Below are 57671 nucleotides of genomic sequence, written 5' to 3'. Positions count from 1 at the left end.
CGTACGATGGTTGTAGGAATATTCACCTCCTACAGAGAGGTTACCCTTCCACAAGGGATAGCTCAAGACAAGCTTAGAGGCCCAGAAGTTGTTGCCGCTCTTGGTGTTGCTGTCGATGCTACGCGTCATTGCCGCACCATTAACGTTCTTGGACTGTTCGATGGTCTGGCCTGGAGCCTCTGTACGATCAAAGAGTCCGTCGAGGTTGAAGTCGATGCCCAGCTGCCCCAGCTTACCATTATAATAGGCATTGAAGATATGCTTCTTGAACTTCTCGTCCTGTCGTATCTTGCTTTCAGAACGCTCTGTGAAGAGACCGTTCTCGTACTCATCGGTATCAAACTGGCTGGTGAGGGCGCCATCGGGGTGATAGTCGTATTTGTAGAAAGCGCCAAACGAGTGGTTCTCGTCTACCATATAGTTGACCTGCAACTGTGGCGAGAGGCCCTTCCACGTCTGTTTCGTGTCCTGCTTGGTGTAGCCGTCTATCCTGTCAGACTCTACCAGATAGCGCATATCGTTCTCCTGAAACGACTTGTTGTGACCATTGCGACCAGCCCACAACGAGGCGGTAAGGTCGAGACCGCCCGTGCGGTAGTTCACGTCGAGGTTGTTGGTGATGGTGTGCCCGTAGCGGTATATCCCCCCCAGGTTATCCTGGAAACTGATACCCTCGCCCTGCGCCTTCTTCAGCGTGATACGGACAACAGCCTTGGTCGAGGCGGCATAGCGGGCGCCAGGGTTATGAACCACGTCGACATGCTGTATCTGATCGGAGCGCAGACGGGTGAGCTCGCTGGCGTCGCGAACCTTACGCCCATTGATATACACCTCGGCGTCGCCACGCCCGAGCACTTTCACGGCTCCGTCGCGATCGGCTTCAAGCGAAGGAATCCTCGACAGGGCATCGCTCACGGTACCGGCCTTCTCCAAGATGGTTCCAGCCACGTTGGTGCGCATGGCGTCGCCCTTCACATGGGTCTTGGGCAGCTGGCCCTTCACCACCACCTCCTTCAGCACCTTGTTGTCTTCCTTCATCTGGATGGTCAGCCCATTAGCCTCATGAATATCTATGTAGATGGTCTCGTAGCCCACGCTCGACACCTTCAGCAGTCCTTCGGTCTTGTCTGTCACGATATTAAACACACCCTGTTCGTCTGTCACCGCACCCTGTACGAAAGCAGAATCGGGCAACGACAGCAGTACTACATTAACATAAGAGAGCGGTTCGCCATTTTCGTCAATCACCTTTCCGCCTATATTCTGAGTCTCGGCGAAAGACATTATCGACATCATTAACATAACCATCAGCATTGGCAGTCTCATATTCATTCTTTTCATATTAAATTTGTTATTTTCATTAATACAGCGCAGACGTTCTGCACTGACCTTTTTACATCTTAGACGCAACAAAGGCATAAAAAGTTTCAAGAAAAGTAAAATTAGTAAAACGATATGACAAACCACCTCGTAAGAATCGCATCTTTACAAGCAAGCCATCCTTCGGCCGCAAATACGCGAGTTTTGAGCCGTTTCCGTAAGTCGTTGAGAACGTGAACGTTACAGGAAAGCCTTATTTTCGCCCCTCGTTCAGACGTCATCTTTCGGAACAAAACAAGTTGTTTTGTTCCCGAAAAGACTATCTTCACCACCCGTAAAGACTACTTGAGCGCGCATAAAACAACTTGTTTTACGCCAAAAGGGGTGGACTTTACGCCGAGTAAACCCTAAGTTTACTACCGACAAACCCCAAGTTTCATTACGACAAACCCATAGTTAGTCGTAATGAAACCCAAAAAGCGCCTCCCGCCGCCCTAGATTGAGCTGGTCAGGAAGCGCTTTTTTACGTATGTTTTATTGACAATCTACGGAAAACGAACAGCCATACAGTCTTACCATGCAAAGCCTGCCAAGACCAAAGAAATAAAAGAAAAGCGAGAGAATCTTTCGACTCTCTCGCTTTCTGTCGGGATTACTGGACTCGAACCAGCGACCTCGCGCCCCCCAGACGTGTGCGCTACCAACTGCGCTAAATCCCGAACACTAATTTTGCTTAGCACCGACCCTTGTTTTGTCGAATGCGGGTGCAAAGGTACATAGTTTTTCTGAACTGACCAAATTTTAAAGCAACTTTTTGTTTATAAGCCCAAATTTACCCACCATTTAGTGCGGAAATTCAAATAAAAATCGTATCTTTGTGCCGAAAATATGAATCAATAGAGATGAAACAATATAAACTGACTGCACCAGAGAAGCTGGCTCAGACAATTTGTCTGCCCGCTTCGAAAAGCATTTCCAACCGCGCACTTGTAATCTACGCCCTTAGCGGAGGCAAGAATCTGCCCCAGAATCTGAGCGACTGCGACGATACGGACGTGATTATCAAAGCCCTGCGCGACATGCCAGAAGAGATTAACATCAAGGCGGCTGGTACGGCCATGAGGTTTATGACAGCCTACCTCAGTGTGACAAAAGGCACACACGTGCTGACGGGCACTGAGCGCATGAAGCATCGCCCCATAGGCATACTGGTGGACGCGATGAAGGCACTCGGCGCCGACATCAAATACGTTGAGACCGCGGGCTATCCCCCACTACGCATTACAGGAAAGACGCTGAAAGGCGGGCTGCTGGCTATACCAGGCAACGTGAGCTCACAGTATATCTCGGCCCTGCTGATGATCGGGCCGATGCTGAAGAACGGACTCACCCTGCAATTGACGGGCGACATCATCTCACGCCCCTACATCGACCTGACTCTCTGGACGATGCGCGAATTCGGAGCTGAAGCTGAATGGACCTCGGCTGACACCATCACGGTGAATCCCAAGGCCTATCAGGACCGCGAATATTTCATCGAGAACGACTGGACGGGAGCCAGCTACTGGTATGAGATGCTGGCGCTCTGCAAGGGCCGAGATTCAGAGATTAAACTGACAGGACTGATGGACGGTTCGAAACAGGGCGACTCTGTGACTCGCTATCTGTTCAGCCTACTTGGTATCAAGACGACTTTCGAGACAAAGAAGGAAGGCATCCCCCAGACTATCACACTGACTCAGAACGGCAGATGCGTGCCCCGTCTGGAGTACGACTTCGTGAACTCGCCCGACCTGGCACAGACGTTTGTGGTGACTTGTGCCGCCAAGAACATTCCCTTCCACTTCAAGGGGCTCTCTACGCTCAAGATTAAAGAGACCGACCGCATAGAGGCCATGAAGCGCGAGATGAGAAAGCTGGGCTACGTGCTTCACGACGCCAACGACAGCGAGCTGTATTGGAACGGCGAACGTTGCGAGCCTTCGCTGGAGCTGGGCATCGACACCTATGAGGACCACCGCATGGCTCTGGCCTTTGCGCCCTATGCGCTGACAACCGAAGGACTGATCATCAACAACCCTCAGGTGGTGACGAAATCGTATCCGCACTTCTGGGACGACCTGAAGAATGTAGGATTCAAAATAGAAGAAACAGATAAGTGATAAACGTATGAGTTTCGCATTGGTTTGCATCGCACTATTAGTTGGACTGGGCATCGTAGCCGGCATTGCCTCTCACTTCGACAAAGGAGAGGACGAGATTACTGTGGGGCACGACTGCTCTACATGTACGGCTGCAGACGAGGGCTCATGCAAGATTCACTGTCTGCTGGAGGAGAAAAAGAAAAAGGAAGATGCATAGAAGGGTAAGGATTATCGGCTTCCAATGGCTGATTGCCGCCTCATGCGTTTTGGCCATATCCGGCTGCTCAACGCAGAAGAACACAGCGCAATCACGCTGGTGGCACTCCTTCAATGCCCGATACAACACTTACTTCAATGGCTCACAGGCCTTTATCGAGGGGAATCTTGAGAAAGAGAAAGGCAACAAAGACAACTATACCGAACTGATTCCCCTCTACATGGTTGGCAACAAGCAGAGTCGCGACATCGGTAAGAGTCAGTATGACCGCACTATCGAGAAATGTGAGAAAGCCATCCACCAGCATAGCATCAAAGCCAAACCCGAATGGGATAACAGCAAGCGGAAAACACCAAAAGACCGCGAGTGGCTGGGGCGCAGGGAATATAACCCCTTTATATGGAAAGCCTGGTTGCTGATGGGAAAAGCACAATTCCAGAAAGGTGCCTTCGACGAGGCTGCCGCCACATTCTCATATATGACCCGACTCTATCAGACACAGCCCTTGATGAACGGACTGGCCCGTGCGTGGCTCGCCAAATGCTATACCGAACTGGGATGGAAATATGATGCAGAGGACGTGATTCGCAACATGAGCCGCGACTCCATGGACTTCAGGGCTGTCAAGGACTGGGACTACACCTATGCCAACTACTACATTCGTCAGGGCGACTACCAGAAAGCTGCGCCTTACCTGCGAAAGGTCATCAAGCACGAACGGCGCAACATCCAGCGGGCAAGAGAATGGTTCCTGATGGGACAGATTCAAAAGCTACTGGGCAATCGCGACGAGGCCTATCGCGCCTTTGGCAAAGTGGCGGGATGTCATCCGCCCTACGAACTGCAGTTCAATGCCCGCATCGCACAGACCGAGGTTGCCGCCAGCAACAATAGCCGCCAGATGATTGGTAAACTCAGACGCATGGCGGCTTCTGACAATAATACGGAATATCTGGACCAGGTATACTATGCTATTGGCAATATCCACATGACACAACGTGACACCACCGAGGCCATCGCCGCCTATGAGAAAGGCTGTCGCCGATCAACCAGAAACGGCATAGAGAAGGGCGTGTTATTGTTGACATTAGGCAATATATATTGGGCCAAAGACATGTTTGCCGATGCCCAACGCTGCTATGGCGAGGCCATTGGTCTGCTCGACAAGGAACGGACTGACTATGAGGAACTCTCCCGTCGCTCCAGGATTCTCGACGAGCTGGTGCCTTATACCAACACCATTCAGCTTCAGGACTCTCTGCTGGCTCTGGCCGCTATGCCAGAAGCTGAGCGCAACAAGGCTATCGACCGCGTGATAAATGAGCTGAAGAAGAAAGAGAAAGAGGAGCAATATGCGCTGTTGGAACAGGAGACCATAACTGCCAATGCCGATATGAATCTTAATCCAACCATCTCCACGCCTTCAGCCACCAGCGGTGGTTGGTATTTCTACAATCCCACAGCCGTGAGCCAAGGAAAAGCCTCCTTCCAGCGCCAATGGGGCAAGCGAGAGAACATAGACAACTGGCAACGTATCAATCAGACCGTCATCAGTCTCGATAGTGATACCAAAGAGTCTTCAGAGGGTATGGACGTTCAAGAAAAAGCCATTGCCTCGACAGACTCAATGGCAACCAATCCCCATCAGCGTGAGTATTACTTAGCACAGATACCCTTTACAGCAGGACAACAGGCTGCTTGTCATGATTTACTGAAAGATGCACTATTGCATGCAGGCATCATTCTGAAAGACAAGATGGACAATCTGCGTCTCTGCGAGAAACATTTGGGCAGACTGACCAAAGACTACCCCGATTATGAACACCTGGACGAAGCTTGGTATCACTTGTATCTACTTTATCTGCGGCAGGGTGACAACCTGAAGGCAGACAACTGCCTGACCCACCTGAAGGCCAATCACCCCAATAGTGAGTGGACCACTCTCCTTACCGACCCCTACTACGTAGAGAACGCCAAGTTCGGTGAACATATTGAAGACTCTCTTTATGCCACCACCTATGAAGCATTCAAGGACAGCAGAGCCGACGTCGTGAAGGCGAACACCGCTCTTTCAGAGAAACGGTTCCCACAAGGCAGCAATCGTGCCAAGTTTCTCTTCATCGATGGTCTGAGCCGGTTAAACGATGGAGACGGCGACGGCTGCATGAGCCGTCTGCAAGAGGTGGTTGAGAGATTTCCAGAGAGTGAAGTCAGTCCGCTGGCAGGAATGATTATAAAAGGAGTAAAGGAAGGGCGCCGACTTCATGGCGGTAAGTTCGATATCGGGGACGTATGGACCATGCGCAGCATTACGCTGACACACGACTCTACCAGCGTCGACACACTCAGCACCGAGCGCAACCAGCAGTTCCTCTTCATGCTTGTCTATCAGCCTGACTCTGTTAGTGAGAACCAACTGCTCTTCGAGTTGGCCCGCTACAACTTCACGAATTTTCTGGTTCGTAACTTCGAATTGCAGATTGATGAAGACAACGGTCTGCACCGTATGATGGTGAGCGGTTTCCTGAGTTACGACGAAGCCACGCAGTATGCCCGCCAGCTCTATGCCAGCAACCAGATGAAGGAGATGCTAAAGCAATGCCGCTCTCTCATCATCAGCAATGCGAACCTGGCATTGATAGGACGGCAGTTCAGTTACGACGAGTACCAACAGTTCTATGAGAAGGAGTTTGCTCCGATGCAGATCAGCAAAGAGAGACTGCTGCTGATACCTGAGAACATGGAACAGCCCGACATAGAGGAGATGGACACCATAGACGAGCAAGAAGAACAGGACGAATTCATGCCACAAAAGTCTCAACAGCCTCAACAACAGGTGAAGGACTTCGACTTTGGGGATGACTTCTGGTAAAAATATAAAGGGGAAAAGAAAAGAATGACCAACGGATTGTTACTTTGGGTAGACGATGAGATTGAACAACTGAGGGCACACATCCTCTTTCTCGAAAAGAAAGGCTATGAGGTGGTAACCGTCAGCAATGGCACCGATGCCATCGATCTCTGCAAGGAACGCAACTTCGACCTTGTGCTTCTCGACGAGCACATGCCCGGACTCAGTGGACTGGAGACGCTGCAGAAGCTGAAAGAGTTGCAGCCATCTTTGGCGATTGTGATGGTGACCAAGAGCGAAGAGGAGAATATCATGAATCAGGCTATCGGACAAAAGATAGCCGACTACCTGATTAAACCCGTGAATCCCAACCAGATATTACTGACCCTGAAGAAGAACATCCACCGCAAGGCTATTGAGACCGAAGTGACCCAGACGCAATATCAGCAGAACTTCCAACAGATAGCCATGCAGATACTCGACTGCCAAAACTGGAAAGACTGGGTAGACGTTTATAAGCGCCTGGTGCATTGGGAGCTTGAACTGAGTGCCACCGACAGCAATATGACTGAAATGCTACAGATGCAGAAGGAAGACGCCAACAACGGCTTTGCAAAGTTCATTAAGAAGAACTACCTGAATTGGGTAAACACCAACGCTTCTGGTGGAGATACGAGCCGCCCTACTCTTTCGCCCGACATCTTTAAGACCAAGCTGTTTCCCATGCTCAACAATGGACAGAAGGTGTTCCTCGTGGTTCTCGATAACTTCCGTTACGACCAATGGCGCATATTGGCAAACGAGTTGAGCGACCACTTCGACATAGAAGAGGATCTTTATTTCAGCATCCTACCTACCGCTACACAATATGCCCGCAATGCTATCTTCAGCGGACTGATGCCCAACAAGATTGCTGAGATGTTCCCCCATCTGTGGGTTGATGAAGACGAAGAAGAAGGTAAGAACGTGAACGAAGAGCCACTCATCCGAACTCAGCTGGAGCGTTATCGTCGCAAGAATTCATTCTCCTATCATAAGATCAATAGTCAGGCTGAAGCCGACAAGTTACTGCAACAATTCCAGACACTGGAGAAGAACGACCTGAACGTAATCGTGTTCAACTTTATCGATATGCTGAGTCATGCCCGCACAGAATCGAAGATGGTACGTGAATTGGCCAACAACGAAAGTGCCTACCGCAGCATCACGCTCTCATGGTTCCGCCACACCGTCATCTCAGACTTCTTCAAACAATTGGCACAAACCGACTATAAAGTGATTGTTACCACCGACCATGGTAGTATACGTTGCACTCAACCTGTAAAAATCGTGGGTGACAGGAATACGAACACCAACCTGCGTTACAAGCTCGGCAAAAATCTGGCCTATGAAGACAAGAACCTCTTCGTCATCAAGGATCCACAGAAGGCCCAACTGCCCTCGCCCAATCTATCCACGAGCTACGTATTTGCCACAGGCGACTCGTTCTTCGCCTATCCTAATAACTACAATTATTACGTGTCATACTATCGTGATACATTCCAACATGGAGGCATATCGATGGAAGAAATCATCATACCACTCATCACGCTAACAGGAAAGAAAAGATAAATAGTAAAGATAAAAAAGAATATATATGGAAATAACAATTAGTAATCTCGACAACATCCGGGAGACAGCCCGGGAGTTTATCGACAACATGGGTGACCACAAGGTATTTGCCTTCTACGGAAAGATGGGCGCTGGTAAGACCACATTCATCAAAGCCATCTGCGAAGAACTCGGCGTCGATGATGTCATCACCAGCCCTACGTTTGCTATTATCAACGAATATGGCGGAAAAAACGGTTCCATCTATCATTTCGACTTCTACCGTATCAAGAAACTCGAAGAGGTTTACGATATGGGCTATGAAGACTATTTCTATAGCGGAGCCCTCTGTTTTATCGAATGGCCCGAACTGATAGAAGAAGTTCTGCCCGAAGACGCCGTGAAGGTTGAGATTACTGAGAAAGAAGACGGCACTCGCGCCATTGTGTTCTAAAAAGGGAGGTGTGGGAAAAAAATACTCCCTGCTTCTTTTGAATAAAGCAGGGAGTATATCTCAATAAGTACTTTCTAATCAGAATACGGCACGAACCAACCATCAAGGATTGCTTCGTCCTTACAGATTCTGTTCCTGAAAGTCCAAATCAGCTTGTACGATGAAAAAAACATCCTGAGGATCGAAGGTTCCGACATTGGCCTCCTTTGCCTGTTTACAAACATATTCGGCCACTTTCTCCATATCAATATCCGTTTCCTCTTCATTACCCTCCAGGATGCCACTGGTAAAGTAATAGTCGACAATGCTATCCATGATATACAGGATGTCATCATCGCTGAATGTTCCTTTCATATCAGCAGGAATCTGAGACCGGATAAATGCCAACTCTTGCTGGTTCTCCAGTTCGTCCTGCCTAATCAGTTCGTCAAGACTTGCCATAACTTAGAGCAGTGTCTGGATTTTCTCTTCAATCTTAGCCTTAGGCTGAGCACCGATGATTTTGTCAACCACCTCGCCATTCTTGAAGAACAGAATGGTAGGAATATTACGGATACCAAACTCAGCGGCGATATCCTCGTTGTCCTCTACATCGCACTTACCAATAACCACTTTGCCATCATACTCTTTCGACAGCTCTTCGATAATGGGAGCCACCATACGGCAGGGACCACACCATGTAGCCCAGAAATCCACTACTAAAGGCAGATTACCAGCCTTCAAACTTGCAAAGTTCTCTTTTGTGATTGTTACTTCCATTTTTTCTTCGTTTTAAAGATGAATACTATATTTGTCTCATTAATAGTGTAGCAAATACCATGCCACATCAGTTGATCTTATAGTCAAGCATCTCGTGATGCTCAATATACTCAAGCAATGTATGTCTTACGTCAACACCTTCCATCTTACTCTTCAGAAGTACATGATGAGAGCCTTGAGAGTCGCGCAATTGGAAGAAGAGTTTCGTCTTACCAGGATTCTCGGCAATGATCTCATTCAAATCGGCCACAATCTGCTCATCCAGCAAATCGGTGACGAGTGAGATCGTGATGCGGTCGATGCACTTCTCTTTGATGGTCTGCATATACTCTACGTTCTGCACCTTTAGTTCCATGATGTTGCTATTCTGGAAACGGGCACGCATCTTGGCAGTGACATAGACTGAGGCACCCTCTTGGAACAGACCACTCCAGCGCCCCCAGTCTTCACCAAACAGAGCGATCTCACCACTTCCCTCAAAGTCTTCCAATGTAATGAAACCGCACGGGTTACCATTCTTAGTAAACTTCTGGCGCACGGCCGTCACAATGCCACCGATAATAACATCCTCACGGTCTGTCAGTTGTGAGACATCTGCCAAATCGGCACACCTTGTATTACACAGATTATCGAGAATAATCTTATATTCATCGAGCGGATGAGCCGAAAGGTAGATACCCACGAGATCGCGTTCTCTGTTCAGTCGTTCAATGTCACTCCATCTCACATCGGTCTTCGGCAGAGGCGGTGTGGCAATCTCCAAATCGTCGAACCCTCCGAAAAGCGAGTTCTGAGCCTGAGCTTTCTCTGCCTGATACAACTGGCCATAACGCACCAGAGTGTCAAGCCACTGCTCGCCTTTGGCATTTTCTGCAAAGAACTCCTCGCGGCGAATACCGAAGCTGTCGAATCCACCACTCAGAGCAAGCGACTCGAAAGCCTTACGGTTCACATTACTCATATTGACACGCTGGGCAAAATCGAATATCGACTTATAAGGGCCATTCTTATCACGTTCGGCAATAATAGCCTGGGCAGCCGATTCACCCATACCCTTGATAGCCCCAAGCCCGAAACGAATCTCACCATGCTGGTTCACACCAAACTTCTCATACGACTCGTTCACATCAGGTCCCAAGGTATTAATGCCCATCTGCTTACACTCATCCATCAACTTTGTGATTTCAGTAATCTGGTCCCTTCGTCGGCTCATAATAGCCGCCATGAACTCTGCTGGATAATTTGCTTTCAGATAAGCAGTCTGGAAAGCGACCCAAGAGTAGCAGGCCGCATGCGACTTATTGAACGCATAAGAGGCGAATGCCTCCCAATCGCTCCAAATCTTCTCAAGCACTTTCGGGTCATGGCCGTTCTTCTTACCGCCTTCGATGAATTTAGGTTTCATCGCATCAACGATATCTTTTTTCTTCTTACCCATGGCCTTTCGCAGGGCATCGCTCTCGCCTCTGGTAAAGTCGGCCAACAAACGCGAGAGTAGCATCACCTGTTCCTGATACACCGTAATACCATAGGTATCCTTGAGATACTTCTCCATCACAGGTATATCATAGGTGATAGGTTCCTCACCATGCTTACGACGGATGAACTGTGGAATATACCCCATAGGACCTGGGCGATAAAGAGCGTTCATCGCAATCAAGTCTTCAAAGACGGTGGGCTTCAGTTCGCGCAGATATTTCTGCATACCTGCCGACTCAAACTGGAAGGTACCGATGGTACGTCCCTGCTGATAAAGTTCGTAAGTTTTAGGGTCGTCTATAGGAATAGTATCCAAATCCACATCGATGCCTCTTGTTCGCTTAATATTTGCGCAAGCCTCCTTCAACTCCGACAACGTCTTCAGTCCAAGGAAGTCCATCTTAATCAGTCCTGTTGATTCAATCACATGACCGTCGTACTGGGTACAATTGGTTTTCACACCCTTGAAATCCGGGTCATCAGCCGTCGACACGGGCACATGGTCACTAATCGGATCGCGACAGATAATGAAGCCACAGGCATGGATACCCGTACCACGCACCGTACCCTCCAGCATCTTGGCATATTTGATGGTGTTAGCCAAATGCGGGTCACTGGAAGCCTCAGCCTCCTGTAATTCTGGCACAGCCTTGATGGCATTAGGGAGGTTCATCTTGGGCGTCTTACCATCCACATCGGGCAAACGATCGGGAATGGCTTTACAGAGTGCATTGGATATCGCAATGGGTACCTTCTCTACACGAGCCACATCCTTGATAGAGTTCTTCGTGGCCATGGTGGCATAGGTGATGATATGAGCACAGTTCTCGTGCCCGTACTTATCTTCTACCCACTTCAACACCTTACCTCGACCATCGTCATCGAAGTCGGTATCGATATCAGGCAGAGAGATACGGTCAGGATTCAGGAAACGTTCAAACAGCAGGTCGTACTTCAGCGGGTCGATCTTCGTGATTCCTAAGCAGTAAGCCACCACACTTCCCGCCGCAGAGCCACGACCAGGCCCCACCATCACACCAAGTTCGTCGCGAGCAGAATTGATGAAGTCCTGCACAATCAGGAAGTAACCAGGGAAACCCATCGTCTTCATAATGTGGAGTTCAAACTTCACACGGTCGGCCACATCTTGGGGTATCGGATCACCATAACGTTTCTTCGCTCCCGCATAAGCCAGTTCTGCCAGATAGTCAGCCTCGAACTTGATACGGTATATCTTATCATAACCTCCCAGCTTTTTGATCTTCTTCTCGCCATCTTCAGGTGACAACTGATTCTCGCCATTTTCATCGCTGGTAAACTCATCGTAGAGTTGCTGTTCCGTGAACTTCTGCCGCCACTCATCTTCCGTTCCGAATGATTCTGGAATCGGAAAGAAGGGCATAATCGGGTCTGCATCCAGACTATAGGTTTCTACCTTGTCCAATATCTCTACCGTGTTCGCCATGGCCTCGGGCACATCGCTGAAGATATCGTTCATCTCCTGACGGGTCTTGAACCACTCCTGTTTCGAGTAGAGCATACGATCGGGATCATCAAGGTCCTTACCTGTAGCCAGACACAGCAGATGGTCATGAGCCTCGGCATTCTCACGATCCACAAAATGAGCATCGTTCGTACAGACAAGCTTCACGCCATACTCCTTAGCCAGTTCTATAAGCACCTTGTTAGCCTGCTGCTGCAAAGGGAACGTCTCACGATTGGCGCGGATATTCGGATCAGTCACTTCGTGGCGCTGAAGCTCCAGATAGTAGTCGTCGCCCCACAAACGTTTATGCCACTCTATAGCCTCGCGGGCACCGGCAATATCACCCTTTAATATCTTCGCCGGCACTTCGCCAGCAATACAGGCAGAACAAACGATCAAATCTTCATGATACTTCTCCAGTTCCATGCGGTCCGTACGCGGACGGTTGTAGAATCCGTCAACCCACGAATTGCTCACAAGTTTAATCAGATTCCTATAGCCATTATAGTTCTTGGCCAGCACGATGAGGTGATAACCACCCAAGTCTTCTCTGGTTTCCCTTAAGCTCTTATCACCACGACGAGCTACATACATCTCACAACCGAAGATGGGTTTAAAGGGTTCCAGACCATCTTTCTTGCGCTGTTTGTTCACGCCAATGCAGATGTCGTGAAATTCCTTAATGCCGAACATGTCGCCGTGGTCGGTTATCGCCATGCCTTTCATGCCATCGCCGATAGCTTTATCCACGAGCTTCTTGATACTCGACTGACCATCAAGTATGGAGTAGTAGGTATGTACATGTAAATGTACGAAATCTTCCATTCTTTATCTAAAAATCTTTCTGTTTTGAGCCTCAAAGATACGTTGAAATCCTGAGATTACCAAAAGAAAAACAAGAAAAGTTTGTATCTTTAGTGAAATTTGTGTACCTTTGCAGCCAATTAAAGAACAATTGAATATTACTAATGGGAGAAAGAATTAAGAAACTTAAAAAGATAAGAATCCACCGTGAAGGAACCAACGAATTGACCATCAGCGCCTTAGCCATTATAGGCATTGGCGCTCTCATTTGGTATGGCCTCCACATAAATATACTCTTCTGGACCTTTATGATCATCTTCGGTGCCGCCTGGCTCATGGCTCTCAACTTCTACCGCTGTCCTATCCGCTATTTCAATGGCGATACCGACAAACTGGTCGTTGCTCCTGCCGATGGCAAGATCGTTGTGATTGAAGAGGTTGAAGAAACTGAATATTTCCACGATAAGCGACTGATGATCTCTATCTTCATGAGTCCGCTGAATGTACATGCCAACTGGTTTCCCGTTGACGGTAAGGTAAAATTCGTTCATCATCAGAACGGTAATTATCATAAGGCATGGCTTCCCAAAGCCAGTGAGGAGAATGAGCATGCCGACATCATGATTACCACCCCCGAAGGACAGGACGTACTGGTTCGTCAGATTGCAGGTGCCATGGCCCGCCGTATCGTAACCTATGCCAAGCCTGAAGAGGAGTGCTACATCGATGAGCACCTGGGATTCATTAAGTTGGGATCTCGTGTGGATGTGTATCTGCCCATTGGAACCGAGATACGTTGTCGTATGGATCAGCCAACCACAGGCGACCAGACCGTGATTGCAAAACTGAAGTAAATGAATATCAAGAAGCATATCCCTAACACCATCACCTGCTGCAACCTTGTCTCAGGCTGCATCGCCACCTATTTTGCTTTTCAGGGTGACTTTGGCATGGCTCTGCTCTTTATCATTATCGGTGCCGTGTTCGACTTCTTCGATGGCATGAGTGCCCGTCTGCTGAACGTTAGTTCTCCTATTGGTAAAGAACTAGACTCCCTAGCCGATGACATCACCTTCGGCTTTGCCCCATCAGCTATCATCTTCAGCTACCTGTGCACATTCCATATCCATCTGGTATACGTACCATTCCTGGCATTCGTAATGGCAGCATTCTCTGCCCTCCGACTGGCCAAGTTCAACCTAGACGAGCGTCAGGCTTTAGGCTTCATAGGTCTGCCTACACCAGCCAACGCACTCTTTTGGGGTTCGCTCATCGTCGGTTTGCAAGAACATGATATTGCCTTCAGTGGCATTGAGTGGATTATTCTGGCAGGCACCTTTATCAGCTGCTATCTTCTGATTGCAGAGATTCCCATGTTCGCCCTCAAGTTCAAGCACTGGGGGTGGAAGGGTAATGAGATAAAATATATCTTCGTTCTCTCTTGCATCCCCCTGTTGCTCCTTCTCGGAGTCAGCGGCTTTGCCGCTATCATCGCCTGGTATGTGGCGTTGTCGGTGGTTGCAAGCAAGAAGAACGACTAAAAACCGTTTTTGGGCATGAAGATTTTTTTTGCTATTGTCATCTTTGGCCTCATTGGCATAACCATCATTGTCATGATAGTTATCAACTTCATGTATCACAACATCAAGAAGCTCAGAGAGGAAGTAGAGGATCGCTATTATCGCAACCTGAAACGTAAGGAACAAAAAGAGAAGAACCCCTTTGGCGACGACTACTTCAAAAGCAGCAATAAGAAGCAGAGTGCGCGCGCCCAAAGACAATACGCCCAAAGAGAGCAGAAAGCAAACAGTAACACCACCACTCGCAGAACAACTACGAGCGATGGTGTCACTATTATCGACGATCGCAACGAGGAGAAGAAAATCTTCAACCAAGGCGACGGCGAATACGTTGAGTTCGAAGAGGTTTAGCTGTGCACAAGCGTACCGATCTGCTCGCCATCCATCACCTTTTTCAGATTACCCACAATATCCATGTTGAAGACATAGATAGGTAGATGGTTGTCGTTACACATACAGATGGCCGTCAGGTCCATCACCTTTAATCCACGTTCCAACACCTCCTGATACGTAATATCCTCAAACTTCGTAGCCGTAGGGTCTTTTTCCGGGTCGGCTGTGTATACACCATCTACACGGGTGCCCTTCAGCATCACGTCGGCCTCAATCTCAATACCACGCAGACTTGAGCCCGTGTCGGTAGTGAAGTATGGCGAGCCAGTACCTGCAGAGAAGATACACACATCCCCCTGCTCCATTGCCTCAATGGCCTTCCACTTTGTGTAGAATTCACCGATAGGTTCCATGCGGATGGCCGTCATCACGCGGTTCTTCACTCCGATAGCGCCTAAGGCACTGCTCAAAGCCAGCGAGTTGATGACTGTGGCGCACATACCCATCTGATCGCCCTTCACACGGTCAAAGCCCTTCTGCGAACCTGAAAGACCACGAAAAATGTTACCACCGCCAATCACAATACCAATCTGAACACCCATCTCGCTAACCTCTTTTATCTGTTTAGCATAGTCGCTCAGACGTTCAGGGTCGATGCCGTAGCCCTGCTTTCCCATCAGACTCTCGCCCGAGAGTTTCAGTAGGATTCTCTTAAATCTTGCCATATACCTTATTATATTATATAATGAATTGTATCTCCTTAAAGGCGTAAGTACATTCTCGGCCCTCCTGATCCACAAGGAGCAGTCTCCCGTCTGGTAAGACATCCGTCAGTCTCGCAGTAAAACAAGTTGTTTTACTTCTATAAAGACTATCTTTTCCCCTCCTAAAGAGCATCTCTCTGTAGGTAAAACAAGTTGTTTTACTTTTAAGCTCACTATCGAAACAATCCAAGAATGCCATCAGCATCTCTTCGAGGTCCGTTTCCTGCCCTGTCAGCTGATAGAGTGATACCGGATTAGGTGCATCGCTCTTGAACTCTTTCTGATTCACATTCAGTCCGATTCCGATGATGCTGTCCTTGATTTCAGTGCCCTGTAGGCGGTTCTCTATCAGTATGCCGCAGATTTTCTTGTCGCCGACATATATATCGTTCGGCCACTTGATTTCCACCTTATTATATATATAGGACTGTAGCATTCTGCACATAGCTACTGATACCACCTCAGTAATCCTAAACTGTTCCTTAGCCAGAATGTTCTCAGGATGGATGAGCATCGAGAACGTCAGGTTTCTGCCTCGCTCACTCTCCCACGAGTTAGAGCCACATCCCCTACCCGCCGTCTGATAATCGGCCACGACAACCATGTTACCCTCACCATGCTCCTTCAGCCAGTGGTTGGTAGAGTCGGTCTCTTTGATATGAATAATCTTAAAATCCATAATCCGTTTGCAAAGTTACGAATATTTTTCGTAACTTTGCAACATGATAACAGAAGAACAACAAAAAAAAGACGAGCGTTACATGCAGATGGCCCTCGACGAGGCGCAAGCAGCCTACAAAGCCGGTGAAATTCCCATCGGCGCTATTGTCGTGTGCAAGGACCGAGTTATCTCACGTGCCCACAACCTCACCGAGACCCTCTGCGACGTTACCGCTCATGCTGAGATGCAGGCAATCACTGCCGCGGCAAACACCCTTGGAGGCAAATACCTCACTGGCTGCACCCTCTACGTCACCGTAGAACCCTGCACCATGTGTGCTGGTGCCATCGGATGGGCACAAATTCCCCGTATCGTCTATGGCTGCACAGACGAAAAGCGCGGCTACCACGACCTGGCCCCACATGCTTTCCACCCCAAAGCCAGCGTTACCAGCGGAATACTGGAAGAAGAATGCCGTCAACTCATGCAATCTTTCTTCAAACAGAAGCGATAACTGCTCAATATAATTCATGAATTCATGAAAAAACAACGATTCCTAATTACTCTGTCAGCCTTTCTGCTTACAGTTGCAAGTTGGGCTGTCCCTGCCAAGCCAGGGCAATGGCGCATGCTGTTTCTAGCCGACGGTCGTCAAATCAAGGCAGAACTTAAAGGCGATGAGTTCACACACTTCTGGCAGACAGAAAGCGGTGACTGCTACATCTCAGAAGGAAAAGCATTCCATTTAATCGACAAATATACCCTTTCACAACAGGCGCAATCCATCAGAATGGAGCGTGAGCAGTTGCGCTCACGCCGAACCGCACATACCCGTGGGCTTGGCGATAATCACGCCCCATATACTGGAAAGAAGAAGGGATTGATTATACTTGTACAGTTTTATGACCTCTCATTCAAGGTAACAGACCCTTTAACAACGTTCAACCATATTGCCAATGGTAAGAATTACATTGAAGGCAACTTCAAAGGCAGTGTACATGATTACTTCTTAGCCCAGAGCGGCGGTTTGTTTGAGCTTGACTTTGATGTAGTGGGGCCTGTCACTTTGAAGAATGGTTATGCCTACTATGGCCAGGACAATGGCGAGAAAGGATTAGACAAACATCCAGGCGAGATGGTGGTAGAGGCATGTAAGGCCATAGACGCCCAAGTGAATTTTGCCGACTATGATTGGGATGGCGACCATTATGCAGATCAGGTGTTTATCATCTATGCAGGCAAAGGACAGGCCGATGGCGGTTCTGATGATACAATCTGGCCTCATGAGTTTGAGCTCGAATATGCATACGGCAGCAAACCTATCTTCGACAATATTACCGTAAACACCTATGCCTGCGGCCCTGAACAGAATGGCAAAGGAAATATAGATGGCATTGGCACCATCTGCCATGAATTCTCTCACTGCCTAGGCCTACCTGACACATATGATTTAGTCGATACCAACAACTACGGCATGGGGTCCTGGGATCTGATGTGCAATGGCTCCTACAACGGCAATGGCTATCTGCCCCCAAACTATACAGCCTTTGAACAGGCTTATATCGGTTGGAATGATCCTATTGTACTGATGGAGGATCAAGTGGTCAGCGGTATGAAGCCCATCGGTGATGGCGGCAACATCTATCAGTTAGTAAACGATGACTATCCCAATGAATATTTCCTATTGGAGAATCGTCAGCAAACGGGATGGGATGAGGCAATCGGCGGCAGTGGTCTGTTGGTGACACATATTGATTTTGATCTGGACGTATGGCATCACAACGCAGTAAACTCCGTAGGAAGCACCTTTATGAAAGGTAACAACATATTTAAAACCAACCATCAGTACCTGTCTATTGTGCCTGCTGATGGGATAACCAATCATAATGATGAATCGTCAGATACCTATCCTTATAACCTTAAGGATAGCATTAGCAATACTTCTTCACCAACCTTTACGTTGTATCATGCAAAAACTAACGGTTCCACATTACTGGGTAAGGCCATCACAGACATTCGCCAGAATAGTGATGGCTCTATTGATTTCAAGTTCCGTGCCGTTGATACAAATACCGAAGCACATATCGGTGGTGTTGTCTTTCATGAGACTTTCGACCAGTGTAATGGCGAAGGTGGCAACGATGGCAACTGGCGCGTTAGCTCTGGTTCTGCTGAGTATATTGCCGACAACAAGGGTTGGAAGCTGGCAGGAGAAGGTGGCGGATATAAATGCGCCAGATTTGGAAATGTTGTCACAAAGGGTATTGTGACTACACCAAAGTTCTGTGTGACGGGCAACACAAAGCTTACATTCCGTGCCGCTCCCTATGGGGAAGATGAAATTGAAATCGGCATAACGGTTATGGGCAGCAACGAGGTGATGCTATCGCAGATGTCGTATACACTATTACCTGAACAATGGACAGAATGCGAGTCTCTCATTAGCGGTACAGGTGAGATTGCCATCCAGTTCACCCCCTCAAAAAACCGTTTCTTCCTCGACGAAGTGAAGGCAGAGGTTATGTCGGAAACCTCTACTATCAAAACTGTCTGGAATAACAAAGCCGACGCCCGCATCTACGATATTCACGGCAGGTATGCAGGCACTGACATCGAATCTCTTGCTAAGGGCATTTATATCTTAGGGGGAAAGAAAATAATAAAATAAAGGCTTGCCAATCGGCAAGCCTTTATTTTTTATTTCATAACCTTCTTTCCGTCTTTAATATATACACCTTTTCCAAGTATATCCAGATTGTTACCAACACGACGACCATTGAGATCGTAGAAGGTTCTTGTGCCAACCTGTTTTGCTGTTGGAGAAGTTATTGCTGTAATCGGGGTTGAGGCAGGGCTCTCTGTGATACTGAGTTCACCATTAGCGCCCTTTACTAACTTATATTGGCAGATGAGGCCACCAATTTGGCGGATAGGAGAAGGCTCTGCTTCATGGATACCCTGTGTAACAAATGTAACAAGATATGTACCAGGTTTCACTGTATTATCCCTTAGATTAATACATTCCACTGTACCAAGCTGTTCATGATCTTCAGTATTAAATACAAAGCCATAATTGGGTTCAACAGGGCTTCCATCCTCGTCTTCAGTGTCATAGATGAGAATATTAACATTATCATCTTCTTTGCCGTTAGAATTCTCCATGGCGATAAAGATCTTACCACGGAAACTACGATAGTTCCGATTGTAGATTCCGCGGGCAGTGAGCATCAGATAATCCTGATCAATCGACAAAATACAGATTGAGTCAGTATACCATGAGGAGTAGTCTACCGCGCCCTCAGCAGGCGTCTTGCTGGGATTAAAACCAATGAGCATCTGGTTGTAGCTACTATAGTCACCTTTCTGTGCTGCCTCAGAGCCCGGCTGTAAGATATTCATATCATAGTAGCCATCGCAAGAGCCACTCCAACCCCAGTTTACATAGACTTTACCATCGGCATCAAGACCATGGAAAACGAATGCGTGACCAGAAGAACCGTCTTCCGGATTTCCTGCATAAAGTATCGGTCGCTTATTGGTCAGTTCATTATAGACAAGGCCCTGCCATTCCATATCCGTATATAAGGTACGATACAATATGCGAAGCGAAAGAGAGTCGTATTGGAAGTTATCAACCAGTGCTCTTGCACAATTGGATAGGCGGCTACCACCATAGCTAATCGTATAGTCCATACCTATAGCCGCACCGACATCAGACATGAGCGTTGCCACAGCTTCGGTCGTCGTTGTCAATGTGGTCTGGGTCTTAGCATAAGTATCAGACATATTGCTCCAATCATAGACCCCCTTGATTTCCTTGGTCTTGGGGACTCCATTCTTCGAATACGATCCTGTGCCTTGCCCCTGAGCAGGATATTGGTAATATTTCATAATCTGAGCTATAGCAGTAGCGCCACAACCTGTAGGACAATGCTCACTTGCTACACTTGGGCACAGAAGGTTATAAGGAGTACCTTGATTCCACTTGGTAGTCAGAAACGGCTCTACCGTCACACCGGTACGTGTTCGGACATACCAATTCCCGGTTTCCAGTCTGCGCTGCATAGAGTTACTGGCTTCCTGCAACCACCAGCTGAAACCTTCTGGCAGGTTGTTCATGTCGATAACGGATGAGGATTTTCCAAGCACAGCAGGAAACACATCATCACGACTGACCACCACAAATCCACGGCCCTCAGCACTGTATACAGAGAGATAATCATTCTTCAACTCCTGAGTCAGGTTCTTATTCACAAGACTCGCGTTTCTTGACATCGCACCGAGCAACTGCTGACTAGCTATTGCTTTCATCTCTGCATCGGTACGGTCAGAAGCATAAGTGGCTATCCCAAGGATAGCCACCAATGCCAATATAGACAATCTTTGTTTCTTCATTATTCTTCAACTACAAAATAGTCATAGGCAGAATTAGTGAAAGAAAGTCCGGCTTTAGGAAGTGCATACTTGAATCCGAAGATGTATGTCTTGTCACCATCAGATTCATCATAGAAAGACTCTTTATCATCAGCCTGCATAGCATAAACGCCACCATACTCATCAGAATAGTCCCAGCCCTGATAAATCTGCTTCTCGTTGATATGGATTTTGTTATTAGCGTCGATGGTGAAGGTGAAAGTGTGCTCCATAGCCTCATCTACCACCTTAACACGATAAGTCTTCTGCATTTCTGAGTATTCCAGAACATTATTATGCACCTCTGCATCATTAAACTGTGAGTAGTAGGTACCCTTCTGGAAAGGCTTATAATCCTCCTTCATGATGTTAACATTCATCTCAGGAACATAGCCCTTCTCATTCACCTTGTAAGGAGAAGTGTACTCCTCAGGGATTGCAAGACGCAACTGATAGTTGGTGAAAGGAACAGCCTCAGCGCTGATCTGGATGGTCACCTCTGTCTCTGTCTGACCGGCAGCGAACTCTGCTGTAGCAGGAACAGTAAACACTGGGTCAACCTGTACCTGAGTCAGGGGCACTGAAAGAGCACTACCGGCATCGGCACGACCCATAGTGATGGTGAAACTGGTAGCTGTCAACTCCAGCACCTGAGAAGCCTCATCTACGAAATATACGTTGTTGCTGCCTGCTGGCTTGCCGGGCTCAAAGTTATCGTCATCGCTACAAGAAGCGAAGCCCATACCCGTCAATGCCATAGCGGCCAACAGAAATATTTTATTGATCTTCATAACTCTTAATTCTTAATTGTTAATTCATTAATTAGTCTGTTACACCGTCACGGAGACCAGGGTTCTGATCCTGCTTAGGCTGAGAACCACCTGTGTTGTTAATGATAGCAGCATTAGCGTTAGTCTCACTATCGCTAAAGCGCATCAGCAGCCAAGGATCATCGGGATCGATGTTGAAGCGGAATGCATCAGGCTCATTGGTGCTGTCAGCATTGTCGTGGAAGCGAACAACGGGTTTGTGCAGACGGTTAGCGTCGGCCATAAAGAAACCTTCACCCCAGAGTTCTACACGACGCTGGTACCAGATTTCGTCAGCAAGAGAACGGCCACCCTTTGTGCTGTCATAAGCAGGATCACGATAGGTCTTCACGAAGTTCTCAAGAATCTGACGAGCCTGAGTCTCGTTGCCACTCTTAGCAAGACCCTCAGCCTGAATCAGAATCATCTCCTCAACACGCATCAGAGGGAAGTCGTTGCTGTTCATGGTGCTACCAATACCTTTCTTCATACCGAATTTAACATTGGTATATGGCTCGAATGGCTCTTTCACGTCACCAATATACAGAGTTGATATTGCATCACCTGTTGTACCATCCCAAGAGATAGTAGCAAGCAGCGGTGAGTGCAGATTCTCGTCAACCCACCAGCCCTTACGAACGTCGGTTGCAGAGATCTTATCGAAGAGCATCTTATTGATCATAGCATAACAAGCTGCACCTGCTGTATAGGCACTGGCAGAGAAACTTGACAGCCAAGAAGCACTGGTTGAATAATGATCCTTGGCCTGATCGTCTGTCAGGATGATGGCCCACATCCAGTTGTGCTCACTAGCGTCAACGAAGGTAGGAGTAGAGACCTCTGCGATTGATGCAGGGGTAAAGCCCTCCATAGCCTTAGCGGCATCAGCAGCAGCCCCAGCCCAATTACCCATATAAAGGTTTGCACGGGCACGAAGACCGTAAGCTACGTTGATATTAATACGTGACTTATTATCGCGGTCAGCACCAAGGACAGCGATAGCTGCATCGAGGTCGCTCAAGATCAGGTCATAAACCTCCTGTACAGTAGCACGGGGGTTGTTGGCAGGATCTGCGGTCTCAGGCGTCACGATGGGCACACAGGGATCATTCTGATGACCCTGATAGTTGAACTGGAAGTAAGGTACCAGGTTCAGGTAGTCGAAAGCACGAATTGCACGAGCCTGAGCTACCTTGTTCTGACTTTCAGCGTCCTCCACCTCACCGAGTGAACCGATGATGTCGTTGGCAATCTTAATCTGATTGTAAACGATGGCATAGCGGATATAGGGGTTAGCATAGTTCGGGGTGCGAGAGGTATACTCACCACATACAGAGAACCAGTTGTAACCACTGTTCGGATAAATATAGTCGGCGCCCTCAGCATCCTGTGAAAGGGCAGCCATAACAAAGCCAAAGTCGTCAGCACGGCCACGACCAGTACCAAATACGCCATAAGGCTCACCCATCATGCTGAACATACCTGAGAAAGTAGCATCAACACGAGAACTGATAGCGCTATAGGTATCAGTCAACTGACTCTGAGTGATCATGCCACCTGCTGGTTCCTGCTTGTTCACGTCATCGCAAGCCGTGAGTGTCAGCACTCCGGCAACTGCGAGAATTGATATTTTATTGAACTTCATATGTCTCTTAAATCTTAATTCTTAATTCTTAACTTCTTTAGAATGTCACCGTCAGACCGGCAGTGATGGTACGCATAGCAGAGTAAGAGTTCGTATTCAGACCTGAACCGCTGGTATAACCACCGATACCAAGTGAATAACGAGGATCAAGGCCCTTACGCTTTGACATTACGAACAAATTCTCGCCAGCCACATAAACACGCAGTGAACTGAGTGTCAACGGGGTGATAATGTTCTTCGGAAAGGTGTAACCCAGAGTCAGGTTGTTCAGACTCAGATAGTTTGAACTGATCTGGAAACGGTCAACAACTGACTGACCTACCTGAGTGTCGCCATCCAGACGAGGAACGTCAGTGTTAGGATTCTCAGGAGTCCAAGCTTTCAGGGCATCCTTATGCCATGCCTGACCAGCAGAAGACTGAGTATGCATCAGAGCCTGATAAGAACCGTCGTAGATCTTACCACCGAGCTGGAACTGGAACTGAGCTGTAAAGTCGAAACCGTAAGCATAGAGAGTTGTACCGAAACCACCATAGAGTTTAGGCAGAACACTACCACAGTTATACTTCTCGGCCTGTGAGAAGTTAGATGTCGTCAGGTCGCGACCTGTCTCCTTACCATTCTCATCTTTCTCCTTGTAGTAGTACAGAGCTTCACCAGTTTCCTTGTCGACACCAGCATACTTGAACATATAAGCGTCGTAGAGTGAACCACCCTCCTCATAGATATAGGTGCTACTCTTGATACCATTCTCACGTACAGACTCATCGAGCTTATCGATGACGTTCTTATAGTGAGTGAGGTTCAGGTTGGCAGTCCATGTGATGTCACGGGTCTTCAGGATAGTACCTGTTACGTTGAACTCAACACCCTTGTTGGTAATCTGACCAACGTTGGTAGGATACTCACCTGTGGGGTTACCAGCTGACAGGGGCACGGGTTTGTAGTACAGCAGGTCAGAGGTCTTACGGTTGAAGTACTCGAGAGTACCAGTCAGGCGACCCTTGAACAGTGAGAAGTCAACACCGATGTTGTAAGCCTTTGACTTTTCCCAAGTCAACTCATCATTACCCTTATATTTCAGAACGAGTGAGTAGCCATCAGAATAAGAGGCCTCATACTGGTCAGCATACGGTGTAAACCAACCTACAGTTGAAGAGGTACGAGCATCACCAGCGAGTGTACCGATGGCGTCGTTACCCTGCTCACCATAACTGGCCTTCAGTTTCAACATATCAATCCACTTCACATCCTTCAGGAACTTCTCTTTAGACATTTCCCAAGCGAGACCGAGGCTGTAGAAGTTACCCCAGCGATGACCAGGAGCGAAACGGCTTGAAGCATCACGACGATAAGAAGCGCTTACGAAATACTTCTCGAGATAGTCGTACTGTACACGGCCAAGGTAACCCTCGGTCATATATTTCTGAGTGAAAGAGTCCATCTTCTTGTTCTCAGAACCAGCAGCGTTACCAACTTCACCGATATATGGATTGAACAAGCGGTCGTTGCTAGCATAGAGATACTGATACTGATGCTTATACTGCTCATAACCAGCCAGCACATCCAGATGATGGGTATTGTTGGCGAAGTCAGTACGGTAGTTAGCCAGATACTGGTTGGTTACGTTGAAGAAACGGAAATGATAAACGTAAGCAGCACCATCCTGAGCAGATGCACTACCAAAAGTAGAACTCAGATCGTTCTCACGAGAGTTACGTGCAGAAACAGCGAGGTTAGCACTCAGTGTCAGACCTTCGATAGGAGTAACAACAGCAGAGAACTTTCCGTCGAAGTTGTCGTAGAAAGTCTTAGTACGGTTAACCTCATTGTCGCGAACGGCATTACCAACGAAGTTTGCACGCTTGAAGTTCGTATTGTTAGAATCGTAGACCGTACGGCCTGCCTCTGTCATGATATTACCCTGAGCGTCACGCACATAGAGCGGATAGATGGGAGCAATCATGTTACAGATATAGAAGATATTACCTGATGAACCCCATGAAGAAGTAGAATATGAAGGCTGATCAGCATTACGGTGTGAGAAGTTCATGTTAGTACCGACCTTCAACCACTTCTTCACCTGATAATCCACATTCAAGCGAGCAGTATAACGCTGCATATCAGAGTTGTTGACGATACCACCATCTTTCAGGTAACCAGCACTTGCATAGTAGTTCAGCTTATCGGTAACACCGCTGAAGCTGACATTATATTCCTGACGGAATGAATTGTGGAAAGCCTCGTCGTACCAGTTGTCGGGAGTGTAATAGTACTGACCATCGCTGTAACCCAACTTAGCATTGGGGTTCAGGCGCAGATTAGTACCAATCAGATTCTCACCCTCGGGAACAGTGAAAATCTGGTAACCCAGACCACCATTCTTTTCATCGTACAGGTTCTTGTTGGCAAAAGCATAAGCTTCAGCAGCGGTCTTACCATTATAAATCTGTGAGTTGTAGAGCTGCTTGAAGTAAGTCTCATAGTACTGACCGGGATCATCAATCACGTCATACTGCGGAATCAAACGGCTATTAGAACCCCACTTGGCGTCAAACTTAATCTCAGCCTCTTGGTTACGACCCTTCTTGGTGGTGATGAGCACAACACCGTTGGCACCACGAGCACCATAGATGGCGCTGGCAGAAGCATCCTTCAGTACGGTCATCGACTCCACGTCGTTCGGGTTGATTGAGTTCAGGGCACCATCGAAAGGCATACCATCGAGCACAATCAGCGGGTTGTTACCGGCTGACATAGAACCGACACCACGAACGCGAATCTTTGGAGAGCTGTTGGTAGGGTCACCATTATCACTTACGATCTGCACACCAGGAGCAGCACCAGCCAAAGCATTGGCTACGTTAGAAGAAACGTGAGCCTCGATGGCCTTAGAGTCTACCTGAGCGGCAGAACCGGTGAAGGCTGACTTCTTCTGAGTACCATAAGCCACAACAATAACCTCGTCGAGGGCGGCAGCGTCGCTCTTCAGGAACACACGCATACCGTTCTTGGCTGTTACGGTCTTGGGCTCGTAACCCAAGTAAGAAATGGTCAGAGTCTTCGAACCCTCGGGAAGAGTCAGGTTGAAGCGACCATTCACGTCAGTCAACATACCTGTACTTGTACCGTCTACCTTAACAGCAGCACCGATGATGGGCTGACCGTCTTCCTGAGAAAGCACAGTACCGGAAACTTTCGTCTGAGCCAGCGCGCTACCTACGAACAGGAAGAGGCTGACAAAAAACAACGTTAGTCTTTTTTCCATAAATTCTCTCTCTTTTGATTAATTAATATTTAAATATGTATAATAAGTAACTAAACTATTAGCTCCACGATGGAAGCATCATACGTTTTTTAACTTTTTCAAGTTCAGGGTGCAAATTTAATGCATAAATTCGCCAAAAACGAATAATTTTATATAAAAATCACATTTTTACTGCATTTTTTTAACTTTAAAACCTATCAATTGACTTAAATCAATCATTTTGCGTCATTTTGCCCGATATTACAAAGTGTAAGCAAAAATCTGTTTCCGACGACATTATGACACAAAAAGAAAAAAAAAGAAGGAAACTCTTCCTTGAGTTCCCTTCTTTATCATATTGTTAACAAGTCTGAACTTACTTTACCTGAACTACGAGATACTTACTAGTTGACCAGAAAGTCTGCGGGTTGGTAATGCGAAGGACATACTGCTTGTTGGCATCACGCTCCAGCGTGTAAGAACTTGCAGGGTGAGCCGTCAGAATAGCGGCAGACTTGCTATAGAGTTTGATTTCCTTATCGATGCGGATATCAATCTTTGTGAAGTAGCTCTTGTCGAAGTCGCCCTGAAGCACCTTACCCTTTACGAGCACGTTGTGTTCCTTGAGTTCCTTGCTTGTGCCGAATACGAACCAAGCGGTGTTAAGTTGCTTGTCCTGAGTAGAGATAGTCTGCGACTTCTCAGTATTTTCAGCCGTAAGGTTGCTGACATTAGTATTCAGGTCGGCCACCTGCTCATCGAGCTCTGCGATATGGATGTCCTTCCTGTCGAGTTCCTCACGAAGAGCCTGCAACTGCTGGTCTTTCTTCTCCATCTGTTCAGTAAGGTTATCGATGATCTTTTTCAGCTGACCACCCTTCACACTACTCTCACGAACCTGCTGTTTCAGTTTATTGATAAGCTCCTTGTTCTGCTTCATTACACTCTGGATGAACTGGAAGTTCTCCTTAATGCGCTGAGTGGTATTGGTACCCTCGCCTTGCTTGGCAAGCGTAACACGATTCTGCGCCTCGGTAATCTCGCGGAAGCCTTCCTCGATGTCGCTCAGCGTAGTCATCATGTCGTTGATCTCATTGTCCTTCTGGGCAATAATCTGATTCAGCGAGTCACGCTGCTGCTGGGCAGCCTGCTCGGCTTTCTTCACGCCTTCATTACAGCTAGCCAGTGCAAAAACGCACATGGTTAAGATAAATAGTTTTTTCATAACTTATAAAATTAATATGTTATTCTATCATTAACTGCTGGCTCCTGCCAGAACTATCACAATCTCTCCCTTGGGTTCTTTTTCCTTGAAATGGGCTATCACCTCATCGAGCGATCCACGTACACTCTCTTCGTGAATCTTGGATATCTCGCGACATACGCTGACCTGACGGTCACCACCATAGGCCTCAGCAAATTGTTGGAGGGTCTTCAACAGACGATAGGGCGACTCGTAGAAAATCATGGTGCGCTGTTCTTCCTTCAGCGACTCGATCTTAGTCTGGCGCCCCTTTTTCTGAGGAAGAAAACCTTCGAAGGCAAAACGGTCGCAAGGCAGTCCGCTCGACACCAGAGCAGGAACAAAGGCCGTAGCTCCAGGCAGACACTGAACCTCGACACCAGCCCTGACAGCCTCACGAACAAGGAAGAAGCCCGGGTCGCTGATGCCAGGAGTTCCCGCATCACTAATCAATGCCACATTCTCGCCCGCCAACAATCGGCTGACGACTCCAGCGCTGGTACCATGTTCATTGAATTTATGATGCGACATCAACTGGTTGCGAATGTCATAATGCTTAAGCAGGATACCCGAAGTACGGGTGTCCTCCGCCAGCACGAGGTCTGCCTCTTTCAGAATACGGACGGCACGGAATGTCATGTCCTCCATATTGCCTACTGGGGTCGGTACTATGTACAATATACCCATAACAGGGGACAAATTTAAGGTAAAATCTCAGAATTGACAAAAAAACAGGTAAAATCTTTGCAATTTTTAAAAGGTATTTTGTTATTTTGAGCCACGCTCGAAGGTACTTTCGCTCAAAAATACTCAAATTAATTTGGTATTTTATGCGCTTATTCGTACCTTTGCACCATTATGACAGACAACTTAACAGGAGAGGCGCACCGTCCTGGAAGAATTGAAGTGGTGTGCGGCTCGATGTTCTCGGGCAAGACGGAAGAACTGATCCGTAGGTTACGGCGTGCGCAGTTTGCCAAGCAGAAAGTGGAGATATTCAAACCCGCCATCGACGTGAGATACTCCGAGGAAGACGTGGTGAGCCACGACCAGAACCACATACTCTCTACGCCCATCGACTCGTCGGCAAGTATATTGCTGCTCACAAGCGACATTGACGTGGTAGGTATCGACGAGGCCCAATTTTTCGATATGGGCATTGTAGAAGTGTGTAATGAGTTGGCCAACCGCGGAGTACGCGTTATCGTGGCAGGACTCGACATGGACTTCAAAGGCGTTCCGTTCGGCCCAATGCCTGCTCTCTGCGCCATTGCCGACGATGTGACAAAGGTGCATGCCATCTGTGTACGTTGTGGCAATCTGGCCTATGTAAGTCATCGCAAGGTTGACTCAGAGCAACGAGTACTGCTTGGCGAGACTACCGAGTACGAGCCTCTGTGCCGTGAATGTTACCAAAAAGCCATAAAAGAAGAAAATGAAAGAAAAGACAATCACTCTTGACCGTCTGGTACGTTGGGTAGGAGGAGGTCTGCTCGTTGTGGCCATCCTGCTGCTTATCAACTATCTGAGCAGCGTGCTGTTACCATTTGCTATCGCATGGTTCTTCGCCTATCTGCTCTACCCTATTGTGAAATTCGTGGAGCGCCACATGCGTCTGCCTCGTGCATTGAGCATCATCGTGACGCTTATCGTCGTAATAGCCGTTGTGAGTGGCATCATCTATCTGATTATCCCTCCAATGATTGAACAGTTCGAGAAACTAGGACAGTTGGTAAGCGACTATATCCACAAGTCTGCACATATCACCTCGATACCAGCTGCCATCAGCCAATGGTGGGTCGACAATCAGGGAGAGATAGAGAAATTCTTCCGCAGCGACACCTTTACCGATAGCATCAAGCAGATTATGCCAGGAATCTTCAATGTTCTCGGGCAGACCTACAGCGTCATTGTGAGCGTAGTGGCTTCGTTCATCACCTTATTATATATGTTCTTCATCCTGCTCGACTACGAGTATCTGACAAACAACTGGATACGCATCTTCCCCAAGAAGGCACGTCCGTTCTGGCAAGAACTGATGCTCGACGTAGAGCGTGAGCTGAACAACTACGTGCGTGGACAGGGGCTTGTCGCCCTTATCATGGGTGTACTTTTCTGCATTGGCTTCACCATTATCGACTTTCCGATGGCTATCGGCCTCGGCATCATGATCGGAATTATGGACCTCGTGCCCTATCTGCATACTTTCGCCCTGATACCCACGGTATTGCTAGCGTTACTGAAATCGGCCGACACAGGACAGAATTTCTGGATTATCCTAGCGATGGCCCTATTGGTATTTATCGTAGTACAGCTGATTTGTGACATGATAGTGACGCCGAAGATAATGGGTAAGGCTATGGGACTGAACCCCGCCATCCTGCTGCTTTCGCTCTCTGTCTGGGGTGCGTTGCTCGGCTTTATCGGCCTGATTATCGCCTTGCCGCTCACCACACTGCTTATTGCATATTATCAACGTTACGTAACGAAGGAAGGCGAGGCAGAAGAGGTGGAACAAGGCACTCCGCCCGACTAAATTGGCAAAAAAAAGCAAAAATTCTCCCAATAAATTTGGCAGATTCGAAAAATATGCATACCTTTGCAGCCGCTTTCGAAAGATTGCAAAAATCAAGGTTGATCCGTTAGCTCAGTTGGTAGAGCACAACACTTTTAATGTTGGGGTCTTGGGTTCGAGCCCCAAACGGATCACTTTAAGAATCCGCAAGAAGCTGAAATTCAGTCGCTTGCGGATTCTTGTATAACAAAGTGCACCACATTTACACCACCAAACATCAAACATACAACCTACACCACTGCCCCAATTTTCCAAGAATGTAGTTGGATTAGTGTATGTCGAATCCGCTGTCAAAGAGCTCTACGCCCATTCTATAGGTTTACTCGGAGTAAACTGCCATTTTACTCGGAGTAAAGTTTGCTTTTACTCGGAGTAAAGTCATCGTAAGCCACTTTACAGATAACAGTCGTCATATATATTAAATAATGTATATTTTCAGCTAAGCCAGCATGATATTTGGGAAATCTTTTGTAAATTTGCAATCTGAATAATATAAAAACGATATGAACGAAAAGAATAACGAGCAGCAGGGTCTGCAATTAGAGTTGCCACAGGAAGTGGCGCAGGGAGAGTATGCTAATTTCGCCATCATCACGCACTCGAGCAGCGATTTCATCATAGACTTTGCACGTGTGCTGCCCGGTCTGCCTAAGGCTCAAGTGAAGAGCCGCGTGATACTGGCTCCAGAGCACGCAAAGCGCTTGCTGGCCGCACTTCAGGAGAATATCATGCGCTACGAGAAAGAGTTCGGCGCCATCCGAATCCCCAGTCAGGATCCCAATCCTATTGCTCCTTTCGACCTGCCTAAAGGCGAAGCGTAGGATCAACATCGCATCTGATTAGTTACCAACCAAAATAAACATTGATATGACAAAGTATTCATTACTCAGGAATACGCTCTGCATGGCAATATGCCTGCTGGCAACATTATCCACATCAGCCAAACACAACCATTTCAAGGTCTCAGTCTACGTACGTGCCAACGAGGTACAGAAAATGAAAGATACCCAGTGGCTCGAAACCTCATGGGCCACCATCTCCAACCAGTTGGATGTAGACAAGATATTCTTGGAGACGCATCGTGACCTGTTGCTTGTCGACGATGCGACCATAGAGAAAGCCAAGCAGTTCTTCCTGAAACAGGGAATAGAGGTGGCTGGCGGCATCACTTATACCATTAACGAGAGTAATGACTTCGAGACTTTCTGCTACTCGGACCCTGAGCATCGCAAGATGGTGCAGAAGATAGCGGAAACCACAGCCCGCCATTTCGATGAGTTTCTGCTCGACGACTTCTTCTTCACCAGTTGCAAGAGTCCTGTTGAAGTGGCTGCGAAAGGTAAGAAGACCTGGACGGAGTATCGTCTGCAGCTAATGAACGATGCAGCCAGAAACCTGGTCCTCGGGCCCGCCAAGGCTGTGAATCCTAAGGTGAAGGTCATCATCAAGTATCCTAACTGGTACGACCATTTTCAAGGACTCGGCTTCAATCTTGAAGACGGGCCAAGACTCTTTGACGGCATCTGGACGGGTACTGAGACGCGCGACCCTGCAAGCGCCCAGCACCTTCAGAACTATCTGAGCTACAACATTATACGTTATTTCGAGAACCTACGTCCAGGGTACAACGGAGGAGGATGGGTTGACGCTGGCGGCATTCAGATGAGTATGGACCGTTATGCAGAGCAACTCCATCTTACGGCTATTGCTAAGGCGCGCGACGTGATGCTCTTTGCCTACAATCAGTTGCTCGACGTCCCCCTAAACGACAGTTTCCGTGCCTCATGGCAGGGTACAGGCACCAGCTGGGACTACGACGAGATGAGAGCCCCCTTCAAGAAAGGCAACAAAACGATAACTCCCACCACGATGGCCCGTATTGCCGACATCACCCTGCGCAAGGCCGACAATCTGGTGGGAAAACTGGGCAATCCCATAGGCATCAAGTCATATAAGCCCTTCCATGCATTGGGCGAGGACTTCCTGCAGAACTATCTGGGTATGATTGGTCTACCTATGAACATGTATCCAACTTTTGCCAACGATCAGAAGATCATTCTGCTGACAGAGCAGGCTGCAGGCGACCCAGACATCATGGAAAAGATAAAAGGCCAGCTGACAAGCGGCAGAGACGTCATCATCACCAGTGGCCTGTTGAAGGCTATCCCAGAGAAGATCGCGGAAGTGTGCGAACTGCGCTGCTCTGACCTAAAGGCGCTCGTCAGCGACTTTGGCAGATATGGCAAAAGCTCACGCGACATTCTGATTCCACAAGTGCGATATCAGACGAATGACAGTTGGGAGGTGGTCAGCGCCGGACGTCCATTGACAGGCGGCGTCTCTGGCTTCCCCATTCTTCACAAAGCCAAGTATACCGACGGCTATCTCTACGTGCTCACAATCCCTGACGATATGGGTAACCTCTACGACTACCCAGCCGCAGCGCTGACAGAGATCCGTCGCACAATGAGTCAGGACTTGGATTTCTATCTTGAAGGGCCTGCCAAGGTAAGTCTTTTCCTATACGACAATCACACGTTGATTGTTGAGAACTTCAACGATGACCCCATAGACATCAAGCTGGCGTGCGAACCAGAGCGGTTCAAACGTCTGGCGAATCTCGAAGACGGCACTTCCATCCAAGGCAAACAAGAGGACTACTGGGTGGGCTGGAACAAAAAGAGAGCCACTAAGTTTGCCGTTTCGCTGAAACCTCATTCTTATATGGCGTTCAGCTATGAGTAAGATATAAACTAAAGAATGAAGAAAGTAAAGAATAGCGAACTGCTGCTATCCTATATCCGCGAGGGCCGTACGATGACACAGAGGGAGAAGCTCTGGCTCATCGTCAGCCTGAGTATTCCCTCTATTCTGGCGCAGATTTCTGCGACAGTGATGTTTTTCATCGACGCCTCGATGGTGGGACACCTGGGTGCCAAAGCTTCTGCAGCCATCGGACTAGTGGAATCGACCGGCTGGCTCTTGGGGGGACTAGCCCACGCAGCCTCGTTGGGATTCTCCGTACAAGTAGCCCATTTCATTGGCGCCAACGATTTTGAAGCCGCACGCAAAGTGCTCCGTCAGTCGTTGGTGTGCTGTTTCCTTTGGGCTCTGATTATCTCCACAACCTCTCTTGTCATTGCGCCTTATCTGCCATATTGGCTGGGTGGAACAGAGGAGATAGCCCGTGATGCGTCGCTCTATTTCGCCATCTTCGGTGTCTGTGGCATCTTCTTCCAGATGGAAGGTCTGGCAGGCTCGATGCTGAAATGCTCGGGCAACATGAAAATACCCTCAATGCTGAACATCGGTATGTGTGTGATGGATGTCATCTTCAACTACCTGTTTATTTATGTGCTCAACATGGGAGTTGTAGGTGCTGCGATAGGAACAGGCATGGCAATGTTTGTCACAGCCTGCCTGATGATGTACTTCCTGCTGGTAAAGTCGAAAATGCTCGCATTAGTTGGGCATCCAGGGTCATTTAAGCCCAGAGAAGAGACCATCAAAACGGCCTTTAAGATTGGTGCTCCAATGGGATTACAGCATCTACTAATGGGTTCTGCTCAGATAGTAAGTACCTTAATCGTGGCTCCATTGGGAACGATATCCATTGCGGCCCATTCGCTGGCCATCACAGTAGAGAGCCTCTGCTACATGCCTGGCTACGGTATTGCCGAGGCAGCAACAACCCTTGTAGGACAAGGTATCGGCGCAGGTCAGAGAATTCTCACTCGTTCATTCGCCTATCTGTCCGTAGGACTGGGTATTACGGTGATGACGGTGATGGGTGTCTTGATGTGGATATTCGCTCCAGAACTGATGGGTATCATGTCGCCTGTTGAAGAGGTGATCAGTCTGGGTACAGAGGTATTAAGGATTGAAGCATGGGCAGAACCGATGTTTGCTGCAGCTATCGTAGCTAATGGTGTGTTTATTGGGGCTGGAGACACGATCATCCCAGCTATCATGAGCCTTTCATCCATGTGGGCGGTTCGACTCACACTTGCAGCTACACTTGCCCCGAAGTATGGTCTGAAAGGCGTTTGGACAGCTATGGCCATCGAACTGACTTTCCGTGGTAGTATTTTCCTGGCAAGGCTTTTTAAAGGCGGTTGGGCCGAGAAGTTAAAACTAAAAAAAGAAGAAGAAAGATGAAGAAATTTATCCTATTACTAATCACTATTCAGTGTTCTCTATCTGTTGTAACAGCTCAAACAAAAAATACAGAGGTCCTTTTCGAGACCACCGCTGGTAATATCCGTATCGCGCTCTATGACGAGACTCCTCTAACGCGTGACAACTTCCTGAAAATAACGAAACTGGGAATTTATGACTCCCTACTTTTCCACCGCGTCATCAAGGACTTTATGATTCAGAGTGGCGACACAAACAGTAAACACGCAAAACCCGGTGAGCTACTTGGCACTGGCGATTTTGACTATACCACAGAAGCGGAATTCCGTCTGCCACAGATTTTCCACCGTCGTGGTGTGGTGGCTATGGCCAGAGAAGGCGACAATGTAAATCCAGAACGTCGGAGTTCGGCCTGTCAATTCTATATCGTATGGGGAAAAATCTTTGATGATAAACGGATTGACAAATTACAGGAGAAACTGGACTCAACCACTCAGGGGCAAGTGAAACTCACACCCGAGATGATTGATACTTATAAAACAATAGGCGGCACACCTCATCTTGACGGCCAATATACCGTTTTCGGCGAAGTTATTGAGGGCATGGATGTTGTAGAGAAGATCCAACAAGTTGAAACCGATAAGAATGACCGTCCCATAGAGGATATCCGTATTCTAAAGGCTACAGTTACAAAAGACCTACCCAAATCCAAAATCGAGAAAAAAACTGTGACGAAGAAAGTTGTGGGGAAACCCCTCAGAAAGAAATAGACACAAAAAAAAAGCCGCTCAAGGGTCATCAACGACTCGAGGGCGGCGCCAACAATCTATGAATAACTAAAAACCTTTTTTCTTGAGAAGAAACGGAGTGTCACCACTGCGTCTGTTATCCTTACTAACAAATCTTTCTAACACCTTAGAAAATACCTATCTCAAATCAAATTTAATAAACCTAAAACCAAAATTCTAACTAACTATTAACTCTAACTAAAACCTAAATCAATCTATATTTACCTTAAACTAATACCTCTGTATTATCATCACTTCTATTGAAGATTGTCAATTGTTTCCTTTTGACGATGCAAAGGTACGACGATTTTTGTAATCCGCAATGGATTATGCCCCACTTTCCTCAAAAAAGTGGCTTTCTTTTGATATAAATCAACCAATTGTGTGCGAACACACCTGTTTTGTGTTCGTAAACAGCTCTTTTTCAACCTTGTTTGTCAATTCCACAAACTCAGCAATAGACAACTGTTCGGGTCGGCGCGTCATCATTGAATCCTCTAAGAAGGCTTGAGACGCAGGATGATCACCATTGAAGATTTGACGCAGCGACACGCGCAACATCTTACGGCGCTGGTTAAACACCGTTTTAACAACACGACGGAAGAGCTGTTCATCACAGCCAAGATCGGTCACATCGTTACGCGTCATCCGAATCACCGCACTCTTCACCTTAGGGGGCGGATTGAACACACCTGGTTCAACAGTAAAGAGATATTCTACATGATACCAAGCCTGAATCAATACAGACAATATACCATACTGCTTATTGCCAGGCTGTGAAGCCATGCGCAGGGCCACCTCGCGTTGTATCATACCCGTGCAACAAGGTATCAGATCCTTATTATCAAGCATCTTAAAAAATATCTGCGAAGAAATGTCATAGGGATAATTACCCGTCAACACAAACTGCTGACCATCGAAGATTTCCTGAAGATCCATACGCAGGAAATCGCCACCTATTATATTATTATGTAGGCGTGGAAAGTGTTCCTGTAAATATGCCACCGACTCACGGTCTATTTCTACGACCTTAAAGGGTCTTGGTTTCTCTACAAGATACTGGGTCATCACTCCCATGCCCGGGCCCACCTCCAAAACAGGGATTTCAGGACATGCATCTACCGTGTCGGCTATCTGCTTGGCGATATTCAGATCGGTCAGAAAGTGCTGACCGAGATTCTTCTTGGGTCTAACTTGTTTCATGAGTGCAAAGATAGTATTTTTTACGTAAAATGCAAAACAAAAACAGGAAAAACAGGCAAGATTCACATCCTGCCTGCTTCTTCTATGCTTTCTTCTCTCATTTTTCAGTTTCTACTTCGTTTTCAGATCCATGCCGTTATCAGCTTTCATTGCCTCAGCAGCACATACTGCAACGATAAATGTTATCATAAATAATACTACCATATTCTTATTCTAATCTTTCAATTAGGTTATCCTGTGTTCTTTTTGATGCTGCAAAGGTACTTCTGTTTGCGTACACAGACAAGAAAAAACACATAAAAGGGTGAAAAACAGTTGATTCATTGACCCGTATCAATTTATTTCAGTACTTTGAGCTTCGCTCGAAAGTATATTGCATCTCAGAAATATCCAAATAAAATTTGGTATTTCAATCGATTTGTAGTACCTTTGTCCCCATGGAAATGAAAAATATCATGACCAACGCTGCAAAAATCATCTTTCCTATTCTGTTAGGTGGAGCGATTTTGTATTGGATGTATCGGGGGGAAGACTTCGGACGTATCAGTCATGTACTGACCAATGAGATGAACTGGACATGGATGCTATTGTCATTTCCCTTCGGTATTCTTGCACAGATGTTCCGTGGCTGGCGATGGAAACAGACGCTGGAACCTATAGATGAACATCCGCGCACATCTACAAGTCTGTATGCCGTCTTTCTGTCTTATGCCGTCAGCCTCATGATTCCCCGCATCGGTGAGTTCACACGTTGTGGCGTTCTAAAACGCTATGATGGCATATCATTTTCCAAGGCATTAGGCACTGTTGTTACAGAGCGAGCCATCGACACTCTAGTCGTAGGTGGCATTACGGGCCTCACCCTGTTATTCGAACTGAGCGTCTTCGGTACGTTCTTCGACAAGACCGGCACAAGTCTTGATACCATCTTCAACAAGTTCTCAGCCACAGGTTATCTTGTGACCGCAGTCTGTGTGATTGCCATCCTTATTCTAGTACATGTGCTTTTCCAGAGCCTCAATATATATAGTAAGGTGAAAGCCACTATCGGGAGCATCTGGCAGGGTATCATTTCATTGAAGGGAGTCAAGAACCAGCCCCTCTTCATTTTCTTCACCCTTGGTATCTGGGTAAGCTATTTCCTGCACTACTATCTCACGTTCTTCTGTTTCGACTTTACAGAACATCTTGGACTAGGATGTGCAATGGTGACATTCGTCGTAGGCTCTATCGCAGTTATCGTACCTACGCCTAATGGCGCAGGCCCTTGGCATTTCGCTGTAAAAACGATGCTTATTCTCTATGGCGTGATTGATGAGCACGCCCTCTATTTCGTACTGATTGTACATACTGTTCAGACTCTACTTGTCGTAGCACTTGGCGTATGGGCTTGGGCAGCACTCTCTTTTACAAAGCGTATAAACTCTAAAACGATATAACTATGAGTGAAATTAAAAATCTGAACCCAGCGTGCATCTGGAAAAACTTTTATGCACTGACCCAGGTACCACGCCCTAGTGGACATTTGGAGAAAATACAGCAGTTCCTGCTCGATTTCGGTAAGAAGGCAGGCGTCGAGGTTTTCAAAGATTCTGCCGACAATATTGTGATGCGCAAACCCGCTTCTCCTGGCATGGAAAACAAGAAGGGGGTCATTCTGCAGGCCCATATGGATATGGTACCCCAGAAGACGCCAGAGTCGACCCATAATTTCGAGACCGATCCCATCCAGCCATGGATTGACGGCGAGTGGGTGAAAGCAAAAGGGACCACTCTTGGAGCCGACAATGGCTTGGGTGTTGCAGCTATCATGGCTGTGATGGAAGACAAGACCTTGAAGCACGGCCCCATCGAAGCACTGATTACAGCCGACGAAGAGACGGGGATGTTTGGTGCCAACGCACTGCCAGAAGGCGAACTGAATGGCGATATTCTGATGAATCTCGACTCTGAGACATGGGGTAAGTTCGTCATTGGTTCTGCTGGCGGCATTGACATTACTGCCACACTTGACTATAAAGAAGTAGAGACCGATGCTGACGATGCAGCAGTCAAGGTCACCATTAAAGGACTTCGTGGCGGACACTCCGGACTTGAGATTCACGAGGGACGTGGTAATGCCAACAAGTTGCTCGTTCGGCTGGTTCGTGAAGCCATTGAGGAATGTGAGGCCCGTCTGGCAGGATGGCAGGGCGGCAACATGCGCAACGCTATTCCTTTCAAGGCCGAAGCGGTGCTGACACTTCCTAAAGAAAACGTTACAGCCTTGAAAGAACTGGCAGCCGATTGGCTTGAGGACTTCCAAGACGAGTTTAAGGGCATTGAGAGCGGCATTGAGGTTATCTGCGAAGATGTGGAGACTCCCAAAACAGAGGTTCCCGTAGAGATTCAAGACAATTTGATTGATGCCATCTACGCATGTCACGACGGCGTGGTTCGCATGATACCAAGCTATCCCGACGTAGTAGAGACATCCAGCAACCTGGCTATCATCAATATTGGCGATGGTAAGGCTTCACTGAAGATTCTGGCCCGTAGTAGCCGTGAGGATATGAAAGACTATATTGTCAAAACCCTCGAGAGTTGCTTCAATATGGCAGGTATGAAAGTTGAGACCGCAGGCAGCTATGGCGGTTGGGATCCAAACCCCGACTCAGAGATTCTGCATCTGCTGCTCAAGGAGTATAAAGACTTATTTGATAAAGATGGTATCATTCAGGTAGACCATGCAGGCCTGGAGTGTTCTATTATTCTTGGCAAGTACCCCCATCTCGATGTGGTAAGCCTTGGACCAACCATGAAGTCGCCTCACACGACAACAGAGCGCGCCCTTATCGAGACAGTGGCTCCATTCTGGCAACTTCTCAAGAAAACCCTTGAAGATATTCCTGAGAAATAAAAAAAACAAAAAATCGCGGATTTGCTTGGCAAGTCCGCGATTTTTAATTATCTTTGCACCCGATAATTAAAATATTAATAAAATTATGGACGATTACCCGGCGGACAATTACAATTCGTAATGGCGGGGGATGGCGAGCAAGGCTGCTAATCCCTTTGCCGCTAAAACCATTTCATAAACGAAAAAAGGATTAGCAAAATGAAGACTTTCTGGAACACCCAAGGCGGACTGACCCAGCTCCCAGAGTGGCAGCCCAATTGCTGGATACAGGTGACATGCCCCACCGAAGAAGACCAGCATGAACTCGAAGAAAAGTTCAACATCCCTGACTATTTCATGTCGGATATCAGCGATACCGACGAGCGTGCCCGTTATGAGTACGACGATGGTTGGATGCTCATTATCTTACGTATTCCCTATGTCAAGGAAATACGCTCAAGGACACCATACACAACAGTACCTCTCGGTATTATTCATAAGCGCGACGTCACTATCACCGTTTGTTTCTATGAGACCAACATGATGATTGATTTTGTATCGTTCCAGCAGAGACGCAACGTGGGCTTTACCGACCATGTCGACATGATATTCCGCCTGTTCCTCAGCAGTGCCGTTTGGTATCTGAAACGTCTGAAGCAGATATCTATGCTGGTAGACAAGGCCAAGCGTAATCTCGACAAAGAAGTGAATAATGAGAGTCTGATTGGTCTGAGCCGACTGCAAGACTCACTTACATACTTCCAGACTTCTATCCGAGGTAATGAGAACCTTCTGCAGAAACTGAAGTTCAAACTACAGATCGACGAACTTGACGCCGACCTGATTGAAGACGTCAACATTGAGATGACACAGGCTCGCGAGACAACCAGCATCTATTCCAACATCCTTGAGTCGACAATGGACACCTATCAGAGTATCATCAACAATAATATGAACACAGTGATGCGTACGCTCACCTCTGTTACAATTCTAATGATGATTCCGACACTCGTCACCTCGATGTTTGGTATGAATCTTGTCAACGGCATGGAGGCCAAACCATGGGGATTTATTTTTGCCATCGTTGTTTCTGTCGCTATCTCAGGAATAGCATGGTGGGTTTTCCGTCATAAACGATTGGTATAAAAAGTAAAAAGGTAAAAGGGTAAAAAGGTAAAACAGCAGCGAAATATGTTAAATAATTTAAATTGGAGCCGCTTTACCTTCTTACTTTTTTACTTTTTTAATTATTTTATGTAATTTTGACCCCAAATGCAGTGGTGCAATGCACCATACTATTCTCAAATCATAAACTAAAATAGTTAAATGATGGACTCTCAAGACAACATCCTCGAGCAGGAGGTAAAACAAGAAGTTATCCAGGAAGCTGAAGCTCCTGAAGTCACAAATGAAGCTGAAGCACAGCCCCGCAAGGTCTATGAGACCAAAGCTGAGGTTCTGCGCCGTGTGCAGGATATTGCCCATGGCGAGGAAACCCCTCAGAAGGAGGAAGTGGAAAACCTGAAGACTGCGTTCTATAAACTCCATGTTGCAGAGCGCGAAGCTCAGCTGAAGGCTTACCTTGATGCAGGCGGAGACCCTGAGAAGTATCAGATCACCCCCGACGAGGAAGAAGAGAAATTCAAGGCGGAGATGGGTATCATCAAGGAGCGCCGTGCCAAACTCTTCAAAGAGCAGGAGGCAGAAAAACAAGAAAACCTCACCAAAAAGCTCGACATCATTGAGAAGATTAAGGCAATGGTCACCACCCCTGAGGATGCGAACAAGAACTACCAGGAGTTTAAGGCTCTGCAACAGCAATGGCGCGAGATTAAAAACGTACCAGCAGAGAAGGCCAATGAATTGTGGCGCAACTACCAACTCTATGTTGAGCAGTTCTACGATATGCTCCGTCTGAATAGCGAAGCTCGTGAGTATGACTTCAAGAAGAACAAGGAACAGAAGGAGCGTCTTTGCGAAGCTGCTGAGAATCTCGCTAACGAAGAGGACATCATCAGTGCTTTCCATCAGCTCCAGAAGCTCCATCAGGAATATCGCGAGATCGGTCCTGTTGCCAAGGAACTCCGTGAAGAGATATGGAATCGCTTCAAGGCCGCGTCAACAGTCATCAACAAGCGCCATCAACAGCACTTCGAGGGTATTCGTGCCAAGGAAGAAGACAATCTGGCACGTAAGACTGTGCTCTGCGAGAAGGTTGAGGCCATTGCAGCTGAAGAGAATAAGGGAAGCGGCGACTGGGAGAAGCATACCAAACAGATTATCGATATCCAGACAGAATGGAAAACCATCGGTTTTGCCCCTCAGAAGATGAACGTGAAGATTTTCGAGCGTTTCCGTGCAGCCTGTGACGATTTCTTTGGGCGCAAGGCAGAATATTTCAAAGGACTCAAAGACACCTTTAAAGAGAACGCCGACAAGAAGCGTGCCCTTATTGAGAAAGCGAAGGCTCTTCAGGATTCAACAGATTGGAAATCCACAGGCGACAAGATGATTGCCTTACAAAAGGAATGGAAGACCATCGGCATGGTACCTAAGAAGCTGGGTGACCAACTATGGGAAGAGTTCCTGGGAGCATGCAACAAATTCTTTGAAGCCCGTAATGCCGCAGGTGCCGGACAGCGCAGTGAGGAGCATGCAAACCTGGACAAGAAACGTGATGTCATCGAGAAACTCAAGGCAGTGGCAGAAGAGGCCGGTGAGAATGTTCAGGACAAGGTTCAGCAACTCGTTGAGGAATATAATGCCATCGGCCATGTACCTTTCAAAGAGAAGGATAAGATCTATGAAGAGTATCATGCCGTGCTTGATAAACTTTATAAGGACTTGAACATCAGTGTGGCCAAGCGCCGTCTGAACAACTTCAAGCAAAGCCTTAAACAGGTAGCAGAACGCGGAGAGAATGCACTTGACAATGAGCGTGCCCGCCTGTTCCGCCAATACGAGGCAATCAAGCAGGAGGTTCAGACCTACGAGAATAATCTTGGTTTCCTGAATGCCAGTTCAAAGAAGGGCAACAGTCTTATCGACGAAATGAATCGTAAGGTTCAGAAACTAAAAGACGATATGAACCTGGTTCGTGAGAAAATCAAGGCTATCGACGCCGAAAACAAGGAATAACAGATAAGGAAATCCCGCCAATTGGCGGGATTTTTATCTTTTTTATAAATTTTCCTCCAAAAAGTTTTGGTAATTCAAGAAAAAGCAGTACCTTTGCACCCGCAATTCAAAATTGCAACCTTCCATTGGGGTATGGTGTAATGGTAACACTGCAGATTCTGGTCCTGCCTTTCCTGGTTCGAGTCCGGGTACCCCAACAGAAAATAAGAGGTTTCCAAGAAGGAAGCCTCTTTATTTTTTTCCCAAATCAAAATAAACTCTAATTTATTTTGCATTTCACCCGATTTACTGTACCTTTGCACCATTATTCACCTATTTATATATTAATGAAGGAATTAGTACGAACAATTACAGAAGCAATTCAAGAAAAAAAAGGTAGTAACATCGTCATAGCCGACCTGACGAAAATTGAGGGCACTATCTGCCAATATTTCATCATCTGTACAGGCAACTCACCTGCACAGGTTGATGCTATCACTGAGTCTGTCAGCGACATGGCTCGTGAGCGCCTGCATGAGAAGCCTGTCCATGTGGTAGGTCAGGAGAATGCCCAATGGGTGGCCATGGACTATAGCGACGTGCTGGTACATATTTTCCTGCCTGATGTTCGTGAGTATTACGACCTCGAGCATCTTTGGGAGGATGCCCCTTTAACACAAATACCCGATTTGGATTAAACATTAATAACTTATGGATAATAAGCAACTGAATAATAGTGGCAATGGGCCGAAGATGAATATGCCCCGGTTCAACATGAGTTGGATCTACCTCATCGCCATCCTTGCCCTCGGACTGCTCTACTTCTCAAGTGGCGGTTCCACCAACAGCAGTGTAAGCAAGACAGCCACATATAGTGAATTTAAGTCAATGGTCTCTCGGGGGTATGCTTCGAAGATTATTGTCAACAAGTCGCAGAGCATCCTCAAGATGTACGTCAAACCAGAACACATCCGTGACGTTTTCCATCAGGGCAGTCAGCAGACTGGTACCGACCCCTATGTAGAGGTAGAATTCGGTTCTATTGACCAGGTTGAGGGCTTTATCGAGAAATCAAAGGAAGATAAGACCTTTACTGGAAGCTACTCGTTTGAGAACAAACGGGAGAACGAGTTCTTTACCACTATTTTCTATAATCTGTTACCCTTTCTGGTACTTATTGGCCTGTGGATGTTCTTCTTCCGCCGCATGGGCGGCGGCGGTATCGGCGGTGGAGGCGGTGTCTTCAGCGTCGGCAAGTCAAAAGCCAAGATGTATGAGAAGGGAGGCGACCTGGGTATCACATTTAAGGACGTTGCGGGTCAGGCCGGTGCTAAGCAGGAGATTCAGGAGATTGTAGACTTCCTGAAGAACCCACAGAAATATACAGATCTGGGAGGTAAGATACCCAAGGGAGCTCTGTTGGTAGGCCCTCCAGGAACAGGTAAAACTCTGCTTGCAAAGGCAGTAGCTGGTGAGGCTGGAGTACCATTCTTCTCGATGAGTGGTTCCGACTTCGTTGAGATGTTTGTGGGTGTTGGTGCATCGCGTGTGCGCGACCTGTTCCAGCAGGCCAAGCAGAAAAGTCCATGTATCATCTTCATCGATGAGATTGATGCCGTGGGGCGTGCCCGTTCAAAGAACCCTGCTATGGGTGGTAATGACGAGCGCGAGAACACGCTGAACGCCCTGCTCACCGAGATGGATGGCTTTGGAACTAACAGCGGTATCATTATCCTTGCAGCCACCAACCGTGCCGACATGCTTGACTCCGCCCTGTTGCGTGCAGGACGTTTCGACCGTCAGATACACGTCGACCTGCCCGACTTGAATGAACGTAAGGAGGTCTTTCAGGTTCATCTCAAGCCCGTTAAGACCGACGACAGCGTCGATATCGACTTCCTGGCTCGCCAGACACCAGGTTTCTCTGGTGCCGATATTGCCAACGTATGTAATGAGGCAGCCTTGATTGCCGCCCGACATAATAGCCCGACAGTAAGCAAACAGGATTTCCTCGATGCCGTAGACCGTATCATCGGTGGATTGGAAAAGAAGACCAAGGTGATGACACAGTCCGAGAAGCATTCTATCGCCATCCATGAGGCAGGTCATGCCACGATCTCTTGGTTCACCGAGTTTGCCAATCCATTGGTCAAAGTGTCTATCGTGCCACGTGGCCAGGCCCTTGGTGCTGCCTGGTATCTGCCCGAAGAGCGTGTGCTCCAGACGAAGGAGGCCATGCTCGACGAGATGTGTTCTCTCTTGGGAGGTCGTGCTGCCGAGGAGTTGTTCGTGGGTCATATCTCTACAGGCGCCATGAACGACTTAGAGCGCACCACCAAGCAGGCTTATGGCATGGTTGCCTATGCAGGTATGAGCGACAAGCTGCCCAATGTATGTTATTATAACAACGCAGAATATCAGTTCCAGAAGCCATATTCAGAGACCACCGCGAAAGTGATGGACGACGAGGTACTGAAGATGATCAACGAGCAGTATGAGCGCGCAAAGAAGATACTGACGGAGCACAAAGAGGGCCACGCCCAGCTGGCTCAGTTGCTGATTGACCGTGAGGTGATCTTTGCCGAGGATGTAGAAAAGATATTCGGCAAGCGCCCCTGGACCAGTCGTGCCGACGAGCTTCTTGAGGCTCAGATGAAAGCTGACGCAGAGCGCATGGCCGAAGAGCGTGCCAAGGAACTCGAGGCAGAAGCCAAAGAACTTGAGAACAAAGAAGAAACAAATAAAGTAGAGGAGTGACAATGAACAACTTTTTTGTAAGAGCCTTGACAGGTATTCTGTTTGTGGCTGTCATCGTGGCCAGCTTCCTTCACCCCGAGGCGATGGTGTTGCTGTTTGCCTTGATTACAGGTCTCACCATCTGGGAGTTCACCGGCTTGGTGAACCAGCGCGAGGCTATTACCACCAACCGCATGATCTCTACCGTGGCAGGTGTATACTTCTTCCTCGCCGTAGCAGGCTACAGCAGCGACCTGACCCCTTCAGCCGTGTTCATCCCCTATCTGGTTACGCTCATCTATCTGCTGGTGGCCGAGCTCTACCTGAAGCACGAGGACCCCATCCACGACTGGGCCTACACGATGATGAGCCAGCTCTACATCGCCCTGCCCTTCTCGTTGCTCAACGTCCTCGCCTTCCACTTAACGCCGCAGGGCTACGTAACCTACGACCCCATTCTACCCCTATCGGTGTTCGTGTTCCTTTGGCTCAACGACACGGGAGCCTACCTCTGCGGTTCGCTCCTTGGGCGTCATAAGCTCTTCCCCCGTGTCTCCCCAGGCAAGTCATGGGAAGGCAGCATTGGCGGAGGCATCATCGTGATGGCTATTGCCCTGCTTGTAGGCCATCTCACGGAACAGTACGGCGTCAATCAGTTCCAGCTCTCAGCCTTCCAATGGGCGGGGCTCGGCCTCACGGTTGTCGTCTTCGGCACATGGGGCGACCTGATAGAGAGCCTCTTCAAGCGCACTCTCGGCATCAAGGACAGCGGCAACATCCTTCCAGGCCATGGCGGTATGCTCGACCGTTTCGACTCCTCGCTTCTAGCCATCCCCGCCGCCACCGTCTATCTCTACACGCTGATTGTATTCTAGGCGGCAACAGACCCTGACCGAATTGTAAAGAAAACATGCATAAAAAAGCGCCTGCCGGCTTGCTCAATCTAGAGCAGCGGTAGGCGCTTTTTAGGTTCATACCGACCGAAAACGGGTTTGTCGTAAGGAAACTACGGGTTATATTACGACAAACTTAGGGTTTCCTTACGGCAAACCCAAGGTTTTTTCAGGTAAAACAAGTTGTTTTTCCTTTGTGGAGATAGCTTCCAAAGATGGAAAAGATAGACTCTTCGAGTACAAAACAAGTTGTTTTGTTCCGATAGATGACGTCTTTACGAGGGCGAAAGACTATCCGCTTTCGTAACAGTCACGTTCTCAATAGCTTACAAAAACGCCTCAAAACTCGCGTATTTGCAGTCAACAGACCGGCTGCTGACTAATTCGCGAGTTTTGAAAGTCCCTTTGTCAAGAAATCTTAGATATTATTTCCTGTCGTAGCGAACGGCGAGGGTGGGTCTGTAGGTATTCTCGAGGGTAAGTGTGATGAATCCGCCTTCGCCTTCAAACTTAGCCACCTTATGATCATCGCCATGCTTCGGCATGTTAGGCCATGCGCCAAGCTCCTTTTCAAACTCGTCGCGCATCTGCTGCCACAACTTGCGCGTGCTGTCGTTGGAGTGGAGATTCCAGTTCTCCTGCAGAGCAGCCACCTGTCCGTCCTTCTGGGCAATCACCAGGCGATAGCGCACAGCATCGCTTCCCATCACCACCATCTGGAAGGCAGAATCGGTCTTGGCAGAGTCGATGGCAAAGCCACGAGCCGCGAGTGAGTCGATAAATGTCTGAAAAGGCAGTCCCATCGACAGGCCGCGATAAGACAGGTCTTTCTTCTCTCCACTGTTACAAGCGCAAAGCGCCACTAACGCCATGACGGCTACAAGAATCTTCTTCATACGTTATTGTTTTATAGATGATGTTGGGTGCAAAGATAAGTAAAATATGAAACACTAAGACACAGAGATACAGAGTTTTTTGTTTTTTTATCAAAAATCTCAACGACACAGCATCCTTGTATTGGAAAAATATCGTACCTTTGCAACCATGTTTGCACTTAACACCCTGCTTGCGACCCTGTTGGCCATACCTGTGGCAGAGAGCGACACCATCCGAACGGAGCGTCTGGATGAGGTGGTGGTAACCTCTAACTCTGCCAGTCTGCGTATCGGACAGGTACAGACAGGAGCCGAACAGCTAAAGCTGAAGGAGCTCACTGCCTCGCCTCAGCTTTTTGGCAATCGCGACATTATGCGCAGCATCCAGCTGCTGCCTGGTGTAAAGGCAGAGAGCGACGCCTCCAGCGGATTCCAGGTGAGAGGCGGAACGGCCGCTCAGAACCTGATACTCCTGGACTTGGCGCCTGTATACAACGTGGGCCATTTGGGCGGACTCTTCTCTGCCTTCAACGACGATGCCTTGGCTGCCGCCACCTTATATAAGGGCATGCTGCCCGCTCAGTATGGCGATGCCTCGTCGGCTGTGCTCGACGTAACGAGCCGCACAGGCCATAAGCAAGAGTACCATGGAGGATTGAGCATCGGGCTGTTGGCAGCTAAAGCCACCATCGAGGGTCCCATCGTAAAAGACAAGGCCTCATTCCTTATCACGGCCCGAAGATCGTATATGGACATGTTCCTGAAGTTGACGGACAACTTCCGTAACAACACGCTCTACTTCTACGACGTAAATGCCAAGGCCGACTGGATCATCAACCGCCGCAACCAGCTCTTCCTGAATTTCTTCACAGGCCGCGACCGCACGGCTATTAACGATATGGCCGACATCCGTTGGAGCAACTTGTCGGCCAGTCTGAAGTGGCTGCACCACTTCACTGACGACTCACACGCTCAATCCACCTTATATTATAGCGGCTATGGTACTGACAACGGTATAGACATCCTCGACATGAATATCTGGTTCTCAGGGCATATCCGTCAGACGGGCTTCCGTCAGGACTTCCATCTAGCTCTGGGTAAGAACGTGATAGACGCCGGACTGCAGTCAGTATTGATGAACGTGAAGTCGGCAGAGTGGCAGCAAGTGACACTCCACGAGAAGGAGCAGCGCAGAGCCTGGGAGAATGCCGCCTGGGTGAACATGACCTTCCCCATAGGCTCCAAGGTAAACATATCAGCAGGCTTACGCCTCAACGCTTTCTCTCCACTGGGCGGCTCACTCTACTATGACATCGCTCCCGATGGAACCATCGACTGGTATTACAACTATGATAAGAACGAAATCGTGAAGACCCACCTCACGCTGGAGCCTCGCCTGAGCATGAACCTGAAGACGTCGGAGCTGACAAGCGTAAAACTGGGCTACGCACGCACATCGCAGAACCTGCACGCCATCAGGAACCAGAGCACCTCTACCCCCTTCGACCGCTACACCATGAGCAGTAACATCGTGAAGCCCGAGGTGGCCGACCAGGTGAGCGCGGGTTTCTATATGATGACGCCCTCGCAGATGTACGACTTCTCTTTAGAGACTTACTACCGCCACATCGACAACGTGCTCGACTATCGTGACGGCAAGTCGTTTGGCAGTGAGATAGAGATTGAACGCCTGGTGCTGCCTGGCCAGGGCAAGAGCTACGGCTTCGAGCTGAGTGCCCGCAAGAACAGTGGTCGGCTGACGGGCTGGGCCAGCTACACCCTCGCATGGTCGAAGACGCAGATCGACGGAGTAAACAACGGGAAATGGTATGATGCCAGCAACGACCGCCGTCACGACATAAACATCGTGGCCTTGTATCGGCTTAACAAACGATGGTCGATGAGCGCCTCATGGGTATTCAACAGTGGGCAGGCATTCACGGCTCCCAGCGGAAAATACCAGATAGAGGACAACTGGATTTACTACTACACCGAGCGTAACGGCTATCGCGCCCCCGACTATCACCACCTCGACGTGAGTGCCATGTGGAGCAAGCGCTACAAACATCACACAAAAGAGTGGGCTTTCAGCATCTACAATCTCTATAACCACTACAATCCGTATCTCATCAATTTCGAGGACAGTGAGAACGGGGCCCGTACAAGAGCTGTGCAATATTCGCTCTTCGGCATTGTACCAAGTGTATCGTTTAACATCAAATTCTGAAAATATGAAGTGGCTGAAATATGTTCTTATGCTCCTATGTCTGACCTCCTGCGAAAAGGACATTGACATTGACTATCACAAGGCAGAGAAGCGCTATGTGGTTGAGGCATCGGTCACCAATACAGGTACCACGGTACGCATCAGCCAAACCAATGCCATGGATGACAACTCTACCGTGAGCAACATCAACGACGCCACAGTAGTCATTACAGGCGACGACGGGACCAACGAGAGCATACCCTTTAGCAAAAACGGTTACTACACCTCAGCGCTCACGGGCAAACCTGGCATCACTTATCATATAGATGTACGTGTAGGCGGCGAGCACTTCACCTCCTCATCAACCATGCAACGCCTGCCAGTGATGAACAGCTTCCGTATTGTCAGAAAGAAGATTCTTTCAGAGAACTACATCCTCGGCGACATCCGCCTACAAGATATTCCCAACGAGGCCAACTGGTATTTCGTACACATCTACCGTAATAAGACAGGTTATCGCTGGTCGGTCTTGAAAGACGACACCAATCCCAACAAGGAACTGCAACAGTTGTTCGGTTTATTCCAAGAAGGCAGCAATGACGAGGACGTGCTCCACGAGGGAGAGGTCCTGCACATCGTGGTACGTGCCATCGACCAACGGGCATACGACTATCTATACTCCATGGAGCAGATGGACGAGACGGGCACTAACCCCATTAACAATTTTGCAGGGGGATGCTTAGGCTATTTCTCAGCCCATAGCGAGTTTTCCTTCGAAAGAGTTTATCACAAAGACGAGGTGGAAGATGAGGAATAACCTTTGCGAATGACAAAGGTCACCGTCACGTGATACTCCCCATTCTCATAGCGTAGCCATATAGTATCATCCGTAAACGTGACGACTTGGGCCAGGACTTTCTGTTCTGTCCCGTTCTCATCGAGATATTCCAGTTTCAGATTGTTATTGTCGCACTGATAAGTACCTTCATAAACAAGATGGCCAAACTGGTTCCACGAAGAGAACGTCCCCTTCCGCATCATACCATTGTAGGAACCATCAGCACGAAACATAAACTTGTCATAGGCAAGGTTTTCCGGTTCCAGGTCTGTGTTTCCTTCGATGACCACATCGCCTTCACCCCAGCCCCTTTGCCAAGTACCAACAATGAAATCGCCCAAACGACGACCATCATCATCACCTGTGCCGCAGCCAAGAAGAAAAAACAAGGTAGCCAGACAGGCTACCTTGTTTATAAGTTGTTTACTTAACATTACCTACTTTTACAAGATATTCAGCAATCTGTACGGCATTCAGGGCTGCACCCTTACGAATCTGGTCGCCAGAGAGCCAGAAGGTAAGTCCGTTTTCATCACTGATATCCTTACGGATACGACCTACATATACATCATCCTTGCCAGCAGTCTCGAGCGGCATGGGATATGTCAACGTCGTAGGATCATCCTTCAGGGTACAACCAGGCGCAGCGGCAATTGCTTTCTGAGCCTCCTCGACGCTGATGGGCTTCTCGGTCTCAATCCATACACTCTCAGAATGTGAGCGCAGTGACGACACGCGAACACACATAGCCGAGCACTTGGCATCGGTATGCATGATTTTACGAGTCTCGTTGTACATCTTCATTTCCTCCTTCGTGTAGCCATTGGGCTGGAACACGTCAATCTGAGGAATAACGTTATAGGCCAGCTGATGGGCAAACTTCTTGACGGTCTTCACCTCGCCCTCTTCAACCATCTCCTTATACTGCTGCTGCAACTCAGCCATGGCTGCCGCACCAGCACCCGAAGCACTCTGATAAGAAGCAACATGGATGCGCTTGATATGAGAGATCTTTTCCAGCGGCTGGAGAACTACAACCATCATGATTGTGGTACAGTTAGGATTGGCAATGATGCCACGGGGGCGATTCAGTGCATCCTCAGCATTGCACTCAGGCACTACCAAGGGAACATCATCCTCCATACGGAATGCACTTGAGTTGTCAATCATCACAGCACCATACTTGGTGATGGTCTCTGCAAACTCCTTCGACGTACCAGCACCAGCACTGGTAAAGGCGATATCAACATCCTTGAAGTCATCGTTATGCTGAAGTAACTTCACCTCAATCTCCTTACCCTTGAAGGTGTATTTCTTACCTGCGCTACGCTCAGAGCCAAACAACACCAGTTCATCCATCGGAAAATTACGCTCAGCGAGAATGCGAAGGAACTCTTGTCCTACCGCACCGCTTGCACCAACAATTGCTACTTTCATCTTGCCTTATTCTTTAATTGATTTACATTTTGGCTGCAAAATTACAAAAAATCCATGTAATCCATGTCATTCTGGCAAAAAAATTCGTACCTTTGCACACAGAATGACAATATTAACTGCATATCTGCCAATAACCGACCCCACATTAATCTTCTTTGTGGTGTTGCTGATTATCCTCTTTGCGCCTATCGTGATGAGTAAGTTGCGCATTCCCCACATCATCGGTATGGTGCTGGCAGGTGTGGTTATCGGGCAATATGGCTTCAACATTCTGGAGCGCGACAACTCTTTTGAACTCTTCGGCCGTGTAGGTCTGTATTATATCATGTTCCTGGCTGGACTGGAGATGGATATGGAAGGTGTGAAGAAACACTCCCGCAGGTTTTTCTTCTTTGGACTACTGACATGTCTCATACCCCTGATTCTCACCTACATCATGGCCATCACCATGCTGGGTTACTCTAGTACTGCATCTTTCCTGTTGGGATGTATCATGGCTTCAAACACTCTGATAGCCTACCCCATCATCGGGCGCTATGGCCTGCAACGCCACTCTAGCGTAGCCCTCAGCGTAGGGTCGTCCATGATCTCGCTGTTCATGGCTTTGGTGATGCTGGCCGCTCTCTCTGGCTCGTTCAGTCGCGACAGCGGCATCATGTTCTGGATGCTCTTTGTGCTCAAGTTCGCGGCTTTCTGTGTAGGCAGTATCATTCTCATCCCAAAGGTCACACGTTATTTCCTTCGCCGATATAGTGATGCGGTGATGCAGTACATCTTTGTAATGGCCATCATGTTCCTCAGTGCCGCTCTGACCTCGCTCATCGGTCTCGAAGGCATCTTCGGAGCATTCTTCTCCGGTTTGATACTCAACAGATATATTCCCCATGTATCCCCTTTGATGAACCGCATCGAATTTATCGGTAACGCCATCTTCATTCCCTATTTTCTGATCGGTGTAGGCATGCTTATCAATGTGCGCACGCTCTTTACGGGCATCGACGTGCTGTGGGTGGTATTTCTGATCGTATTCTTCGGTACATTCGGTAAGGCTGTGGCTGCCTACATCTCAAGCCTCATCTTCCGTCTGACAAAAGCCGATGGGAACATGATGTTCGGTCTCACATCTGCTCATGCAGCAGGCGCTATCGCTATGGTGATGGTTGGCATGCGTCTCGAAGTAGCCCCCGGACAGTATCTTGTCAACAACGATATGCTTAACGGTGTCGTCATCATGATTCTCTGCACATGCATCATCAGTACCATCATGACCGAACATGCATCCAAGCAGATTATCATTCAGGAGAAGAGTCATTTACAGGCCGAGATGCCAAAAGATGACGATGAGAAGATACTGCTCTGTGTAAAATATCCGGAGATAGCCCCGCATCTGCTCTATTTGTCGATGTTTATGCGAAATCAGCGATTGAACCGTGAACTAGTGGCTCTCAACGTAGTTTACGACGACCAGAATAGCAACAAGGCACGCGAACAGGGTCTGCGACTGCTCGAGAAGTTACAACAGACGGCCAGTGCTTCTGAGGTAAAAGTTCAGACACAGGTGCGATTGGCCACCAACATCGCTAACGGCATTAAGCATGCTTTCCGTGAGTTTGCCTGCTCCGAAATTATCATGGGTATGCATGTGCATACTGATATCAGCCCCCGCTTCTGGGGTGATTTCATACAGAGTCTTTATAATGGTCTGAACCGTCAGATTATCCTCACACGTTTCGTTCAACCGATGTCCACTCTGCGTCGCATTCAGGTTGCCGTACCATCTAGAGCAGAGTTTGAACCAGGATTCCACCGATGGTTGGAGCGTCTGAGCCGACTGGCTGGACAACTCGACTGCCGCATCCAGTTCCATGGGCGTAATGAATCACTCATACTCATCAAAGAATATATCAATAACCGCCATCCTAATGTCAGGGCAGAGTACACATCCATGGCCCATTGGAATGAGCTTCCCCAATTGGCTTCAGGCATTGCACCCGACCACCTCTTTGTAGTCATCACTGCACGTAAAGGCACCATTTCCTATAAGAATGCGCTTGAACGGTTGCCTGATGAACTTCAAAAGCATTTCTCAGGTAAGAACCTGATGATTATCTTCCCCGATCAGTATGGAAATACCAAGGATGAACGAATGAGTTTCACTGAGGCTCAGCACCATGAAGAGAAGAGTATCTATGATGCTATCCTGCGTTGGATTCATTCGCGACGCATTGCAAATAACAAATAAAGAATTATGATTGATATTAAGAATATTACGAAGAGCTTCGGAGCGTTGCAAGTGCTGAAAGGCATCGACCTCCATATCGATAAGGGCGAAGTGGTGAGCATCGTAGGTCCTTCCGGTGCTGGTAAAACCACCCTTCTGCAGATTATCGGTACCCTCGATCGCCCTGACACTGGATCCATTCTCATCGACAACATCGATATAACCAACCTCTCGCAAAAAAAACTGGCCGACTTCCGTAACCAGCACTTGGGGTTCGTGTTCCAGTTCCATCAGCTTCTCCCTGAGTTCTCTGCCATTGAAAACATCATGATTCCAGCTTATATCGCTGGGCTATCTCAGAAACAGGCACGTCAGCGTGCCAAGGACCTGTTGGCTTTTATGGGACTCAGCGACCGTGCGTCACATAAGCCCAACGAGCTCTCTGGTGGTGAGAAACAGCGTGTGGCAGTGGCTCGTGCCCTGGTGAACAATCCTGCAGTGATTCTGGCCGATGAACCTTCTGGTTCACTCGACACCAAGAATAAAGAGGAACTCCATCAACTCTTCTTCGATTTGCGTAACCAGTTTGGCCAGACCTTCGTCATCGTCACCCACGACGAGGGGCTCGCCTCCATCACAGACCGTACTATCCATCTGCGCGACGGTCTAATAGAAACTCCTATAATACCCCAAGAAACATGCTTAAACTCGGAGATTACAACACCCTCAGAATAGTAAAGACCGTCGATTTCGGTCTTTATCTAGATGGTGGCGAAGAAGGTGAGATACTTCTTCCCCAGCGTTATGTGACTAAGGACATGCACATCGGCGATGAGATTGAAGTATTCATCTACCTCGATCAGGAAGAGCGTCCTGTGGCTACAACCGAACATCCATATGCCAAGGTGGGCGAGTTTGTGAGTCTGGAGGTGGCATGGGTCAACCAGTTTGGCGCCTTTCTGAACTGGGGACTGATGAAGGATATCTTCTGTCCCTTCCGCGAACAGAAAAAGCGCATGGAACAAGGCCAGCGCCATATTGTATATATCAAGGTAGACGAGGACTCTTATCGTCTCATGGCTACGGCTAAGGTTGAGAAATACCTCACCACACCTATCATTACCGATCTGCCCTCACTGCAGCATGGTACCGAGGTGGATATCTTAGTGTGGCAGAAGACCGACTTGGGCTTCAAGGTCATCGTAAACAATAAGTTCCAGGGATTGATTTTCGATAACCAGATTTTCCAGCCACTGCATAGCGGCATGCGGCTCAAGGCCTACGTAGACCATGTGCGTCAGGATGGTAAGATCGACATTGTACTTCAGCAAAGCGGTCGTCAACAGACCCTCGACTTTGCCGAGGTGCTATTGCGCTATCTCTACGAGAACGATGGTTACTGTAACCTCGGCGACAAATCCCCCGCCGAGCTCATCTACGACCGCTTCCAGGTATCGAAGAAAGCCTACAAGAAAGCCATCGGCGATCTCTATAAGCGACGCCTGATTACGATTGAAGAAGAAGGCATCCGTTTAGCGAAATAAATAAAAGCCCCGCCAATCGGCGGGGCTTTTATATTTAGAACTCTGCTGATTTCGGTGTTCTTGGGAATGGGATTACATCACGGATGTTCTGCATTCCTGTTACGAACAGTATCAGGCGTTCGAAGCCCAGACCGAAGCCTGCGTGGGGGCAAGTACCCCAGCGACGTGTATCCAGATACCACCACAGATGGGTTGTATCCATCTTACGGCGTTCTACCTCGCCCATCAACTTGTCATAGCTCTCTTCACGTACTGAGCCACCAATAATCTCACCTATCTGCGGGAACAACACGTCAGTACCCTGCATGGTAGGACCAGGAGCCACAGCACCCTTATAACCTACAGAGCCGCCATCGGCAGTATCCTGATTCTGCTTCATGTAGAACGATTTGAACTCACGTGGGTAGTCGGTCATGATGACTGGCTTCTTGAAGTGCTCCTCTACGAGGTAGCGCTCGTGTTCAGAAGCAAGATCGTCGCCCCAGTTGCATGGGAACTCGAACTTCTTACCATTCTTAATAGCCTCCTGCAGAATGTTGATACCCTCGGTGTAAGGCAGACGGATGAAGGTCTCCTTCAGCACACCCTCCAGACGCTCAATCAGGGTCTTGTCAATCATCTTATTGAGGAACTCGAGATCGTCCTTACAGTTGTCAAGTGCCCAACGGACACAATACTTGATGAAATCCTCTTCAAGGTCCATCAACTCTTCCTGATCCAGGAAAGCAACCTCAGGCTCAACCATCCAGAATTCAGCCAGGTGGCGAGGTGTGTTACTGTTCTCTGCACGGAAGGTAGGACCGAAGGTGTAGATTGAGCCAAGTGCGGTGGCACCCAACTCACCCTCCAGCTGTCCGCTCACGGTCAGCGAAGTCTGCTCGCCGAAGAAATCGTCATCGTAGATAATCTTGCCGTTTTCGTCCTTCTTCAGGTCGTACAGGTTCTTGGTTGTAACCTGGAACATGTTACCTGCTCCCTCACAGTCTGATGCAGTGATCAGAGGGGTGTGGAAGTAGAAGAAACCATGCTCGTGGAAGTAGGTGTGGATAGCCATCGCCATGTTGTGGCGAATGCGCATCACAGCTCCGAATGTATTGGTACGCAAACGCATGTGAGCGTTCTTACGCATCACCTCGAAACTCTGGCCCTTCTTCTGCATAGGATAGTCGTTGCCGCACAGACCATAAACCTCCAGCTTGGTAGCCTGGATTTCGCTGCTCTGACCGGCACCCTGACTCTCAACCAATGTACCCTCGGCGCTAATGCAGGCACCAGTGGTGATATCCTTCAATACCTGCTCGTCGAACTTAGTGGGATCAACAACAATCTGCACATTCTTGATGGTAGAACCGTCGTTGAGGGCAATGAAGTCAACTGCTTTAGAGCTGCGGTGCGTGCGCACCCAACCCTTTACGCAAACTTCCTTGCCATATTCTGTGCTTTTCAGCACATCAATAATCTTTGTACGTTTCATATAATCTATTTTTACTCGTAAGCGCCCATGCGCAGACGATCAACCTCTTCCTCTGTCAGATAACGCCAGTCACCGCGCTTCAGGTTCTTCTTTGTCAGACCAGCAAACTGCACACGGTCGAGCTTCTGTACACGATAGCCCAGACTCTCGAAGATACGACGCACAATACGATTCTTACCGCTGTGGATCTCAATACCTACCTGTTTCTTATCTGTAGGATGAGCATACTGTACATCGTCGGCCTTGATCTCGCCGTCCTCCAGCTGTACACCCTCTGCAATCTGCTGCAAATCGTGGGCTGTAGCGTTCTTATCAAGATATACGTGGTAGATCTTCTTTTTAAGATACTTCGGATGAGTAAGCTTAGAAGCCAGATCACCATCGTTGGTCAGCAGGAGCACACCTGTAGTGTTGCGGTCCAGACGACCTACAGGATAAATACGCTCAGGACAAGCGTTCTTCACGAGATCCATCACAGTCTTGCGCTGCTGAGGATCATCGCTGGTAGTCACATAGTCCTTGGGTTTGTTCAGCAACACGTAAACCTTCTTCTCAATGTTTACAGGCTGATCGTGGAACTTCACCTCATCAGTACGAAGAATCTTTGTACCCAGTTCAGTAACCACCTGACCATTAACGGTAACTACACCTGCCTGGATGAACTCATCGGCCTCGCGACGACTGCAGATACCTGCATTAGCAAGGAATTTGTTCAAGCGCAGGGGCTCGTTGGGATCATAGTTAATCTCCTTATACTCGATACGTTTCTTCATTGAGTACTTTGCATTGGGATCGTAGTCGGCTGTACGCTGACGGGGACCCTTCTTGTATGGAGCACCATAGGGCTTTCCATATCCACCCTGCTGAGGACGACCGTAACCGCCCTGAGGACGCTGACCGTAACCGCCCTGAGGACGCTGACCATAGCCACCCTGAGGACGCTGACCATA

At 48.1% G+C, this 57671-nt stretch carries 46 protein-coding genes and 3 tRNA genes (1 of these 49 running past the window's edge); 30 read left to right on the top strand and 19 right to left on the bottom strand.

Annotation, left to right across the window (positions count from 1 at the left end; all coding sequences use genetic code 11):
* Together T325_RS02625 and T325_RS02620 are read right to left on the bottom strand one after the other, a co-directional pair.
* Positions 1–1341, bottom strand: partial view of an outer membrane beta-barrel protein gene (locus tag T325_RS02625; protein ID WP_197051299.1) — the 5' portion only. 1029 nt of this gene lie to the left of the window's left edge; 1341 of the gene's 2370 nt are visible here — the first part of the coding sequence; it begins with the start codon at positions 1339–1341; its stop codon lies off the left edge, out of view.
* Between the two features lie 625 nt (positions 1342–1966).
* Positions 1967–2039: transfer RNA gene (locus T325_RS02620), tRNA-Pro, on the bottom strand.
* 183 nt (positions 2040–2222) lie between these two features.
* On the opposite strand from T325_RS02620, the gene T325_RS02615 reads away from it, so the two are divergent.
* Genes T325_RS02615 through tsaE form a run of 5 tightly spaced genes read left to right on the top strand, consistent with a single transcriptional unit; the run spans position 2223 to position 8576 of the window.
* Positions 2223–3482, top strand: a complete 1260-nt coding sequence (locus T325_RS02615) for a 3-phosphoshikimate 1-carboxyvinyltransferase (RefSeq protein ID WP_036910222.1) — start codon at positions 2223–2225, stop codon at positions 3480–3482.
* 7 nt (positions 3483–3489) lie between these two features.
* Positions 3490–3681, top strand: a complete 192-nt coding sequence (locus T325_RS02610) for a hypothetical protein (protein ID WP_036910221.1) — start codon at positions 3490–3492, stop codon at positions 3679–3681.
* A complete protein-coding gene (locus T325_RS02605; protein ID WP_051949664.1) occupies positions 3674–6553 on the top strand; it encodes a type IX secretion system periplasmic lipoprotein PorW/SprE in 2880 nt (959 codons plus the stop codon). The genes T325_RS02610 and T325_RS02605 overlap by 8 nt, the downstream gene beginning before the upstream one ends.
* A 24-nt stretch (positions 6554–6577) precedes the next feature.
* Positions 6578–8143: a T9SS response regulator signal transducer PorX gene (locus T325_RS02600; RefSeq protein WP_036910220.1), complete on the top strand. Its 1566-nt coding sequence runs from the start codon at positions 6578–6580 to the stop codon at positions 8141–8143.
* Positions 8144–8168: 25 nt separating this feature from the next.
* On the top strand, positions 8169–8576 hold the full coding sequence (gene tsaE, locus T325_RS02595) for a tRNA (adenosine(37)-N6)-threonylcarbamoyltransferase complex ATPase subunit type 1 TsaE (RefSeq protein WP_036910219.1): 408 nt from the start codon (positions 8169–8171) through the stop codon (positions 8574–8576).
* A gap of 120 nt (positions 8577–8696) precedes the next feature.
* On the opposite strand, the gene T325_RS02590 is transcribed toward tsaE, so the two are convergent.
* The 3 genes from T325_RS02590 to dnaE all read right to left on the bottom strand — a co-directional run bounded on the left by T325_RS02590 (position 8697) and on the right by dnaE (position 13125).
* Positions 8697–9017 (bottom strand): hypothetical protein, encoded by a 321-nt coding sequence (locus T325_RS02590; protein WP_036910218.1) that lies wholly within the window; start codon positions 9015–9017, stop codon positions 8697–8699.
* A gap of 3 nt (positions 9018–9020) precedes the next feature.
* Complete coding sequence (gene trxA / locus T325_RS02585; protein WP_036910217.1) at positions 9021–9335, bottom strand: thioredoxin; 315 nt, start codon at positions 9333–9335, stop codon at positions 9021–9023.
* Positions 9336–9402: 67 nt separating this feature from the next.
* The gene (gene dnaE / locus T325_RS02580) at positions 9403–13125 is read right to left on the bottom strand and encodes a DNA polymerase III subunit alpha (RefSeq protein ID WP_036910216.1); all 3723 of its coding nucleotides are present in this window, start codon (positions 13123–13125) and stop codon (positions 9403–9405) included.
* Positions 13126–13268: 143 nt separating this feature from the next.
* Between dnaE and T325_RS02575 the strand changes: the two genes are divergently transcribed.
* The 3 genes from T325_RS02575 to T325_RS02565 are packed head-to-tail and all read left to right on the top strand — an operon-like array spanning position 13269 to position 15035.
* Positions 13269–13958: a phosphatidylserine decarboxylase family protein gene (locus T325_RS02575; RefSeq protein WP_036910215.1), complete on the top strand. Its 690-nt coding sequence runs from the start codon at positions 13269–13271 to the stop codon at positions 13956–13958.
* Positions 13959–14645 carry a CDP-diacylglycerol--serine O-phosphatidyltransferase gene (pssA, locus tag T325_RS02570; protein ID WP_036910214.1) on the top strand — a complete coding sequence of 229 codons (687 nt, stop codon included), beginning with the start codon at positions 13959–13961 and terminating at the stop codon, positions 14643–14645.
* Positions 14646–14660: 15 nt separating this feature from the next.
* Positions 14661–15035, top strand: a complete 375-nt coding sequence (locus T325_RS02565; RefSeq protein ID WP_036910213.1) for a DUF4834 family protein — start codon at positions 14661–14663, stop codon at positions 15033–15035.
* Here T325_RS02565 and pyrH read toward each other — a convergent pair.
* Positions 15032–15742 carry a UMP kinase gene (pyrH, locus tag T325_RS02560; RefSeq protein ID WP_036910212.1) on the bottom strand — a complete coding sequence of 237 codons (711 nt, stop codon included), beginning with the start codon at positions 15740–15742 and terminating at the stop codon, positions 15032–15034. The genes T325_RS02565 and pyrH overlap by 4 nt on opposite strands.
* A 13-nt stretch (positions 15743–15755) precedes the next feature.
* Positions 15756–16460, bottom strand: a complete 705-nt coding sequence (locus T325_RS02555) for a biotin--[acetyl-CoA-carboxylase] ligase (protein WP_036910211.1) — start codon at positions 16458–16460, stop codon at positions 15756–15758.
* Between the two features lie 43 nt (positions 16461–16503).
* Between T325_RS02555 and T325_RS02550 the strand changes: the two genes are divergently transcribed.
* Positions 16504–16956, top strand: a complete 453-nt coding sequence (locus T325_RS02550; RefSeq protein ID WP_036910210.1) for a nucleoside deaminase — start codon at positions 16504–16506, stop codon at positions 16954–16956.
* A gap of 24 nt (positions 16957–16980) precedes the next feature.
* Positions 16981–19110: a M6 family metalloprotease domain-containing protein gene (locus T325_RS02545; protein WP_036910209.1), complete on the top strand. Its 2130-nt coding sequence runs from the start codon at positions 16981–16983 to the stop codon at positions 19108–19110.
* A gap of 29 nt (positions 19111–19139) precedes the next feature.
* On the opposite strand, the gene T325_RS02540 is transcribed toward T325_RS02545, so the two are convergent.
* The 6 genes from T325_RS02540 to rsmI form a co-directional block, all read right to left on the bottom strand.
* Positions 19140–20837, bottom strand: coding sequence for a C10 family peptidase (locus T325_RS02540; RefSeq protein ID WP_036910208.1), 1698 nt, complete (start codon positions 20835–20837; stop codon positions 19140–19142).
* Positions 20837–21646 carry a hypothetical protein gene (locus T325_RS02535; RefSeq protein ID WP_051949662.1) on the bottom strand — a complete coding sequence of 270 codons (810 nt, stop codon included), beginning with the start codon at positions 21644–21646 and terminating at the stop codon, positions 20837–20839. Before T325_RS02535 ends, T325_RS02540 begins: the two co-directional genes overlap by 1 nt.
* 31 nt (positions 21647–21677) lie before the next feature.
* Positions 21678–23309 (bottom strand): RagB/SusD family nutrient uptake outer membrane protein, encoded by a 1632-nt coding sequence (locus T325_RS02530; RefSeq protein WP_036910207.1) that lies wholly within the window; start codon positions 23307–23309, stop codon positions 21678–21680.
* A gap of 37 nt (positions 23310–23346) precedes the next feature.
* Entirely contained in the window at positions 23347–26577 is a 3231-nt protein-coding gene (locus T325_RS02525; RefSeq protein WP_036910206.1) for a SusC/RagA family TonB-linked outer membrane protein, read from the bottom strand.
* Between the two features lie 355 nt (positions 26578–26932).
* Complete coding sequence (locus T325_RS02520; RefSeq protein ID WP_036910205.1) at positions 26933–27781, bottom strand: Cbp1 family collagen-binding glycoprotein adhesin; 849 nt, start codon at positions 27779–27781, stop codon at positions 26933–26935.
* Positions 27782–27811: 30 nt separating this feature from the next.
* Positions 27812–28486, bottom strand: a complete 675-nt coding sequence (rsmI, locus tag T325_RS02515) for a 16S rRNA (cytidine(1402)-2'-O)-methyltransferase (protein ID WP_036910204.1) — start codon at positions 28484–28486, stop codon at positions 27812–27814.
* Positions 28487–28657: 171 nt separating this feature from the next.
* Here rsmI and T325_RS02510 point away from each other — a divergent pair, with 171 nt between their 5' ends.
* The 7 genes from T325_RS02510 to T325_RS02480 all read left to right on the top strand — a co-directional run bounded on the left by T325_RS02510 (position 28658) and on the right by T325_RS02480 (position 35281).
* Positions 28658–29260 (top strand): thymidine kinase, encoded by a 603-nt coding sequence (locus T325_RS02510; protein WP_036910203.1) that lies wholly within the window; start codon positions 28658–28660, stop codon positions 29258–29260.
* Positions 29235–30335: an AI-2E family transporter gene (locus tag T325_RS02505; protein WP_036910202.1), complete on the top strand. Its 1101-nt coding sequence runs from the start codon at positions 29235–29237 to the stop codon at positions 30333–30335. The genes T325_RS02510 and T325_RS02505 overlap by 26 nt, the downstream gene beginning before the upstream one ends.
* 100 nt (positions 30336–30435) lie before the next feature.
* Positions 30436–30508 (top strand) — tRNA-Lys (locus T325_RS02500).
* A 369-nt stretch (positions 30509–30877) separates the two neighbouring features.
* Positions 30878–31195: a DUF3467 domain-containing protein gene (locus tag T325_RS02495; protein WP_036910201.1), complete on the top strand. Its 318-nt coding sequence runs from the start codon at positions 30878–30880 to the stop codon at positions 31193–31195.
* A gap of 46 nt (positions 31196–31241) precedes the next feature.
* Positions 31242–33119, top strand: coding sequence for a hypothetical protein (locus T325_RS02490; protein WP_197051298.1), 1878 nt, complete (start codon positions 31242–31244; stop codon positions 33117–33119).
* Between the two features lie 15 nt (positions 33120–33134).
* Positions 33135–34532 (top strand): MATE family efflux transporter, encoded by a 1398-nt coding sequence (locus T325_RS02485; RefSeq protein WP_036910199.1) that lies wholly within the window; start codon positions 33135–33137, stop codon positions 34530–34532.
* The gene (locus T325_RS02480; protein WP_081911016.1) at positions 34529–35281 is read left to right on the top strand and encodes a peptidylprolyl isomerase; all 753 of its coding nucleotides are present in this window, start codon (positions 34529–34531) and stop codon (positions 35279–35281) included. The genes T325_RS02485 and T325_RS02480 overlap by 4 nt, the downstream gene beginning before the upstream one ends.
* Positions 35282–35671: 390 nt before the next feature.
* Here T325_RS02480 and rsmA read toward each other — a convergent pair whose 3' ends face one another.
* Positions 35672–36502: a 16S rRNA (adenine(1518)-N(6)/adenine(1519)-N(6))-dimethyltransferase RsmA gene (gene rsmA / locus T325_RS02475; protein WP_036910198.1), complete on the bottom strand. Its 831-nt coding sequence runs from the start codon at positions 36500–36502 to the stop codon at positions 35672–35674.
* Between the two features lie 437 nt (positions 36503–36939).
* On the opposite strand from rsmA, the gene T325_RS02470 reads away from it, so the two are divergent.
* The 8 genes from T325_RS02470 (at position 36940) to T325_RS02435 (ending at position 46108) form a co-directional block, all read left to right on the top strand.
* Positions 36940–37941 carry a lysylphosphatidylglycerol synthase transmembrane domain-containing protein gene (locus tag T325_RS02470; RefSeq protein WP_036910197.1) on the top strand — a complete coding sequence of 334 codons (1002 nt, stop codon included), beginning with the start codon at positions 36940–36942 and terminating at the stop codon, positions 37939–37941.
* A 2-nt stretch (positions 37942–37943) separates the two neighbouring features.
* A complete protein-coding gene (locus T325_RS02465) occupies positions 37944–39401 on the top strand; it encodes an aminoacyl-histidine dipeptidase (protein WP_036910196.1) in 1458 nt (485 codons plus the stop codon).
* A 198-nt stretch (positions 39402–39599) separates the two neighbouring features.
* Positions 39600–40526 (top strand): magnesium transporter CorA family protein, encoded by a 927-nt coding sequence (locus T325_RS02460; RefSeq protein WP_036910195.1) that lies wholly within the window; start codon positions 39600–39602, stop codon positions 40524–40526.
* 183 nt (positions 40527–40709) lie between these two features.
* Complete coding sequence (locus T325_RS02455; RefSeq protein WP_036910441.1) at positions 40710–42518, top strand: DUF349 domain-containing protein; 1809 nt, start codon at positions 40710–40712, stop codon at positions 42516–42518.
* Positions 42519–42644: 126 nt separating this feature from the next.
* Positions 42645–42715: transfer RNA gene (locus tag T325_RS02450), tRNA-Gln, on the top strand.
* A gap of 129 nt (positions 42716–42844) precedes the next feature.
* Positions 42845–43195, top strand: a complete 351-nt coding sequence (rsfS, locus tag T325_RS02445) for a ribosome silencing factor (RefSeq protein ID WP_036910194.1) — start codon at positions 42845–42847, stop codon at positions 43193–43195.
* A gap of 13 nt (positions 43196–43208) precedes the next feature.
* On the top strand, positions 43209–45254 hold the full coding sequence (gene ftsH / locus T325_RS02440) for an ATP-dependent zinc metalloprotease FtsH (RefSeq protein WP_036910193.1): 2046 nt from the start codon (positions 43209–43211) through the stop codon (positions 45252–45254).
* 2 nt (positions 45255–45256) lie between these two features.
* Complete coding sequence (locus T325_RS02435) at positions 45257–46108, top strand: phosphatidate cytidylyltransferase (protein ID WP_036910192.1); 852 nt, start codon at positions 45257–45259, stop codon at positions 46106–46108.
* A gap of 443 nt (positions 46109–46551) precedes the next feature.
* On the opposite strand, the gene T325_RS02430 is transcribed toward T325_RS02435, so the two are convergent.
* Positions 46552–47022, bottom strand: coding sequence for a hypothetical protein (locus tag T325_RS02430; protein WP_036910191.1), 471 nt, complete (start codon positions 47020–47022; stop codon positions 46552–46554).
* A 148-nt stretch (positions 47023–47170) separates the two neighbouring features.
* Between T325_RS02430 and T325_RS02425 the strand changes: the two genes are divergently transcribed.
* Positions 47171–49228 carry a TonB-dependent receptor plug domain-containing protein gene (locus tag T325_RS02425; RefSeq protein WP_036910190.1) on the top strand — a complete coding sequence of 686 codons (2058 nt, stop codon included), beginning with the start codon at positions 47171–47173 and terminating at the stop codon, positions 49226–49228.
* A 4-nt stretch (positions 49229–49232) separates the two neighbouring features.
* Positions 49233–50024, top strand: a complete 792-nt coding sequence (locus T325_RS02420; protein ID WP_036910189.1) for a DUF4249 domain-containing protein — start codon at positions 49233–49235, stop codon at positions 50022–50024.
* On the opposite strand, the gene T325_RS02415 is transcribed toward T325_RS02420, so the two are convergent.
* Both T325_RS02415 and T325_RS02410 read right to left on the bottom strand, forming a co-directional pair.
* A complete protein-coding gene (locus T325_RS02415) occupies positions 49994–50479 on the bottom strand; it encodes a lipocalin-like domain-containing protein (protein WP_036910188.1) in 486 nt (161 codons plus the stop codon). The genes T325_RS02420 and T325_RS02415 overlap by 31 nt on opposite strands.
* Positions 50469–51482 (bottom strand): aspartate-semialdehyde dehydrogenase, encoded by a 1014-nt coding sequence (locus tag T325_RS02410; protein ID WP_036910187.1) that lies wholly within the window; start codon positions 51480–51482, stop codon positions 50469–50471. Before T325_RS02410 ends, T325_RS02415 begins: the two co-directional genes overlap by 11 nt.
* A gap of 103 nt (positions 51483–51585) precedes the next feature.
* Here T325_RS02410 and T325_RS02405 point away from each other — a divergent pair, with 103 nt between their 5' ends.
* Genes T325_RS02405 through T325_RS02395 form a run of 3 tightly spaced genes read left to right on the top strand, consistent with a single transcriptional unit; the run spans position 51586 to position 55247 of the window.
* Positions 51586–53724, top strand: a complete 2139-nt coding sequence (locus T325_RS02405; RefSeq protein ID WP_036910186.1) for a cation:proton antiporter — start codon at positions 51586–51588, stop codon at positions 53722–53724.
* 6 nt (positions 53725–53730) lie between these two features.
* Complete coding sequence (locus T325_RS02400; protein WP_036910185.1) at positions 53731–54438, top strand: ABC transporter ATP-binding protein; 708 nt, start codon at positions 53731–53733, stop codon at positions 54436–54438.
* Positions 54402–55247 (top strand): CvfB family protein, encoded by an 846-nt coding sequence (locus tag T325_RS02395; protein ID WP_036910184.1) that lies wholly within the window; start codon positions 54402–54404, stop codon positions 55245–55247. Before T325_RS02400 ends, T325_RS02395 begins: the two co-directional genes overlap by 37 nt.
* Before the next feature lie 34 nt (positions 55248–55281).
* Here T325_RS02395 and asnS read toward each other — a convergent pair whose 3' ends face one another.
* Positions 55282–56721: an asparagine--tRNA ligase gene (gene asnS, locus T325_RS02390; protein ID WP_036910183.1), complete on the bottom strand. Its 1440-nt coding sequence runs from the start codon at positions 56719–56721 to the stop codon at positions 55282–55284.
* Positions 56722–56732: 11 nt separating this feature from the next.
* The coding region (locus T325_RS02385; RefSeq protein WP_036910182.1) for a pseudouridine synthase at positions 56733–57671 on the bottom strand (939 nt) is incomplete at its 5' end.

The organism is Prevotella sp. FD3004, assembly GCF_000746155.1.
In the GTDB taxonomy this organism is placed as follows: Bacteria; Bacteroidota; Bacteroidia; order Bacteroidales; family Bacteroidaceae; genus Prevotella.
This window is presented reverse-complemented; position numbering and strand designations above follow the sequence as displayed.

What these genes read in the sequence shown, in the direction of transcription:
- T325_RS02615 (WP_036910222.1), top strand. Translation starts at nt 2,223, where the DNA reads ATGAAACAATATAAACTGACTGCACCAGAGAAGCTGGCTCAGACAATT.
- T325_RS02610 (WP_036910221.1), top strand. Translation starts at nt 3,490, where the DNA reads ATGAGTTTCGCATTGGTTTGCATCGCACTATTAGTTGGACTGGGCATC.
- T325_RS02605 (WP_051949664.1), top strand. Translation starts at nt 3,674, where the DNA reads ATGCATAGAAGGGTAAGGATTATCGGCTTCCAATGGCTGATTGCCGCC.
- T325_RS02600 (WP_036910220.1), top strand. Translation starts at nt 6,578, where the DNA reads ATGACCAACGGATTGTTACTTTGGGTAGACGATGAGATTGAACAACTG.
- tsaE (WP_036910219.1), top strand. Translation starts at nt 8,169, where the DNA reads ATGGAAATAACAATTAGTAATCTCGACAACATCCGGGAGACAGCCCGG.
- T325_RS02590 (WP_036910218.1), bottom strand. Translation starts at nt 9,017, where the DNA reads ATGGCAAGTCTTGACGAACTGATTAGGCAGGACGAACTGGAGAACCAG.
- trxA (WP_036910217.1), bottom strand. Translation starts at nt 9,335, where the DNA reads ATGGAAGTAACAATCACAAAAGAGAACTTTGCAAGTTTGAAGGCTGGT.
- dnaE (WP_036910216.1), bottom strand. Translation starts at nt 13,125, where the DNA reads ATGGAAGATTTCGTACATTTACATGTACATACCTACTACTCCATACTT.
- T325_RS02575 (WP_036910215.1), top strand. Translation starts at nt 13,269, where the DNA reads ATGGGAGAAAGAATTAAGAAACTTAAAAAGATAAGAATCCACCGTGAA.
- pssA (WP_036910214.1), top strand. Translation starts at nt 13,959, where the DNA reads ATGAATATCAAGAAGCATATCCCTAACACCATCACCTGCTGCAACCTT.
- T325_RS02565 (WP_036910213.1), top strand. Translation starts at nt 14,661, where the DNA reads ATGAAGATTTTTTTTGCTATTGTCATCTTTGGCCTCATTGGCATAACC.
- pyrH (WP_036910212.1), bottom strand. Translation starts at nt 15,742, where the DNA reads ATGGCAAGATTTAAGAGAATCCTACTGAAACTCTCGGGCGAGAGTCTG.
- T325_RS02555 (WP_036910211.1), bottom strand. Translation starts at nt 16,460, where the DNA reads ATGGATTTTAAGATTATTCATATCAAAGAGACCGACTCTACCAACCAC.
- T325_RS02550 (WP_036910210.1), top strand. Translation starts at nt 16,504, where the DNA reads ATGATAACAGAAGAACAACAAAAAAAAGACGAGCGTTACATGCAGATG.
- T325_RS02545 (WP_036910209.1), top strand. Translation starts at nt 16,981, where the DNA reads ATGAAAAAACAACGATTCCTAATTACTCTGTCAGCCTTTCTGCTTACA.
- T325_RS02540 (WP_036910208.1), bottom strand. Translation starts at nt 20,837, where the DNA reads ATGAAGAAACAAAGATTGTCTATATTGGCATTGGTGGCTATCCTTGGG.
- T325_RS02535 (WP_051949662.1), bottom strand. Translation starts at nt 21,646, where the DNA reads ATGAAGATCAATAAAATATTTCTGTTGGCCGCTATGGCATTGACGGGT.
- T325_RS02530 (WP_036910207.1), bottom strand. Translation starts at nt 23,309, where the DNA reads ATGAAGTTCAATAAAATATCAATTCTCGCAGTTGCCGGAGTGCTGACA.
- T325_RS02525 (WP_036910206.1), bottom strand. Translation starts at nt 26,577, where the DNA reads ATGGAAAAAAGACTAACGTTGTTTTTTGTCAGCCTCTTCCTGTTCGTA.
- T325_RS02520 (WP_036910205.1), bottom strand. Translation starts at nt 27,781, where the DNA reads ATGAAAAAACTATTTATCTTAACCATGTGCGTTTTTGCACTGGCTAGC.
- rsmI (WP_036910204.1), bottom strand. Translation starts at nt 28,486, where the DNA reads ATGGGTATATTGTACATAGTACCGACCCCAGTAGGCAATATGGAGGAC.
- T325_RS02510 (WP_036910203.1), top strand. Translation starts at nt 28,658, where the DNA reads ATGACAGACAACTTAACAGGAGAGGCGCACCGTCCTGGAAGAATTGAA.
- T325_RS02505 (WP_036910202.1), top strand. Translation starts at nt 29,235, where the DNA reads ATGAAAGAAAAGACAATCACTCTTGACCGTCTGGTACGTTGGGTAGGA.
- T325_RS02495 (WP_036910201.1), top strand. Translation starts at nt 30,878, where the DNA reads ATGAACGAAAAGAATAACGAGCAGCAGGGTCTGCAATTAGAGTTGCCA.
- T325_RS02490 (WP_197051298.1), top strand. Translation starts at nt 31,242, where the DNA reads ATGACAAAGTATTCATTACTCAGGAATACGCTCTGCATGGCAATATGC.
- T325_RS02485 (WP_036910199.1), top strand. Translation starts at nt 33,135, where the DNA reads ATGAAGAAAGTAAAGAATAGCGAACTGCTGCTATCCTATATCCGCGAG.
- T325_RS02480 (WP_081911016.1), top strand. Translation starts at nt 34,529, where the DNA reads ATGAAGAAATTTATCCTATTACTAATCACTATTCAGTGTTCTCTATCT.
- rsmA (WP_036910198.1), bottom strand. Translation starts at nt 36,502, where the DNA reads ATGAAACAAGTTAGACCCAAGAAGAATCTCGGTCAGCACTTTCTGACC.
- T325_RS02470 (WP_036910197.1), top strand. Translation starts at nt 36,940, where the DNA reads ATGGAAATGAAAAATATCATGACCAACGCTGCAAAAATCATCTTTCCT.
- T325_RS02465 (WP_036910196.1), top strand. Translation starts at nt 37,944, where the DNA reads ATGAGTGAAATTAAAAATCTGAACCCAGCGTGCATCTGGAAAAACTTT.
- T325_RS02460 (WP_036910195.1), top strand. Translation starts at nt 39,600, where the DNA reads ATGAAGACTTTCTGGAACACCCAAGGCGGACTGACCCAGCTCCCAGAG.
- T325_RS02455 (WP_036910441.1), top strand. Translation starts at nt 40,710, where the DNA reads ATGGACTCTCAAGACAACATCCTCGAGCAGGAGGTAAAACAAGAAGTT.
- rsfS (WP_036910194.1), top strand. Translation starts at nt 42,845, where the DNA reads ATGAAGGAATTAGTACGAACAATTACAGAAGCAATTCAAGAAAAAAAA.
- ftsH (WP_036910193.1), top strand. Translation starts at nt 43,209, where the DNA reads ATGGATAATAAGCAACTGAATAATAGTGGCAATGGGCCGAAGATGAAT.
- T325_RS02435 (WP_036910192.1), top strand. Translation starts at nt 45,257, where the DNA reads ATGAACAACTTTTTTGTAAGAGCCTTGACAGGTATTCTGTTTGTGGCT.
- T325_RS02430 (WP_036910191.1), bottom strand. Translation starts at nt 47,022, where the DNA reads ATGAAGAAGATTCTTGTAGCCGTCATGGCGTTAGTGGCGCTTTGCGCT.
- T325_RS02425 (WP_036910190.1), top strand. Translation starts at nt 47,171, where the DNA reads ATGTTTGCACTTAACACCCTGCTTGCGACCCTGTTGGCCATACCTGTG.
- T325_RS02420 (WP_036910189.1), top strand. Translation starts at nt 49,233, where the DNA reads ATGAAGTGGCTGAAATATGTTCTTATGCTCCTATGTCTGACCTCCTGC.
- T325_RS02415 (WP_036910188.1), bottom strand. Translation starts at nt 50,479, where the DNA reads ATGTTAAGTAAACAACTTATAAACAAGGTAGCCTGTCTGGCTACCTTG.
- T325_RS02410 (WP_036910187.1), bottom strand. Translation starts at nt 51,482, where the DNA reads ATGAAAGTAGCAATTGTTGGTGCAAGCGGTGCGGTAGGACAAGAGTTC.
- T325_RS02405 (WP_036910186.1), top strand. Translation starts at nt 51,586, where the DNA reads ATGACAATATTAACTGCATATCTGCCAATAACCGACCCCACATTAATC.
- T325_RS02400 (WP_036910185.1), top strand. Translation starts at nt 53,731, where the DNA reads ATGATTGATATTAAGAATATTACGAAGAGCTTCGGAGCGTTGCAAGTG.
- T325_RS02395 (WP_036910184.1), top strand. Translation starts at nt 54,402, where the DNA reads ATGCTTAAACTCGGAGATTACAACACCCTCAGAATAGTAAAGACCGTC.
- asnS (WP_036910183.1), bottom strand. Translation starts at nt 56,721, where the DNA reads ATGAAACGTACAAAGATTATTGATGTGCTGAAAAGCACAGAATATGGC.